This is a genomic window from Pseudomonas sp. GW821-FHT07G10 (assembly GCF_059418545.1).
On the sequence record NZ_JBWKQB010000017.1, the window covers coordinates 57,672 to 107,582 of the forward strand.

74 protein-coding genes, 2 tRNA genes and 1 pseudogene (1 of these 77 cut by a window edge) are annotated in these 49,911 nt (G+C 58.0%); 45 read left to right on the plus strand and 32 right to left on the minus strand.

The features are described from left to right. The 5 genes from AC07O1_RS18730 to AC07O1_RS18750 all read right to left on the minus strand — a co-directional run. Positions 1-928: the 5' portion of a GntT/GntP/DsdX family permease gene (locus AC07O1_RS18730; RefSeq protein WP_495012654.1), read on the minus strand. The gene continues 416 nt to the left of window position 1, outside the view; only the first 928 of its 1,344 coding nucleotides appear in the window; the start codon lies at positions 926-928; its stop codon lies beyond the left edge, outside the window. 186 nt (positions 929-1,114) lie between these two features. Next, positions 1,115-1,867, minus strand: coding sequence for an amino acid ABC transporter ATP-binding protein (locus AC07O1_RS18735; protein ID WP_494991715.1), 753 nt, complete (start codon positions 1,865-1,867; stop codon positions 1,115-1,117). Between the two features lie 11 nt (positions 1,868-1,878). Then, positions 1,879-2,601 (minus strand): amino acid ABC transporter permease, encoded by a 723-nt coding sequence (locus AC07O1_RS18740; protein ID WP_495024673.1) that lies wholly within the window; start codon positions 2,599-2,601, stop codon positions 1,879-1,881. Between the two features lie 28 nt (positions 2,602-2,629). Then, positions 2,630-3,493 (minus strand): substrate-binding periplasmic protein, encoded by an 864-nt coding sequence (locus AC07O1_RS18745; RefSeq protein ID WP_495012656.1) that lies wholly within the window; start codon positions 3,491-3,493, stop codon positions 2,630-2,632. Positions 3,494-3,641: 148 nt separating this feature from the next. After that, positions 3,642-4,448: a phytanoyl-CoA dioxygenase family protein gene (locus tag AC07O1_RS18750; RefSeq protein WP_495089697.1), complete on the minus strand. Its 807-nt coding sequence runs from the start codon at positions 4,446-4,448 to the stop codon at positions 3,642-3,644. A gap of 97 nt (positions 4,449-4,545) precedes the next feature. Between AC07O1_RS18750 and AC07O1_RS18755 the strand changes: the two genes are divergently transcribed. The 4 genes from AC07O1_RS18755 to AC07O1_RS18770 all read left to right on the plus strand — a co-directional run bounded on the left by AC07O1_RS18755 (position 4,546) and on the right by AC07O1_RS18770 (position 7,464). Next, positions 4,546-5,442, plus strand: a complete 897-nt coding sequence (locus AC07O1_RS18755; RefSeq protein WP_495089698.1) for a LysR substrate-binding domain-containing protein — start codon at positions 4,546-4,548, stop codon at positions 5,440-5,442. Between the two features lie 159 nt (positions 5,443-5,601). Next, positions 5,602-6,237, plus strand: coding sequence for a hypothetical protein (locus tag AC07O1_RS18760; protein ID WP_495089699.1), 636 nt, complete (start codon positions 5,602-5,604; stop codon positions 6,235-6,237). Between the two features lie 57 nt (positions 6,238-6,294). Next, on the plus strand, positions 6,295-6,936 hold the full coding sequence (locus AC07O1_RS18765) for a helix-turn-helix transcriptional regulator (RefSeq protein ID WP_495089700.1): 642 nt from the start codon (positions 6,295-6,297) through the stop codon (positions 6,934-6,936). Between the two features lie 454 nt (positions 6,937-7,390). Further along, positions 7,391-7,464: transfer RNA gene (locus AC07O1_RS18770), tRNA-Cys, on the plus strand. Between the two features lie 172 nt (positions 7,465-7,636). Here AC07O1_RS18770 and AC07O1_RS18775 read toward each other — a convergent pair. Then, complete coding sequence (locus AC07O1_RS18775) at positions 7,637-8,317, minus strand: TetR/AcrR family transcriptional regulator (protein ID WP_495089701.1); 681 nt, start codon at positions 8,315-8,317, stop codon at positions 7,637-7,639. A gap of 91 nt (positions 8,318-8,408) precedes the next feature. Here AC07O1_RS18775 and AC07O1_RS18780 point away from each other — a divergent pair, with 91 nt between their 5' ends. From AC07O1_RS18780 to AC07O1_RS18800, 5 genes and pseudogenes are all read left to right on the plus strand, one after another. Further along, on the plus strand, positions 8,409-9,029 hold the full coding sequence (locus AC07O1_RS18780) for an NAD(P)H-dependent oxidoreductase (RefSeq protein WP_495089702.1): 621 nt from the start codon (positions 8,409-8,411) through the stop codon (positions 9,027-9,029). A 273-nt stretch (positions 9,030-9,302) separates the two neighbouring features. Next, positions 9,303-9,653, plus strand: a complete 351-nt coding sequence (locus AC07O1_RS18785) for a BON domain-containing protein (protein WP_495012659.1) — start codon at positions 9,303-9,305, stop codon at positions 9,651-9,653. A gap of 366 nt (positions 9,654-10,019) precedes the next feature. Continuing rightward, a pseudogene (locus tag AC07O1_RS18790) lies at positions 10,020-10,182 on the plus strand (GNAT family N-acetyltransferase); the annotation flags it as partial. A gap of 318 nt (positions 10,183-10,500) precedes the next feature. Beyond that, positions 10,501-10,587 (plus strand) — tRNA-Leu (locus AC07O1_RS18795). Between the two features lie 163 nt (positions 10,588-10,750). After that, complete coding sequence (locus AC07O1_RS18800) at positions 10,751-11,977, plus strand: tyrosine-type recombinase/integrase (RefSeq protein ID WP_495012660.1); 1,227 nt, start codon at positions 10,751-10,753, stop codon at positions 11,975-11,977. Positions 11,978-11,979: 2 nt separating this feature from the next. Here the strand turns inward: AC07O1_RS18800 and AC07O1_RS18805 are convergent, their stop codons facing one another. The 8 genes from AC07O1_RS18805 to AC07O1_RS18840 form a co-directional block, all read right to left on the minus strand. After that, a complete protein-coding gene (locus tag AC07O1_RS18805; RefSeq protein WP_495012661.1) occupies positions 11,980-12,195 on the minus strand; it encodes a helix-turn-helix transcriptional regulator in 216 nt (71 codons plus the stop codon). Positions 12,196-12,240: 45 nt separating this feature from the next. Beyond that, a complete protein-coding gene (locus AC07O1_RS18810) occupies positions 12,241-12,600 on the minus strand; it encodes a hypothetical protein (RefSeq protein WP_495089703.1) in 360 nt (119 codons plus the stop codon). A gap of 55 nt (positions 12,601-12,655) precedes the next feature. Next, positions 12,656-12,979: a hypothetical protein gene (locus AC07O1_RS18815; protein ID WP_495089704.1), complete on the minus strand. Its 324-nt coding sequence runs from the start codon at positions 12,977-12,979 to the stop codon at positions 12,656-12,658. Between the two features lie 201 nt (positions 12,980-13,180). Further along, complete coding sequence (locus AC07O1_RS18820) at positions 13,181-13,513, minus strand: cyclin family protein (protein WP_495089705.1); 333 nt, start codon at positions 13,511-13,513, stop codon at positions 13,181-13,183. An 86-nt stretch (positions 13,514-13,599) separates the two neighbouring features. Then, positions 13,600-13,896 carry a hypothetical protein gene (locus AC07O1_RS18825; protein WP_495089706.1) on the minus strand — a complete coding sequence of 99 codons (297 nt, stop codon included), beginning with the start codon at positions 13,894-13,896 and terminating at the stop codon, positions 13,600-13,602. Between the two features lie 2 nt (positions 13,897-13,898). Continuing rightward, positions 13,899-14,408, minus strand: coding sequence for a hypothetical protein (locus tag AC07O1_RS18830; RefSeq protein ID WP_495089707.1), 510 nt, complete (start codon positions 14,406-14,408; stop codon positions 13,899-13,901). Between the two features lie 14 nt (positions 14,409-14,422). Then, positions 14,423-14,950 (minus strand): hypothetical protein, encoded by a 528-nt coding sequence (locus AC07O1_RS18835; RefSeq protein ID WP_495089708.1) that lies wholly within the window; start codon positions 14,948-14,950, stop codon positions 14,423-14,425. 46 nt (positions 14,951-14,996) lie between these two features. Continuing rightward, a complete protein-coding gene (locus AC07O1_RS18840; protein ID WP_495089709.1) occupies positions 14,997-16,802 on the minus strand; it encodes a DNA cytosine methyltransferase in 1,806 nt (601 codons plus the stop codon). A 48-nt stretch (positions 16,803-16,850) separates the two neighbouring features. On the opposite strand from AC07O1_RS18840, the gene AC07O1_RS18845 reads away from it, so the two are divergent. Continuing rightward, positions 16,851-17,486, plus strand: coding sequence for a hypothetical protein (locus AC07O1_RS18845; protein WP_495089710.1), 636 nt, complete (start codon positions 16,851-16,853; stop codon positions 17,484-17,486). 91 nt (positions 17,487-17,577) lie between these two features. Continuing rightward, positions 17,578-17,826, plus strand: coding sequence for a hypothetical protein (locus AC07O1_RS18850; RefSeq protein WP_495089711.1), 249 nt, complete (start codon positions 17,578-17,580; stop codon positions 17,824-17,826). Positions 17,827-17,835: 9 nt separating this feature from the next. Here the strand turns inward: AC07O1_RS18850 and AC07O1_RS18855 are convergent, their stop codons facing one another. The 16 genes from AC07O1_RS18855 to AC07O1_RS18930 form a co-directional block, all read right to left on the minus strand. Continuing rightward, positions 17,836-18,996, minus strand: coding sequence for an RNA-directed DNA polymerase (locus AC07O1_RS18855; RefSeq protein ID WP_495089712.1), 1,161 nt, complete (start codon positions 18,994-18,996; stop codon positions 17,836-17,838). Positions 18,997-19,207: 211 nt separating this feature from the next. Further along, positions 19,208-19,564, minus strand: a complete 357-nt coding sequence (locus AC07O1_RS18860) for a four helix bundle protein (protein WP_495089713.1) — start codon at positions 19,562-19,564, stop codon at positions 19,208-19,210. 54 nt (positions 19,565-19,618) lie between these two features. Next, positions 19,619-20,236: an Lcl C-terminal domain-containing protein gene (locus tag AC07O1_RS18865; RefSeq protein ID WP_495089714.1), complete on the minus strand. Its 618-nt coding sequence runs from the start codon at positions 20,234-20,236 to the stop codon at positions 19,619-19,621. 77 nt (positions 20,237-20,313) lie between these two features. Beyond that, entirely contained in the window at positions 20,314-20,919 is a 606-nt protein-coding gene (locus tag AC07O1_RS18870; RefSeq protein ID WP_495089715.1) for an Lcl C-terminal domain-containing protein, read from the minus strand. A 68-nt stretch (positions 20,920-20,987) separates the two neighbouring features. Continuing rightward, a complete protein-coding gene (locus AC07O1_RS18875) occupies positions 20,988-21,296 on the minus strand; it encodes a hypothetical protein (protein ID WP_495012675.1) in 309 nt (102 codons plus the stop codon). Between the two features lie 81 nt (positions 21,297-21,377). Then, positions 21,378-21,920 (minus strand): hypothetical protein, encoded by a 543-nt coding sequence (locus AC07O1_RS18880; protein ID WP_495089716.1) that lies wholly within the window; start codon positions 21,918-21,920, stop codon positions 21,378-21,380. Beyond that, on the minus strand, positions 21,917-23,572 hold the full coding sequence (locus tag AC07O1_RS18885) for a YqaJ viral recombinase family protein (RefSeq protein ID WP_495089717.1): 1,656 nt from the start codon (positions 23,570-23,572) through the stop codon (positions 21,917-21,919). Before AC07O1_RS18885 ends, AC07O1_RS18880 begins: the two co-directional genes overlap by 4 nt. After that, positions 23,569-24,372, minus strand: coding sequence for a phage recombination protein Bet (bet, locus tag AC07O1_RS18890; protein WP_495089776.1), 804 nt, complete (start codon positions 24,370-24,372; stop codon positions 23,569-23,571). Before bet ends, AC07O1_RS18885 begins: the two co-directional genes overlap by 4 nt. A gap of 552 nt (positions 24,373-24,924) precedes the next feature. Further along, complete coding sequence (locus AC07O1_RS18895; RefSeq protein ID WP_495012680.1) at positions 24,925-25,059, minus strand: hypothetical protein; 135 nt, start codon at positions 25,057-25,059, stop codon at positions 24,925-24,927. Further along, positions 25,056-25,289, minus strand: coding sequence for a hypothetical protein (locus tag AC07O1_RS18900; protein ID WP_495089718.1), 234 nt, complete (start codon positions 25,287-25,289; stop codon positions 25,056-25,058). Before AC07O1_RS18900 ends, AC07O1_RS18895 begins: the two co-directional genes overlap by 4 nt. Then, entirely contained in the window at positions 25,286-25,597 is a 312-nt protein-coding gene (locus AC07O1_RS18905) for a hypothetical protein (protein WP_495089719.1), read from the minus strand. Before AC07O1_RS18905 ends, AC07O1_RS18900 begins: the two co-directional genes overlap by 4 nt. A gap of 448 nt (positions 25,598-26,045) precedes the next feature. Then, the gene (locus tag AC07O1_RS18910; RefSeq protein WP_495089720.1) at positions 26,046-26,627 is read right to left on the minus strand and encodes an Lcl C-terminal domain-containing protein; all 582 of its coding nucleotides are present in this window, start codon (positions 26,625-26,627) and stop codon (positions 26,046-26,048) included. A 208-nt stretch (positions 26,628-26,835) separates the two neighbouring features. Next, positions 26,836-27,099: a hypothetical protein gene (locus tag AC07O1_RS18915; RefSeq protein WP_495089721.1), complete on the minus strand. Its 264-nt coding sequence runs from the start codon at positions 27,097-27,099 to the stop codon at positions 26,836-26,838. An 855-nt stretch (positions 27,100-27,954) separates the two neighbouring features. Further along, positions 27,955-28,191 (minus strand): type II toxin-antitoxin system HicA family toxin, encoded by a 237-nt coding sequence (locus AC07O1_RS18920; protein ID WP_495089722.1) that lies wholly within the window; start codon positions 28,189-28,191, stop codon positions 27,955-27,957. A gap of 9 nt (positions 28,192-28,200) precedes the next feature. Beyond that, the gene (locus tag AC07O1_RS18925) at positions 28,201-28,527 is read right to left on the minus strand and encodes a hypothetical protein (protein ID WP_495089723.1); all 327 of its coding nucleotides are present in this window, start codon (positions 28,525-28,527) and stop codon (positions 28,201-28,203) included. Positions 28,528-28,783: 256 nt separating this feature from the next. Then, complete coding sequence (locus AC07O1_RS18930) at positions 28,784-29,509, minus strand: XRE family transcriptional regulator (RefSeq protein ID WP_495089777.1); 726 nt, start codon at positions 29,507-29,509, stop codon at positions 28,784-28,786. Between the two features lie 88 nt (positions 29,510-29,597). Between AC07O1_RS18930 and AC07O1_RS18935 the strand changes: the two genes are divergently transcribed. The 13 genes from AC07O1_RS18935 to AC07O1_RS18995 all read left to right on the plus strand — a co-directional run bounded on the left by AC07O1_RS18935 (position 29,598) and on the right by AC07O1_RS18995 (position 35,101). Then, entirely contained in the window at positions 29,598-29,810 is a 213-nt protein-coding gene (locus AC07O1_RS18935) for a transcriptional regulator (protein ID WP_495089724.1), read from the plus strand. A 31-nt stretch (positions 29,811-29,841) separates the two neighbouring features. Beyond that, positions 29,842-30,054 (plus strand): hypothetical protein, encoded by a 213-nt coding sequence (locus tag AC07O1_RS18940; RefSeq protein ID WP_495089725.1) that lies wholly within the window; start codon positions 29,842-29,844, stop codon positions 30,052-30,054. Positions 30,055-30,072: 18 nt separating this feature from the next. After that, the gene (locus AC07O1_RS18945; protein WP_495089726.1) at positions 30,073-30,285 is read left to right on the plus strand and encodes a hypothetical protein; all 213 of its coding nucleotides are present in this window, start codon (positions 30,073-30,075) and stop codon (positions 30,283-30,285) included. Positions 30,286-30,313: 28 nt separating this feature from the next. Continuing rightward, positions 30,314-30,520: a hypothetical protein gene (locus AC07O1_RS18950; RefSeq protein WP_495089727.1), complete on the plus strand. Its 207-nt coding sequence runs from the start codon at positions 30,314-30,316 to the stop codon at positions 30,518-30,520. 21 nt (positions 30,521-30,541) lie between these two features. Beyond that, complete coding sequence (locus AC07O1_RS18955) at positions 30,542-30,760, plus strand: hypothetical protein (RefSeq protein ID WP_495089728.1); 219 nt, start codon at positions 30,542-30,544, stop codon at positions 30,758-30,760. A 224-nt stretch (positions 30,761-30,984) separates the two neighbouring features. Next, a complete protein-coding gene (locus tag AC07O1_RS18960) occupies positions 30,985-31,347 on the plus strand; it encodes a GIY-YIG nuclease family protein (protein WP_495089729.1) in 363 nt (120 codons plus the stop codon). Between the two features lies 1 nt (position 31,348). Then, on the plus strand, positions 31,349-32,260 hold the full coding sequence (locus AC07O1_RS18965) for a hypothetical protein (RefSeq protein ID WP_495089730.1): 912 nt from the start codon (positions 31,349-31,351) through the stop codon (positions 32,258-32,260). Next, positions 32,247-33,041 (plus strand): hypothetical protein, encoded by a 795-nt coding sequence (locus AC07O1_RS18970; RefSeq protein ID WP_495089731.1) that lies wholly within the window; start codon positions 32,247-32,249, stop codon positions 33,039-33,041. The genes AC07O1_RS18965 and AC07O1_RS18970 overlap by 14 nt, the downstream gene beginning before the upstream one ends. Continuing rightward, positions 33,034-33,249 carry a TraR/DksA C4-type zinc finger protein gene (locus AC07O1_RS18975; protein WP_495089732.1) on the plus strand — a complete coding sequence of 72 codons (216 nt, stop codon included), beginning with the start codon at positions 33,034-33,036 and terminating at the stop codon, positions 33,247-33,249. Before AC07O1_RS18970 ends, AC07O1_RS18975 begins: the two co-directional genes overlap by 8 nt. A gap of 97 nt (positions 33,250-33,346) precedes the next feature. After that, positions 33,347-33,814, plus strand: a complete 468-nt coding sequence (locus tag AC07O1_RS18980; protein WP_495089733.1) for a recombination protein NinB — start codon at positions 33,347-33,349, stop codon at positions 33,812-33,814. Beyond that, on the plus strand, positions 33,811-34,122 hold the full coding sequence (locus AC07O1_RS18985) for a hypothetical protein (protein ID WP_495089734.1): 312 nt from the start codon (positions 33,811-33,813) through the stop codon (positions 34,120-34,122). Before AC07O1_RS18980 ends, AC07O1_RS18985 begins: the two co-directional genes overlap by 4 nt. Then, entirely contained in the window at positions 34,119-34,559 is a 441-nt protein-coding gene (locus AC07O1_RS18990) for a hypothetical protein (RefSeq protein WP_495089735.1), read from the plus strand. The genes AC07O1_RS18985 and AC07O1_RS18990 overlap by 4 nt, the downstream gene beginning before the upstream one ends. Beyond that, entirely contained in the window at positions 34,556-35,101 is a 546-nt protein-coding gene (locus AC07O1_RS18995) for a hypothetical protein (protein ID WP_495089736.1), read from the plus strand. The genes AC07O1_RS18990 and AC07O1_RS18995 overlap by 4 nt, the downstream gene beginning before the upstream one ends. 111 nt (positions 35,102-35,212) lie before the next feature. Here the strand turns inward: AC07O1_RS18995 and AC07O1_RS19000 are convergent, their stop codons facing one another. Then, positions 35,213-35,638 carry a type II toxin-antitoxin system HicB family antitoxin gene (locus AC07O1_RS19000; protein WP_495089737.1) on the minus strand — a complete coding sequence of 142 codons (426 nt, stop codon included), beginning with the start codon at positions 35,636-35,638 and terminating at the stop codon, positions 35,213-35,215. Between the two features lie 52 nt (positions 35,639-35,690). Then, positions 35,691-35,870 carry a type II toxin-antitoxin system HicA family toxin gene (locus AC07O1_RS19005; RefSeq protein WP_495089738.1) on the minus strand — a complete coding sequence of 60 codons (180 nt, stop codon included), beginning with the start codon at positions 35,868-35,870 and terminating at the stop codon, positions 35,691-35,693. A gap of 202 nt (positions 35,871-36,072) precedes the next feature. On the opposite strand from AC07O1_RS19005, the gene AC07O1_RS19010 reads away from it, so the two are divergent. The 21 genes from AC07O1_RS19010 to AC07O1_RS19110 all read left to right on the plus strand — a co-directional run bounded on the left by AC07O1_RS19010 (position 36,073) and on the right by AC07O1_RS19110 (position 49,744). Further along, a complete protein-coding gene (locus tag AC07O1_RS19010; protein WP_495012702.1) occupies positions 36,073-36,330 on the plus strand; it encodes a hypothetical protein in 258 nt (85 codons plus the stop codon). A 102-nt stretch (positions 36,331-36,432) separates the two neighbouring features. Then, a complete protein-coding gene (locus AC07O1_RS19015; RefSeq protein ID WP_495012703.1) occupies positions 36,433-36,747 on the plus strand; it encodes a phage holin, lambda family in 315 nt (104 codons plus the stop codon). Next, positions 36,744-36,959, plus strand: coding sequence for a DUF7940 domain-containing protein (locus AC07O1_RS19020; RefSeq protein WP_495089739.1), 216 nt, complete (start codon positions 36,744-36,746; stop codon positions 36,957-36,959). Before AC07O1_RS19015 ends, AC07O1_RS19020 begins: the two co-directional genes overlap by 4 nt. Positions 36,960-37,015: 56 nt before the next feature. Beyond that, positions 37,016-37,351: a hypothetical protein gene (locus tag AC07O1_RS19025; protein ID WP_495089740.1), complete on the plus strand. Its 336-nt coding sequence runs from the start codon at positions 37,016-37,018 to the stop codon at positions 37,349-37,351. A 53-nt stretch (positions 37,352-37,404) separates the two neighbouring features. Next, complete coding sequence (locus AC07O1_RS19030; RefSeq protein WP_495089741.1) at positions 37,405-37,593, plus strand: hypothetical protein; 189 nt, start codon at positions 37,405-37,407, stop codon at positions 37,591-37,593. Next, positions 37,590-38,021, plus strand: coding sequence for an Ntn hydrolase family protein (locus tag AC07O1_RS19035; protein WP_495089742.1), 432 nt, complete (start codon positions 37,590-37,592; stop codon positions 38,019-38,021). Before AC07O1_RS19030 ends, AC07O1_RS19035 begins: the two co-directional genes overlap by 4 nt. Before the next feature lie 12 nt (positions 38,022-38,033). After that, the gene (locus AC07O1_RS19040) at positions 38,034-38,558 is read left to right on the plus strand and encodes a hypothetical protein (RefSeq protein WP_495089743.1); all 525 of its coding nucleotides are present in this window, start codon (positions 38,034-38,036) and stop codon (positions 38,556-38,558) included. Position 38,559: 1 nt separating this feature from the next. Further along, positions 38,560-40,041, plus strand: a complete 1,482-nt coding sequence (locus tag AC07O1_RS19045) for a terminase (protein WP_495089744.1) — start codon at positions 38,560-38,562, stop codon at positions 40,039-40,041. A 12-nt stretch (positions 40,042-40,053) separates the two neighbouring features. After that, positions 40,054-41,442: a DUF4055 domain-containing protein gene (locus AC07O1_RS19050; protein WP_495089745.1), complete on the plus strand. Its 1,389-nt coding sequence runs from the start codon at positions 40,054-40,056 to the stop codon at positions 41,440-41,442. A 58-nt stretch (positions 41,443-41,500) separates the two neighbouring features. Continuing rightward, positions 41,501-41,749, plus strand: coding sequence for a hypothetical protein (locus AC07O1_RS19055; protein WP_495012713.1), 249 nt, complete (start codon positions 41,501-41,503; stop codon positions 41,747-41,749). Next, a complete protein-coding gene (locus AC07O1_RS19060) occupies positions 41,746-42,534 on the plus strand; it encodes a hypothetical protein (RefSeq protein WP_495089746.1) in 789 nt (262 codons plus the stop codon). Before AC07O1_RS19055 ends, AC07O1_RS19060 begins: the two co-directional genes overlap by 4 nt. Before the next feature lie 434 nt (positions 42,535-42,968). Further along, positions 42,969-43,724: a DUF6651 domain-containing protein gene (locus tag AC07O1_RS19065; protein ID WP_495012716.1), complete on the plus strand. Its 756-nt coding sequence runs from the start codon at positions 42,969-42,971 to the stop codon at positions 43,722-43,724. A gap of 14 nt (positions 43,725-43,738) precedes the next feature. Then, positions 43,739-44,863: a major capsid protein gene (locus tag AC07O1_RS19070; RefSeq protein ID WP_495089747.1), complete on the plus strand. Its 1,125-nt coding sequence runs from the start codon at positions 43,739-43,741 to the stop codon at positions 44,861-44,863. A gap of 46 nt (positions 44,864-44,909) precedes the next feature. Beyond that, the gene (locus tag AC07O1_RS19075; RefSeq protein ID WP_495012718.1) at positions 44,910-45,098 is read left to right on the plus strand and encodes a hypothetical protein; all 189 of its coding nucleotides are present in this window, start codon (positions 44,910-44,912) and stop codon (positions 45,096-45,098) included. Next, positions 45,099-45,491, plus strand: a complete 393-nt coding sequence (locus AC07O1_RS19080; RefSeq protein WP_495089748.1) for a hypothetical protein — start codon at positions 45,099-45,101, stop codon at positions 45,489-45,491. A gap of 1 nt (position 45,492) precedes the next feature. After that, positions 45,493-46,131: a hypothetical protein gene (locus AC07O1_RS19085; RefSeq protein WP_495089749.1), complete on the plus strand. Its 639-nt coding sequence runs from the start codon at positions 45,493-45,495 to the stop codon at positions 46,129-46,131. A 2-nt stretch (positions 46,132-46,133) separates the two neighbouring features. Next, positions 46,134-46,955: a hypothetical protein gene (locus tag AC07O1_RS19090; protein ID WP_495089750.1), complete on the plus strand. Its 822-nt coding sequence runs from the start codon at positions 46,134-46,136 to the stop codon at positions 46,953-46,955. An 8-nt stretch (positions 46,956-46,963) separates the two neighbouring features. Next, the gene (locus tag AC07O1_RS19095; protein WP_495089751.1) at positions 46,964-47,140 is read left to right on the plus strand and encodes a hypothetical protein; all 177 of its coding nucleotides are present in this window, start codon (positions 46,964-46,966) and stop codon (positions 47,138-47,140) included. 62 nt (positions 47,141-47,202) lie between these two features. Beyond that, positions 47,203-48,759 (plus strand): phage tail protein, encoded by a 1,557-nt coding sequence (locus AC07O1_RS19100; RefSeq protein WP_495089752.1) that lies wholly within the window; start codon positions 47,203-47,205, stop codon positions 48,757-48,759. A gap of 58 nt (positions 48,760-48,817) precedes the next feature. Continuing rightward, on the plus strand, positions 48,818-49,243 hold the full coding sequence (locus AC07O1_RS19105; protein ID WP_495012724.1) for a hypothetical protein: 426 nt from the start codon (positions 48,818-48,820) through the stop codon (positions 49,241-49,243). Between the two features lie 90 nt (positions 49,244-49,333). Next, entirely contained in the window at positions 49,334-49,744 is a 411-nt protein-coding gene (locus AC07O1_RS19110) for a hypothetical protein (protein WP_495089753.1), read from the plus strand. Positions 49,745-49,911: the final 167 nt, after the last annotated feature.

Consider the following 49,911-nt stretch of genomic DNA (forward strand, 5'->3'; position numbering starts at 1 on the left):
TGTTCGCCAGCGGGGTGAAGCAGCTCTGGGTCAAGACCTGCAGTTGCGCCATCTGCAAGCCACGGCGCAGTCCCAGCGCCCAGTAGGCAAAGATCACTGCGATCGCCAGGGCGGTCAGGGGGTTGCCGAGGAAGGTCATCAGGCTGTACAGGCTGGTGCCTTGAGGCAGGCTCATGACAGCCAACGTCTTGCCGACCATCAACAGCAGCGGCAACAGGATGGTAAACAGGGTCAGTCCCAGGCCTGGCAGCTCTCGGTGCGGACTCAGGACGCAGCGCTCATCCAGGAAAGCCTCTTGGCTAGCGGGCGCAGTGCGCGAGCAGACCAGGTTGACCCAGACAGGGCCGGCGATGATGGCGGTCGGCAAGCCGACGATCAAACCGTAGAGGATGACGGTGCCGACATCGGCGCCGAGCATCTTGGTAATCGCCATGGCGGCAGGATGAGGCGGCAGCATGCAGTGCACGGTCATCAGCGAAATGGCCAGCGGTATTCCGACATACAGGATGTTGAGGCGGGTTTCCTTGGCGACGACGTAAATCAGCGGGATCAGCAAGACAAACCCCACCTCGAAGAACACCGGGATGCCTACGACGAAGCCAACCAGCATCATCGCCCATGCGGCGCGCTGCTCGCCCAGGGCATTGAGCAATGCCTGAGCGATGCGCTCGGCGCCGCCTGACTCTTCGAGCATTTTGCCGAGAATACTGCCCAGGCCGATGATCGCTGCGAGAAAGCCCAGAGTGCCGCCCATGCCTTTTTCAAAGGATTCGGCAATGCTCGGCAAGGGCATACCGGCCCCGGCGCCGACGACAAAACTGGCCAGCATCAAGGCCAGGAAGGAATGAACTCTGAATTTGACCACCAGCACAATGATCATCACGATCGCTGCCAGTAGTATCAGTAATAGGCCCGCATTTTCTTGCATGACAACCCCTTATTATTTTATTGAGCGCGTTAACCCGCATACCTCACGGTGCGGCGGATTAAGCGCCAGCGCTGAAGGGGTTTACAAAGGATGCTTTTTCAACGAACGGGTGATCTGATGTCACCTATGGGGGAGGGGGTTCCCCATGCCGGATTCAGTGAAGAGCCTGACATGAGGAGGCGCTGGTCAGTGCTGCATCGACTGGATAAAACTGGCGATGCGGCTGTTGTTGGGAGAGGCGAGTAGCTGCTCCGGGCAACCGGATTCAAGAATGCCACCGTCAGCGACAAAGCAGATGCGGTCGGCCAGTTTGCGTGCAAAGTTCATTTCATGGGTGACGATGATCATCGTCATGCCTTCCTGGGCAAGTTGGCGGATGGTGTCGAGCACCCCGGACACCAGCTCCGGGTCAAGGGCCGAGGTAGGCTCGTCGAACAGGATCAGTTCCGGTTTCATGGCCAGGGCTCGCGCGATAGCGACTCGCTGACGCTGCCCGCCGGAGAGTTGGTCAGGGTAGTAGTCCAGGCGTGCCGACAGGCCGACCTTGTCGAGAATGGCCCGGGCTTCGGCGATTGCCTCGTGTTTGGGGCGGCGTAGCACATGCACCGGTCCTTCGATGACGTTCTCCAGAACAGTACGATTGCTGAACAGGTTGAACTGCTGGAACACCATTGGCATTTTGCTGCGCGCCATGCGCAATCGGGATTCGTCCACCTGTTGGTAGGTCTGGTTGTCCTGATGGCACAGCCGCTCCCCGGTAAAGGTGATCTCACCGGCGCAGGGCGTTTCAAGAAAGTTGATGCAGCGCAGCAGCGTCGACTTGCCGCCGCCGCTAGGGCCGATAAGAAAGATGACTTCGCCACGCTTTACGGTGAGGTCAACGCCGCGCAGGATTTTGGTGTTTCCGTAGGCCTTATGCAGGCCGCTGATCTGCAGGATGGGATCGGCATTCATGATTTGGCCTCTGTCAGCCTGGAGGATATTGGACTCGTATCGGTACGGGTGCCTGCGCGCAGGTGGGCCGGTGTCAGGCGTTGCTCGATCCAGTGCACCCCGCGTGCAGCAATGAAGCTCAGGACGAAATAGATGATCGCTACCATCAGATAGACCTGCATGCTGAGGAAGGTATTGGCGATAACGATGCTGCCGTGACGCAGGAGCTCATTGACGGCAATGAAGGAAACCAGCGAGGAGTCCTTGAGCAGTGAGATGAAATAGCCGCCTACTGTCGGGATCGCAATTTTCAATGCCTGAGGCAGGATCACTCGCAGATAGATCCTGGTGCGCGACATGCCAATCGATAGACCCGCCTCCCGCTGGCCCTTGTCCAGCGAGAGGATGGCGGCACGAAAGACCTCGGACAGGTAGGCGCCGAGGTTGAGGCTAAGGCCCAGCACCCCGGCCCAGAAGCCGGAAAGTGTCAGGCCGATTTGCGGCAGGGTGAAGTAGATCACCAGCAACTGTACGACCAGCGGCACGCCTCGCCAGAGTTCCACATAGCTGCGCAGTGGCCAGTCCAGCCAAGGCCGGCGCGCCAGTCGACCGAGAGCGACGGCAATGCCGATCAGGATGCCCAGGGTCATGCTCAACACTGACAGTTCCAGTGTCACTACCGCGCCCTTGAGCAGGAATGGGAAGTACTGGGGGATGAGGACAAACAAGAAGTCGTACATGGCGGGTATCCCTCTGTTTGCTTAAGGGTCAGTGCTTGATCAGCCTGGTTTGCATGGAGTCCCATACGCCGTATTTTTCGAGGATGGTCTGGTGAGTACCATCGGCGATCATCGAGTCGAGTGCGCCGTTGATGGCTTCGCGTAAATCCCCACATTCGTCACGCACGGCGATCGCTTGCGTACCGTAGATGTACGGCGCCTTGGCTTCGGCAGCAGCCCATTCCGGTTTCGGTTGATAAAGGATTGGCTCGCCGACGACGCGCAGGTTCTTCATGGTTTCCTTCTGGCCAATCAGGGTGCCCTGATCGAGCAGGACGGCATCGGCCTGATTGTTCTGCAGGGCCTGGAAGGGCTCGCCGAAACCGTTGAAGTCCATGACTTCGCCCACCACGCCGGCGTCAGCCAGCCGGTGCGCGTTGAGCGAGTCGTCGGTCCCCATCACGCTGGCGAGTTTTTTGCCTTTGAGGTCGTCCATCGTTTTGATCGGTGAGTCGGTCTTCACGATGACGTAGTTGTAGCTCAGGAAGTAAGGATTGCTGAAGAGAATCCCGGCGTTCTTTACCCGTTCCTGGGTCGCCGACATGGCGGAGAGAATGATGTCCCAGCGCCTGGATTTCATGCCGGGGATCAGGGTCGACCATTCGGTAACGACATACTCGGTCTTGGGGACGCCGATACGTTTACCGATCTCCTTGAACAGCTCGGCTTCGAAGCCGCCGTAGCTGCCATCTTCGTTTTGCCAAATAAAAGGTTTCGTGCCCATCAGGCCGTTACCGGATCGCAGCACGCCTGAGGCTTTGACGTCCGCCAGGCAACTGCTACCGGCCTGAGCCAGGCCGGCAGTGCCGAGGAGCAATGCAAGAGCGCTGATTTTGAGTAGTGAACGTTGCATGGGTGTGTCTCCGATTGGGAATTTTATTTTTATTTTGCTGAGCAAAAGCTCTCAATCTCGGAACCGTGTATCTATGGTGTGCAACTCCTTCTCCCTGATTCCCGGGGAGGCGAGCGATGAAGGTAGGGGGCAGGCGTGTGCAGTCGTCTCAGTCGTCTTTGCGCCAGACAACCGGAAACCAGTCTTCGCGCATACGGTCGCCGGTTTTCAGGTTGATCCCCGGGAAGGGCGGAGATGTGCGCCCGGGGCGGGCGATGTAACGCACATCGTCGCCGATGAAGCGGGTTGAGAACGCTCTTCTGCGACCGGTTCCCTGGTTGCCCGCGGCACCATGCACAGTGCGAAAGTCAAACACCACGGCATCGCCCGGTTGCAATTCCGGCGAGAGGATTCTGAAGTCGCCGTTATCCACATCCGGCATGTCCATATAGACACTTTCCCCGGTTGTCGAATGGGTCTCGCCATAGAAGTTCGTATTGCTGGCCCAGCTTTTCGGTCGTACCGGTTTAGGCCACAGATGTGAGCCGAGTACCACGCTCAGGGTGTTGAGTCTGGTCACCGGATCAAGCGGAATCCAATAGCTGGCAGTCTGCAATCCATCCACGCAGTAGTACGGCAGATCCTGATGCCAGGGCGTTGGTTTGGAGGTGCCGGGCTCTTTGACCAGGATGTGATCGTGGAAGACCTGCACCTGGTGTGACTGCATGATGTGGCCCGCGATCCCCGCTGCCGGTGAGTTCATGACAAAGTCGGTAAAGGCCGGGATACGTTGCCAGTTGCAGTAGTCTTCGAAAAAGCGACCGTTTTCGCCGCTGCCCACGTTCTCTATCGCAAACTGGCTGGGTTGCGCGAGGTTCTGTTCGAATCCTTCACGCAGGCGTTCGATCCAGTCGGTGAAGACACCGCGCAGGACGACAGCGCCATCTCGCTGAAATACCTCGACATCGGACATCATCAGACTTGCTCCTCTGGTGTTAGCGGTGTGCGAGGAGTATTGCTTTTAAGCCTGAATAGGAAAACTATATATTTCTTATTCTTGAGTATAGGAAAAAATGATAGGTTTTTCGTTCCGCCAGCTGGAGTACTTCGTTGCTGCCGCCGAGCATGGAAGCATCAGTGCCGGGGCAAGGGCGCGACATGTATCGCAACCCTCGGTGTCCCTGGCCATTTCTCAGCTGGAAGAGGTGCTGGGTGAGCGCCTGTTTCGGCGCCAGGTCAGTCGCGGGCTGGAGCTGACGCCGGCAGGGCAGCGCCTCTTGGGGCGCGCGCGGGATATTCTCAATCTGGCGGCGGCGATGACCGAGGAACATAGTGACCGGCAAACGCTACGTGGACAGTTGACGCTGGTCTGCTTTCAGGACCTGGGACCTTATTTCGCACCTCGATTACTGGCCGGCTTTCGTGCGCAGCACCCAGAAGTGTTGATCACGCTGTTCGAAACCGATCTGGCGGGTGTGCATCGCACCTTGAACGCTGGCAAGGCGGAGCTGGCATTGACCTATGAGTTGGGGCTCGATCCGCTGACCGAACGGCAAGTGCTCGCTCAACTCTCACCCTATGCCTTGCTGCCAGCCGATCACCCGCTGGCAGCACAGGAAGACGTATCGCTCTTTGATCTGGCGCGCGAATGTCTGATTCTCGAAGACATTGCGCAGACGCGAGAGTACTTCCTCTCGCTATTCTGGTCGCACGATCTGCATCCAATGGCGCAGCAATACACCCAGACCTTCGAGATGCAGCGCGGCCTGGTTGCCCATGGTTATGGCGTGGCATTGTCTTGCACCCGTCCGGCAGGTGATCAGAGTTACGACGGTAAACCGATTGTCTGTTGTCCGCTGCGCGAAGCCGTCAAGCCGCAGCGCGTAGTGCTCGCCCAATCCAGCGCAATGCGCCCGTCACAGGTCGCTGAAGCCTTCATGCGCTGGGCTGCCAGCGAAACCCTGCCATAGCGTCAATCTGCTCATTTGCGTTCGACTGCACTGCATGGCTGGTGAGTTTGATCCTGTCATGCAGGGCAATGTCTCGACGGAAGGTCATTTTTCAATATTGACATATATATATGTCGAAACTACCGTTATTGAACAAGCCATCAATTCGAGTCTCCCGCCATGAACATCAAAACTCTGGGTTTCTTGCTTTTTGCACTTTGCGTTCAACCGGTCTGGAGTTACGCCGCTCAAAGCCCGGCGCCTGTCGCGGGGGCGCCAGAAGCGGCGCTCACGACTCGACTGGCACTGCGGGGTCTGTGGGTGGAGCACATTTTCTGGATCAGAAACTACGTTGTCGCTAGTCAGCAAGGCAATCGCGCGCAGGCGGATACAGCGGTGGCTCAAGTGGTGGCCAACGCCACCTCGATAGCCAATAGCCTTGCACCCTTGTACGGCCAGCCTGCAGCCGATCAGCTGTTGAAGCTGCTCGCCGGGCATTGGGGGGCGGTGAAACATTACAGCGATGCCTCTGTAGCCAAGGACACCAAGGGGAAAAATGCCGCCGTTGAAGAACTGACCAGTAACGCCAAAGCCCTGGCGCATTTCCTGGCCTCGGCCAACCCCAACCTGCCTGAAGGGACATTGGTCGCCATGCTCAGCACTCATGGCGGGCATCACATCGCGCAAATTGATCAGTTGGGCAAAAAGGACTATGCCGCTGAAGCCCGAACCTGGGCGGCGATGCGGCAACATATGCTGGTCCTTGCAGACACTTTGGGTGCAGCATTGGTCAAACAGTTTCCGGACAAATTCTGACGTTGGACGGGGCGCGCAAGCGCCCCCTTTTTTTGGCAAAAGTGGTGAGGTTGCACAATGCTGCAGGGGATGGGTCGTACACAGCAGGATCTTTTGTCAGCACTGCTGTACCAGCCGGCGGGTATGAGTATTGATGATCTGGCGAGCCACCTCCAGGTGACGCGTACCGCCATTCGACAACACCTGACCGCGCTGGAGCGGGACGGTCTGATCCTGCGTGGCGAAACCCGACCTACTGGCCGACGCCCTCAGCAGTTGTTTCTGCTCACGAGCTCCGGCCGGGAGTTGTTTCCACGGCAATACCAGATGCTGGCCGATCTGTTGATTGGCGAGGTCGCCGACATCATTGGCCACGACAATCTGGTCAGATTGATGCGCAGCCTCGGTCAGAAAATGGCCGCGGGAATGGAGCAAGCGGTCGTGGACGAAGAGCGGATCGTCAGCCACATGAATCAGGTTGGATATGAATCGCAGGTGTTTTTCCGTTCCTCTGGCGAGAAGGAAATAGTCGCCCACAATTGTGTGTTCCATCATTTGGCCAAAACCCACCCTGAAGTCTGCCAGCTTGATCTGGCGCTCATCGGCGCGCTGGGCGGCGGCGAGGTGGAACACCTCGAATGCATGGTGCGCGGGGGCGAGGTCTGCCGCTTTCACCTGAACCGCAAGCCGCCGGATTCAAGCGACAAATCTCTCTTGTAAGGCACGTGCCAGGCGTGTCGCCAAACTCGGCGCTTTAAAAAGACTCCTCGGCAGGTTGCGACAAGCACAACACCGAGCGGTTGCCAGGATAGTGCTAGATCACATGCGCTCGATGCAGCTGACTATGCCGACCTCTGGGCGAAGAAAGCCAATCCCGGTTATCGATACCTCACTCCAGCGGGTGCTGTCGCAATAGTCACGGCGCTTTATGGAGGAGGGTGAGGCCATTGTTTTTGCCTGCATCGGACAGCGAATCGATGAATTGAGAGGAGAGTTAAATCTTTTAGAATTCAGGGGGTTGCCAAGTCCTGTCTTCTTCTCCATAATGCCGCCCATCGCTCAGGCGCTTGGCTACAAGCGGCTTGCAGGATGAAGGTTTGGGTCGTTAGCTTGGCTTCCGTATCCGCTCCAGTTTGTATACGGTTGATGTCGTTGTATGGCATTGAGCGTTTGAGGCCGAGTAGCAAAATGGTTATGCAGCGGATTGCAAATCCGCCTACGCCGGTTCGATTCCGACCTCGGCCTCCACTCTTGAAAACCCCGTAGATCAATGATCTACGGGGTTTTTTATTGCCTGCCGGAAAGTGAAGTGTTCCGCAATCGGTCGTTGTTTCGTGGGCAACCCGTTCTCCGATCCTGAGTGATTGGATCCTTGATCATTTCCCGAGATGGGTCGGTGAGATCGTATCGCTCAGGCATTTCAAGGGGTTGCGTACAGAGCCTGGTCGCCCAGCCTGCTGGCCTCTGCGACGCCATGGGTGCCGCGTGCGCTTCTATCGACCATTGCGATGATCGTCTCGAAGAGTTCGTCCTGCGCCTGCGCGGGTGTGATTTCTCCGTTTGCGGCGGCATGGGACAGGGCCTCGGCCGCACCGAGCATCGCCCGAAGACCCGCGGGCGCGATAGCACCTTCTCTGGTGAAGGGGGAGAGGGCAATCCGACACTTGTTCATGAAGACCGCTTCGTACTCGCGCTTGATCTTTTCGAGCTCCGGTGAACTGGCCAGCGCCGCGATCACGCCGGGTATCTCGTTGCCCTGGAGGAGCACGCAGTCGACGTAAGACGATGCGATGACCCTGGCCGTGCTCAGCAAGGTGGGTTCGCTCCTCTGAAGCGCGGTGTCCATGAGTGCTGTCTGGCGTGCGTCGAATTCCATATAGAGCGCCGCCAGCAGCCCGGGCCGCGTGCTGAAATGGTCGTAAACCACGGGTTTTGTAACACCCGCCTGCTCGGCGAGCCGCCCAAGCGTCAAGGCCTCCGTGCCTTCCTCCCGAACCAGTCGCCATGCGACGTCCAGCAGTTGGCGCTGTCTCTGCTCCCTCGACATGCGCCGACGTGGCTGCGGGCTGGAGTCCTGCTCTCTTGTCTCGGTGCTTGACATGGCAATATACCAAAAGTAACTTACTGATCGTAACTTACCGAAAGTATATAAGGTTCGCCTTTCGCCCTCAATCAGTAGCAGGAATTTCGGCATGCACGCACTCATCGTTGTTGCTCATCACGATCCCCGGTCCCTTACCCATAGCCTCGCTGCGCAAGTCGCTGATGGCTTAACCCTGGCCGATCCCGGCAACTCCTTTGAAATTGCGGACCTCTCGGCGCAAGCGTTCGATCCGCGGTTCACCGCGGCTGATCTGGCTGTCCATCACAAGGAGGCGCCGCCCCCCGCCGATGTGGTCGCCGAGCAGGCGAGGATCGATCGCGCCGATGCCCTTGTGCTGGTCTATCCCGTCTACTGGTGGTCGATGCCGGCGCTTCTCAAGGGATGGATCGATCGAGTGTTCGCCAATGGCTGGGCGTTTGACTTCAGTTCGGATGCCAGGCTGGTGAAGAAGCTTCGTCACCTACGGGTTCATCTGGTCGGTGTCGGCGGCGCCGACGGGGGAACGTATGAGCGGCACGGCTATGCCGACGCCATGAAAACGCAGATTGACCATGGGATCTTCGATTACTGCGGCGCCTGCGTCGTGACGTCCGAGCTCCTGCTCGAATCGGAAACGCAGGATCCGGCTGCTCATTTTGACGCGGCGCGAACCCTCGGACGCAATCTCTTCACTGCATCCCGGCGATGCAGCAGTAAGGGTGCTGATTAATTTTCCATGGCCTGAATGTCCATTCTGGCCGTTTTCTGTCGGCCGGGATCGGCAGCGACGGGCGCTTTGCAGGTATTGCGCCTGGCACAGAGCGACCAAGGCGGACATTCACGGGCACAGCGTAGCGGCCGCACTATAATTAGTCTGTGTCCTTGTTTGTGTGGCGAGCACTCCAGAACGAATCAGGTTTCCATAGCGCTCGTCTGACAAGCACAGGGCAGCACAGTAAATGGGACGCAAAGTACGTTCGATTACGCAAGAGAGGGTCCTGTCATGAAAATTCACTCCTTCCAGCATTACTCTCATGGTCTGGAAATGGCCGTTCACGACGCATGGATTACCACCAAGGTGAAGTCGGCCCTGGCGCTTTCCGAACCGGCCCTTGGTCTGCATGTCAATGTCAAAACCCATGCGGGCATGGTGGCGTTGAGCGGCCGTGTCAACACCCATAGGCAGTGTGAGCAGGCCATAGGTCTGGCCCGTTCGGTTCATGGTGTCGCCGAAGTCGATGCCAGCGACTTGCAGACCCACGTGTTCACGCCAGGGAGTTTTCCAGAAGCTCCCAACGCCGAAGAGAGCACTGAGAGTCGGCCACAATCGTCAGCAAAGACGGACGACAAGTGACGATGACGACCTTGCCAGCGCCGCGCTCCTGGTTGGGGGGGGGCGGGGCGCAATGCAGATCGAGGACTTCCACGGACTAACAGACCACGATGCTGTCACCGCTTGTAGCGCGAGAGCGGGATCTGCTGTGAGGTGGAGTCCATCGATCTGCCGGGCGTCGGCAGGTTGAATGCCTGTAGGCTCCAGCGTAATGCCTTGCCGCGTTGGTATAGATCAAGTTGCCAGCGCTCGTTCTGTCGTGACGCGAGCGGATTCGACGCAGGCCGGCCAGTCGCTTGCGGGTATGAATCCGGGCTTGCTACAGCTGTGGATAGGGCAGATACAATCCTTCGACTTTATTAATCCAGGTAACAGGGAGTGGAAGTCATGGGCGTTCAAGTCGTACGCGCTGACGTAGATTGTGTCGATAAAATCGCGAAACATCTTCGATGTCTACAGAGGATTTTATGGGCAGCCCTCCAATATTCAGGAATCGTACGACTTCATTGCAGAACGCATCACCCGAGATGAGTCTGCGATCTTTTACGCGAACAAACCCTTAAAAATCAGTTGGTTGCGGAGCGATGCTCATGCTAACCTATTGAAATAGCTTGTTTTTTCGTAGATGGATTGCAAATCTACCTACGCTGGTTCGATTCTGACCTCGACCTCCACTATAAATAGGCTCCGTAGATCAATGATTTACGGATCTTTTTTATTTGAGCTTCAAAGCAGGATTTTGTCTTGCATTTGACGTCAGCGAACTTGCTTCAAGGGGAAGGGATGTATATATTTCCTCCCTTGCTGCACAAGCGCCAGGACTGCGTAATCGTTATTAACCTGTTCTCGGCCGCTTCACCGCGCTACCGCCCGAATGGCGAAACTGGTAGACGCATGGGACTTAAAATCCCCCGCTCGTAAGGGCGTGCCGGTTCGATTCCGGCTTCGGGCACCATATTCGATTCTCAGGCCTTATCAAGCCTTCTCAAAAAGCCCCGCAGACTCTAGCCTGCGGGGCTTTTTCGTTATCAGCTCTTCTCAACAATTCTCACGCCTTCTCAATATTTTTAGTACATTGCCCAGCACATCTGAATTCGATTGCCCATGGTGATGTACTAATGCCCCTCACTGACACAGCCGTCAGGCAAGCAAAGCCCAAAGAAAAGGACTACAGCCTGAGCGATACCGCCGGGCTGTCTCTTTTCGTAGCCGCCAAAGGCTCGAAAGCGTGGCACTTCCGTTTCTCATGGCACGGACAGCAGCCGCGCATATCCCTGGGCACCTATCCCGAAATCACCCTGAAAGAAGCCCGTGAGCGGCGAGACGAGGCCAGATCCCTTATCGCAAAGGGCGTTGATCCTCGATCGCAGCGTCGCGAAGAAAAGCGCGCCGCCAGTACCGGCGCCGTAAAAACGTTCGAAGTTGTGGCCAATGAATGGCATGCCTTCAAATCGCCACGGATGTTGAGCGCAAAGAAAGGTGGCGTCACCCAGTCACGCATGTACCTGGATAAGGACTTGATTCCTGCCCTGGGCAAAATCCCCGTGGCCGACGTGAAGCGCTCCGATGTACTGAGTGCCATGCGTCGGGTCGAGGCCCGCGGCGCATTGAACGTGGCCCGAAAGTGCCGCACCTGGCTGAACGAGATATTCCGCTTCGCCATCGCCTCGGACTATATAGAAACAAACCCAGCGTCAGATCTGGATATCGTGGCCATGAAAGAGCCGCCGGAGAAGCACAATCCGATGCTCCGTCAGGTGGAACTGAAAGACTTTCTGGTGGCATTGCGCCAATTCAACGGAGCTGGATACACGAAAAGCGCAATCCGCATCCTGCTGCTGACCGGAGTTCGAACTGGAGAGCTGCGCAATGCGACCTGGAGTCAGTTTGATCTGGATGGCGCGCTATGGACCATTCCGGCCGAAGGCGTCAAGCAGTTGCAGAAGGTGATCAGGGCAAAGGGAGGAGATAAAGTGCCGGCCTATCTGGTACCGCTCTCGCGGCAGGCGGCTGAAGAGGTGCGCCAGGTTCATGAGCTGACCGGCCGTTACAAGCTGCTGATCCCGGGTCGGAGTGACCCGGGCAAGCCGATCAGCGACGGAACGGTCAATATGGCTCTGAAACGCATGGGGTATGAAGGCAGGCTGACCGGGCACGGTATTCGCGCCACGATCTCAACGGCCTTGAACGAGATGGGCTACAACGAGGACTGGATCGAGGCGCAGCTTTCGCACGCAAGCTCGAGCAAGGTCCGGAAAACGTACAACCACGCGGAGTACGTCGAGCAGAGGCGGGGAATGATGCAAGACTGGGCTGACTACCTGGACAAGCTGGAGGGGGTGTAGGTCTATTGTGCCTGCTGGCGCGCAGCCGCTCGACTGGCTGCCCACTGCACGACCTCCGACCGGACCCAGGCCACGGCCTGCTCTCCGACCTTGGCTTGGCGAGGGAACTTTCCCCCTCCGGCCATCCGGTAAATAGTTGCGGTGCTGAGCCCGGAGATGCGGCGCACTTCGGGCAGCCGGATGTATTCGATAAATTCTTCGTTTTGTGCGGTATTCATTTGATGCTCCATGCCGCGCGTGGCGGCAGAAGGTGGTTATTGGGTTCAGGCGGCTTTCCGCAGTGCTTGGGCGGCGAGCCGGCGACGGCTCATGAGTACTTGCAAGCGGTACGTATGGAATCTGCGACCGTCCTGTGAGGTGATCTCTGGGGCCAGGTACGACAGGTCTTCTTCCAACTGGCCGAAGTAGTAGAGGTGTTCTCCATCGCCACCCCATTCAGGTTGGGCGGTGGCCCAAGTGCGGGCAGCAAGGCAATCTGGGCATGTCTTGAAAGTGGCCATGTCGCCATCCCAGCTGCCGGAAATAAGCTGATACTGCTGACCGGGATGTATCGGCCCGCAGCACTCACAGCATTTATGCTGCTTACGCGCGGTGGGCGTGGTTTCGGTTTGAAAATCGGACATAACGAATCCTCGCCCGCCGTTCACCAGCAGGCTGGTTGAGTTGTCAAATAAGGGTTTACAACTGGATGAGTTCGGCGGGGACGCTGACGGTGATGCCGGTCTGGGCGAATACGACAGCGCGGTACACAGCGATCTCTCGGGTATCACCGGGCTGGCGATTGCAGGGATCGTGTGTGGCGTCGGCCAGCCACGGGTAGCTGTGCCCGCGCTCGACCCAGACGCCGTACTTCTCGATCAGCTGCTCGACGTCAAATTGACGGGTGAATGGCAGTTGAAGCTGTCCGGCCGTGGACTGCTGGTCGCTTTCAAGTGATTCGATTGCCCAGGCCAGCGCCGGGCCGGCCAGTTCCTCCGTCCGGACGCTGACCATTCGGCTCATGACTTCCGCCTTTGGAATTCAGTACACCGGACGATCACTGTCTGTCCGTCCTGGGCGAGCGCAGGCATGGTGCTGAATGGCAGGTGGCTGCAATTACGGTGGGCGTGGACGCAGGTGCGACACATGCCGCCTTTCGGTTGGTGTGTCATCGCCGCGGCCCCGTGTAGATGAGCCAGGCCATGTAGGCGAGGGCGGGGAGGATCATGGCGTCACCTGCCGACCCCAAATGCAGACCGGGCCATCCTCAGCGTCGTGAATCGACAGGATGAACCATCCCGGTTCGGCGGGATGCTGAATCTCCCAGGCCGAGCAATCAACCTGCCCGTCTTCCATGTAGACGTTGAACACGTCGGTCGATACGTCGCTCTCCATATACGAGACGTTCGTTTCCACCTGGTTGCGCGCACACCAATCGTTGAACTGCGCCTCGGTGACTTCGTCGTCGTATTCCGACAGGTAGCCAGGGTGTGACCACCAACCGCTTGCATCGCGATGGACCGGCATTGGTTGAATCAAAACGCTTTCTTCAGGCATGACTTCGTCCTTACCGCTATAGCGGCTGACTTTGAAGGGGGAGGGAGTTGAAATATGGCTGGAGTACAAATGTACTCCTGTCGGGATCAAACGCCCGGACGGCCCTTGAAGGCAAGCCAGATGTAGTGGCGGCCCTTGGCGGTGACCTTGATATTGCTGGTCTGCTTGTTCCAGTTGATCAGGCGAAGCTCTTCCAGGATGGTGGTCAGCGTGTAACCTTGGTGCCAGGCGGCCAGCGCCTTGATACAGCCCTGGGCAAGAAGGCCCCGGTAATCGGTGTGACCGAAGTTGGTGCCTTGGAACACCCTTTGCAGCTGCTCGTCTGTCACAAGGTCGGTGACGGCATTTACGTCCGGATCGCGCCGGTAGCACTTATGGGTCATGGTCATTCGCCCTGGTTGGCCAGCATGTTCAGGCGCATGCCCGATGTGCCGGGGATTTCGTGATCGCTTCCACCCTCTGCTGGCTTGAGTGCGCGCAGGCCATCCGCGATTTCCATCAGCTCGCCGACGTACTCTTCGCCATCGCCCGGGAATTCAACTGTTCCGGTTTCTGGATCGGTTGAGCCATGTTCGTTCACGTAGTCGTCGCAGCGCTTCTCCACCCACGTGGCGGCGGTCTCGTAGGCTCCGGCCAAACACCCCTCCAACAGATCAATCCGCTGATCCGCTGCGTTCAGGCGCAGCTGCAGGGCGTCACGCTCGGCGCGAACCTGATTGATCTCGTCCTGCGCCTGATCAACGATCTCCTGTGCCTCGTATTTGTCGATCCAGTTGCCGATGCCCTCGGTCTTAACGACACGCTTTCCATCCGGCGAGTGCAGAAAGCCGTAATGCTTTAGCGAACAGATCTTGTCCCAGAACTCGTAGCCTTCCCGCGTTTTGATGTTTCTCATCCCGCAACCTCCCTTCAATTGTCCGTCCCGGTGTAGGTGCGCCATGGCACCTTCACTCCGTTGACCAGAAAGCCCCAGTCGCCACGCCACTTACTGGTGATGAACAGCGTGAAGACACCACCAGGTGAGATTTCGTCGATCCGGTGGTATTCGCCATGCAGCAGTTGCGCGGTGTCGCCTGCCCGGCGGATGTATTCCAGATCGGTGTAGCCACCCTGGCACCAGAATTGGCGGCGTTGTTCCGTGTACCAGCCACGCAGGATGATGGTCCGGGCATTCCACGGGTGGTCATGCAGATCCCGGTCTTCGTCCGGCCGCATGATGTGGTGGATCCGGAACGACCACGGTAGCCACCAGAGCGCGGGCTTGTGCGTCGTTCGCGAGTAGGGGTTGAACAGCCACCAGCGGCCCATATACATCGTGGCGCCGTCTGCGGAAATGATGTGTTGGTATGGGGTGCGCTTGGCGCGATCGATAAGCCAGGCGGCAATGGCCGGGCGCGCAAGCAGCTTGGCGACAAGGCGCCAGATAATTGTGGGCATTGGGCGTCCTATGCCGGGTCATGCCCGGGCGGTGGAGGATTGAGGGTTACGCTGCGAGGCGCTGGTAAAGCTCGATGATGTCGGCGGCGTTAGCTGCGACGAGGGCTTCTGCCTCATCCGGGCACACACTGTTACCGATCAGCCTGACCTGGTCCGTTTTGTTGATGTCGCGCCACTCTTGGGCACCGGTGACCGGGTCAACAAACAGCCCACGGTCGATGATGTAGCCCTTGTCGAAGCCCTGCGCTGCCTTCAGCTCAGGCGGTTGCAGCATGCGCAGGGTGATGTCCACCAGCACATAGCCACCGACCATCACCATTTCGGCCGGGTCTTTGAAGTGCTCCGGCAGATGTTCGTGCATGAAGGCGGCGCAGCGCCGGGCGCCTTCCATCTGTTCCGGTGTCAGCGTGTCCGGCACTTGCACCACCTCGACCAGCGCGACCCGGTCCTTCGTCGGCAAGGTGTGCATCGGTTCGGTCAGCGAAATGCCGTCCTTCTCGTTGCCGTAATACTTCACCAGGTAGGCGTTCACCAATCGCTGATTGGCTCCGGACTGGCAAATGGTCGAAAGCGGCGAGTCGGCGGCTCGGCCATCACCGTCGTAGAACCCGCCGTTCGCCTGCTCGAAGAAAGCGGCAACGACTCCGTGTCGCGCGGCACCGGCCAGCACCGTCTGGGTCGGCTCATCCGGCGAACTGCCGACGGCGTTCTGGCCGAAAGCCGTCATGTGTGCAGCGACGACGGCAAAGTGGCCACCTTTGACCTGTGCGACCTGCGTCCGAAGCGGCTCCTGCACGTCGAAGTTGCGTTGAGCTGAGCCATTGGCGCACTCGGTGAGGAACGGCGCCGCTATCGGCTGCACCAAAGCGTGATGAGTGCCGCCGGCGCTAATGGTGGAAAGCGCTTCGTCCACACCGTGGGTGCTTGTATGCGTTGCCGACGTGCCCCGCATCGGGACAATGAACGGCTTCGCACTGGTCAGCACATGACGCCAGCAGCCTTTGGCGACGCGGCGCATCGTGTTAACCGCCATCGGCTTTTCACGGAAGATCGTGCGGCCGAGATTGCTCCAGTCGATGCACTCCGCGGCAGTGCGCCAAGGTTGCTGCTTCGCCGACGGCAATTTGTGGCGCGTTGGTGCTGGCCAGACGATCGGCTTGCCGTCGCTGCGTGCCACTAGGTACAGGCGTTTTCGGATCGTCGGGGTGCCGGCGTTGGCCGCGATGCGCTCGCGCCATTCGACGTTGTAGCCGAGCCCGCGCACCAGGCTTTCCGCCGGAACGAACTCGCCGATCGACTGCAGGATCTCCGGCATGTCCGGGTGGTCAGCCGGCAGACCGGTGCTGAGCGCGGCAATGAAGGATTTGAAGGTGCGCCCGCGCTTGGCCTTGATCGGTTGTCCTTCCTCGTCGATCGGACCCCAGTCGCAGAACTCTTCCACATTCTCCAGGAACATCAGGCGCGGCCGGGTTGCGTGCGCCCAGCGCACCACCACCCAGGCCAGACCACGAACACCGCGATCGCGCGGCGCGCCACCCTTGGCCTTGCTGTGGTGGCGGCAGTCGGGTGAGGCCCAGAGAATGCCCACCGGTTGGCCGCCGGTGGCGTGGATAGGATCGACCTCGAACACGTCGGCGACGTAGTGCGCCGTTTCTGGATGGTTGGCACGGTGCACGGCCAACGCGATTGGATTGTGATTCACCGCTACATCTGGCTCCCGGTACGCCCGGGCAATGCCGGTGCTGGCGCCACCACCGCCGGCGAACAGGTCCACCACCAGTTCTTTCTGGAAGGGCAGGGCCATGCTTGGCTGGCCATGGATGAACTGGGGCTTCTTCTGTTGTGCGGACATAGGGGTTCCTCGCCGGTATAGTTCCGGGATCTACAGGGGAGTGGGGTTATGGACCGTATTGTTCTCGGAGGATGCTTCTTGCTGGTGGTCCTAGGCGTTCTTATTGGTCTCGGAATCAGCGCTGAGTCAACCACAGGTAAAAGCATCAGAGATGCAATGGAGTTACTTAGTTTTGCTGGAACTGCGATTACAGGAGTTGTTGCAGTTGTTGCTCTTACCAGTTGGCAAACGCAATTCAGGCACTCAGAAAAATGGAAGGCTATAAAGAAATTTCAAGACTCATTAGATGGTGGGCGAGCCGCAAACGCTTATCTCAATAAGCTGTTCTCAATGGTCGCTCGTGCGCACAGAGTCGGCTGGGAGTCACGTACTGTGGATTTTCCAGAGGTTTTTCAAGAATCGCAGAAGGCATGGTTTGAGCAGTGTTCCAAGGTCGACAAGGCGTGGCAGGAGGTTTTACTAATTTTTGATGCTGCGGAGTTGGAGTTTCAAATAACACATCGAGATATAGAAGAAAGCGTGGGAGCAGTAGCGACTAAGTTTATTACTGTTTATTTGGGCTCGGATGCGCCTGATATGGGGGATCTTTACGATTTGTTTTATCAGTGCTCTATCAGAGCCAGGGATAACACAAATTTAATTTTCAATCAGTCAGGAATTTTGCAAAGACATCTTGTCGGATGAGGTTCGTTTCAGCTCCTCGCCGCCTGGCGTGATTTGAGTTTGTGGGCTATTGCTTGATGGCCCGGCATGGAGCCGGATTGAGGAGAGCGAGATGGTTTTAGTGGACAGACCTTGGCCTGTAGATCATGAGTATCGCGGCGTTAAATCAAAGATCGACTTCATATGGGGGCATGCCGACGACCCGATTCCGAAAGGGTTGCGTGTCGAAGTGGATCACCCAGAAACACCGGTTTTGACGTCGCATGAAAAGACAAAATACGAAAGTTTTGATGCTGCTGTAGAGAAGGGCAAAAAGATTGCAGAGCGGGAGATCGACCAAATACTTGGCGTTGACTCTTAACTGCTCCGGTTATTTCTTCTGATATGTCTTGGTCAGCGCAGCATTGACGCTGTTGCCGCGCTTCAGCACGACTCTGGCCAGCTTCTCCCGGTCTTTCTCGCTATGACTGGCCTGGCTGAGCAGGCCGAAGTAGCTGTTGGCGGTTTCGCGCAGATCCTCAGCCGGCACTGCGGCTGTTCGCTTCAGTGCTTGGGCCAGTGACCGCTTCCGGGTTGATCGCCGCCACGGCTTGATGACGTGACCAACGAAGTCGACGCCGCGGTCAACCGGCTGCAGGATGGTCTTCGTTGGGTTGAGCTTGGCGCCGAGGCTCGGCAGGAAAGCTTCGACCTCGGCCAGCCAGGCGTTGAGCTGTTGCGGTGACTCATGCAGGAACACGAAGTCATCGACGTAGCGCACGTAATGCTTGGCGCAGAGTCGGTGCTTGGCGAACTGGTCCAGCGCATCCAGATACACGTTCGCGAAGAACTGCGACGACAGGTTGCCGATTGGCAGGCCAAGGTGCGCTGGCTGCGCAGTGAGCCGCTTGTGCTGCGGTACCCGGTTGAACAGATGGGCCGGGCTGCGCACCTCGTAGTCTTCGCGCGGGTCGTGCATCAGGATCTGCTCCGCGAGTGCCAGCCACCATGGTTCGGTGATTTTCGCGGCCAACTGCTTGCGCAGAATCTCTTTGTCGATCGCGACGAAGAAGTTGGCCAGGTCGCACTTCAGGTAGAAAATCGGATTCGACCAGTTCTGGCTGGCGCTGCGGATCTTCGACTCAAGCCGGGTGGCGGCGTACAACGTGCCGCGCCCGGGAATGCAGGCGCAACTGTCCGCTATGAAGCTGGCGTAGAAGCGCGGTGCCACATGGTTGTACATCAGGTGGTGGACGACGCGGTCCCGAAAGGCTGCTGCCCAGACTTCCCTGGCTTTCGGTCGGGTGACCACGAAGCATATCGAGCGGCCTGGCCGGTAAGTGCCGGCTATCAGGTCGTCGTGAAGCTGGATCAGGTTCTGCTCCAGGTCCATTTCGAACGCCAGTGCGCTTTGGCTGTTGCGCTTTGAGCGCCGGCAGTCGTAATAGGCCTGGACAAGATCGCAGAACGGGTAGGGACCAACGTTCGAATCTGCGGACGGGGCGGACGCGGAGCTCGTTGTTCTTGTCGTTGTTGTTCTGATTGCCATCATCGAAGTTCATGTTGAATGCGTTGTTGGCGGAGCGCTGCGACCTATCGTGCTATCTACGTCGCCAAACCGAAGGCAGAGCCGATCAGCAAGGAAACTGCGCGAGACCTACACGGACGCTTTAGACCGGCGGTATCTCTGATGCGCATGGCGGTAGCCCAAGGGCTAGCGGCACGACCAGATTCAAATCGCACAGACCGGAAAGCCGTAACTCTCAGGTGGCGGGCGCGGTTGGGGTGGAACGTTTCCAAGCATTGGCCTGTTTGCCAATCGAGGTGGTGACCTCTATTGCCTTGGCGTGCTGCGGAACGCTGATGAAGCGGTTCTCTTTGAACAACCTCATCAGGAACTCGATCACCTGGACCTTCTCGACCAGCAAGGAAAGGTGAGGGTGCTTGTCCCGGGTTGAGTTGGCTCTGGCGATCAGCATCAGTACATCAATGCACTCATCGATCACGCGCTTACTGAGTGTCAACTTCAGGTCTCGCGGGATGTTACGGGTGAGGTTTGTTGCGAGGCTGAGCAGGTCCATCGAGACTTTGTAGATGTGCAGGTCCGTGTGCATTGCCATGGGCTGAAGCTCCAAAAAGCAACCGGCCGCAGGCGGCCGGATTAAATAAGCGAATTAATCAATCAGCAACTCTCTGCGGACGGGGCGGACGCGGAGCTCGCCGTCCTTGCCGAAGCTGCTCTGAGTGCCAACAACGAAGGTCATGCCGAATGCGTTGTAGGCGGAGCGCTGCGAACTCGACCAGTACCAGGTGTCCTTGAAGGCTTCGGCTCCATCCTCTTGGAAGGCGGTGAGCGGCGTCTGAGTCGGCGACTCTTCGCTGTACAGGGTGCCCACCGGCAGGCTATTCGGGTTATCGCCGTTACGGCTGTTCGCCCAGTTTTCTTCGGTGGTCGGCTTGAAGTGGCGGTACTGCAGCTCCTGCACGTCGCGAGCCGGGATTGCCCAGTCGCTGAACCCGCCGATCACCAAGGCCAGAGTCTTCTGTGCCAGCTCGCTGCCAGCAGCGGCCATTGCCTCGGTGTTGCTGCGGCTATCGGTGAAGCTGTCGGCGCCTTCGATCTTCACGCCGTACTCACCCCAAGTGCCCTCCAGCTCATGCTCGGCACCGGCGGTGATATTCAGGTAGCGCTTTCCGTCCTCGACGGTGATGCCGGAGAAGAATCCGCCGCCGAAGGCTTGGCCGATTTCCGGGAGGGTGAACGCTGGTACTGCTTTAGCTGCTGCGGACATGGTGCTTCCTCTTTTTTATGGCAACAAAAAAGGCGCTGCTGCGCCCCGATGCCGATCAAGAACGAATTAATGAATGATCAAATGAACAATCTGCGGACGGGGCGGACGCGGAGCTCGTGGTTCTTGGCGGTGGTGCTCTGACCGCCACCAACGAAGTACATGGTGAATGCGTAGTAGGCGGAGCGCTGCGTTGAAGACCAGTGCCAGCCCTTAGCGAATACCTCGGAGACGTTCGCTTCGGCGATTTGCAGTTCGCGCCGTGCTGGCAGATAGAAGTCGTTATGCCCGTCACAGGTAAATGCTACGGCAGCCTCTGCGGCCGGACAGCCTTTGCCGGCTGCGATCAATGCATGGGTATTGGCCAGGCCATCCCACGCGCTGGCGGCGCCCTCGACGTCATCGCCGTATGCACCGAATTTCAGCTCGCCCAGGTCATCACCGGTCGGCACGATCAGGTAATAGTCACGGGTTCCGTCTTGGCCCCGAACCAACCCTGCATTGACACCACCTTGCCCGGGCCAGTAGCTCCCCAGCGCAGGGATACCAGTAACCGGCAAAACTGGAACATTGGCCGCAGGTAGCACCTGGGCGAAGACACTGGCCATTGCCAGCTTGGCCAGGTGCGATGCGGGCATTTTGATTGTTGAGTCGCCATGCTTAAGGGTGATCATTTCAGGCTTCATCGTGATTCCTCGTTTTTTCCAGTCAGGCGCCGCCCTCCGTGACCGGATGCGCAGCTTTGGGATTTGGGTTATTCGCTGCAGATGCGCAGCGATTCTTTGCGGTAGGCCAACTCGAGTTTGCGCGACACGTTTTCGGATATGGTGAAAACGTGTCGCGGCGGGGCAAGCAATGGTGCTGATTGGCCCGGGCCAAGCGCATGCAGGTGATGAATCATCAGCGTAAGAGCTTCACCCTGTTCCTCGATGTCATTCCATTGCATCAGCTCAATGAGGGCCTGCTTAGTCCCTGGTAGAACCCAGAGTCGCAACTCTTCCTCGCCGCGATCCTTCCGCCTCGCCGCGGTCTTCGCTGAGCGCGCTTTCCCTTCGGTAGCCATGGCCTGCCTCCTGTAATTCGTTGGCCGGCAGATCCAGCCAGGCTTGACGTTTACGTTGCTGAACGAGCTTTATTCGAGATCTCATCTGAACGCGGACTGAAGCGTTGGATAGTTGATCTTGTAATCCTTGATCAGCCGATGGAAGAGGGTGCTGCTGATGTGAATCGTCTCGTAGCAGCGCTTGCGGCTCATATTTTGGCTGAGGCAGTCACGGATCTTGGCGACCAGCATCAGTTCGCGCTCGGGCGGAGAGTTCTTGGCCTTCGTCGCCTTTCCGCCATTGCCCATGGCTGAGACGAACTTGATGGAGTGCCGCTTAGCGATCCCCAGAAGGACTCGGCGCGATATGCCTTCCTTCTCGCATACCTGGTCGCGGGTCATGGTCTTGCCGTATTCCTTGATGCGCTGAACCTGCTCTCGGGTTTCGTTCCTGATCTCTGGTGACTGGAAGTCTGGTGGATGCTGCATCGACCGGTTGTAGTTCGGCGGCCGATGGACTATCCCGAAGCCGGGTAGCTCCTGAATAGTCCCTCCTATGCTCAAGAAGGCTTCGATGTTCGCCGCCAGCTGTGCGCGTAGCGGGTCGTTCATTTGGATCATGCTCAGCTCATGACTGACGATCATGCTGCCGCCTTTGCCAGGGTCACCCCGGCCATGCTGAAGGTTGATCCTTGGTCGGCGACCATCCTATCCAACGCTTCCCAATTGACGGTGAGCACTGATAGCGGAGCCATTCCGCCAGCGACCGCATGCACCAGAGCTTCCAGGTCAAACACTTCGGCCCGATAGCTGACCGGGCTTGCCGCCTGAGTGGTAACCGGCTTTGCAGCGCTTGCTGCTGGCGCGTAAGTCTTTACCGGTGCCGCTTCGCGTGCAGGTTCGGGAGCTTTCTCGATGACAGGCTCAGGCTTGATTGCTGCAAGCCGTGTGGCCTCCTGCTCGTTGGCGATGCGTTGCAGTTCTTCCTTGCGAATCTTCTCGCGCTGAGCTTCGGCTTTCTCTTCCTCAGCCTTCTGATGCTCGGCAATCCGAACCTTTATCAAGGCGACCAGATCATCGTTGGCCTTCATCACCAGCTGCTGAGCATCGACAAACAGGAAGGCGTGGTCGATGGCCATTGTGCGCAGGCTTTCGAGATTCAGGCGGATTGCGTCGGCCGATTGGCTGGCCTCGATCTTGGCTCGAGCCAGTTCGGTATCGACCGCATCCTGCAAGCTGGCGATGGTGCGCTTGTTCTTCATGGCGCCGGCGAAGTCAGCGACCACGCTCGGTAGAGTTACCTTGCCCAGCGTCCTGTTGATGGCTGCGACGTGGTCGGCCAAGGCCTGTTCAGCCTTCTGCTTGATGTTGGTTTTCACCAGCAGTTCTTGCGCCTTCACCAGCTTGTCGACCTTCAGGCGAGTTTCGCGGGCGTGCCTGCTGATGCGATCCAGTGACGAAAACAGTTCGTCGATGGTCTGGGTTTGCGACAAGGCCTGCTTCTTCGCGGCTTCGACGGCGTCCTCGACATCGCCGCACCACTTCACGGCCTTTTTCGCGTCGGCGAAGTCCTGGTCGGTGGCCAGCGTGGTTTTCACCGAGTCGATGACTGCGAGTGCCGACTGCTCGAACACTTTCAGGTTGCTGGCGGTAACCATGCCGGTCAGCTCGATGCGCAGTGCTGGCAGCTCATCCGGCGCCTTGCCGACGACGATTGACGGTGCGTCCGCCACTTCGTGCCCGGCGAGGTCCGCCTCGAACTGCTTCCAGCCTTCGATCAACTGCTCGGCGCGACCGGCGACCGGGCGATATTCCATGCTGACGAAGTTTTCGAGGGTTCCGTCAGAGCAGACGAAAATCACGCGCTCGGCACCGCTGACCAGGAGTTGCTGCTCAAGCTGCCAGTAGTAGTGCGGGGCAAGTTCTTTCGCCTTGACCTGGGCGACCAGCGATTCGTTCCAGAGCTTGTGCTCGAACAGTGTCTCGCCGAGCATCGTCGCGCCGTCCATCGAGGCCAGCAGGTTGCCATCGGTTCCGACAACCGGATACAGCTCTTCACCGATCATCGCCTCGACCAGCGGCCTGGCCATCGCTTCGGTGGTGTGCCCCCTGTCGAAGATGCGTTGCTGCTGCTCGGTGATATCGGGCGCAATGCCGGTCTTCTTCAGTGTCAGCAGGTCAGTGCGGGTCTGGTACTTCGACGCACCCTTCATGGCTGGCGCTTCGGAGGCGGTGAAGTGCAGAACGCGGAGGGCGTGCCACTCGGCGGAGCCTTGAGCTACGTTATGAATCTTCATGCGGGTTCTCCATCGAGGGCTTTGAGGTTGGTGATTTTCTCGACCTGCGCATCGCTCAGCGTGTATTTGCTGCGGATGGTCGCGATCAGGTGCTCTGGGCTGGTGCGGCCTGCGTCAATCAGTGGCTGCCACTTGACGACGTTCTCGGCGAGTAGATCGTCCGAGTAGTCCGGTAGTGCTTCAGGCTCTGGCTGTGCCTGCTGCTGCGGGGTCACGTCACGCGCCGAATCATCGAAGGTCTTGCCTTCCATTTCGTCAGCGGTTGGGGCCGATCCGACCTCGGGGAACGCCTTGCGCAAGGCCTGGGCCTCGGCACACTTGGCGAGCTGGGCGAACGCCCTCCTTTTCCACATGGAGTTCGGCGCAATGGTGTCCTTGCTTGACGTTGCGTAGTTTTCAAGCCAGCGCTCATTGGCAGTGAACTCAGCCACAAGCCCGTTCGACATCTGGCGCTTGACCGTGACCCGGCACCATTCCGGGTAGGTAACCTCGACCCCGGCCATGGTGGCGGTGATCGACGGCCCAAACTCGGGGTCGCTGATACCGGCGTATTGCCCCGTCCTCGACGCCTGAATCCTGTACAGACCAATCCCTGGCATGACCACGTCTACCATGCCGCGGCCTTTCTGGTAGATCGGCACGATGTGCACCGGCTTCAACATCGGGTCGAGCTGGGCTGCCTTGCAGTAGGCCAAAACCATTACTACCGAGTTATGCGCGGCGCCTGGGTACAGGCTGCCGCTCAGTACCTCGACAAGTGCCGACTCTGTCATGGCCGGCATATGCTCGGCCTGCTTCATAACTGCGCTCACGGGAGATCCTTGCCGCGACTCGCGCAGCCTTGAAAGGTGTGGGTTATTGAGTGACGCGATCAGCGAGAGCGCCGAGCCGCATCAGGAAGGTGAAGAGGGCGATCGTCGGGAATGAGCCGCGCCACATCAGAATTCGGCGTGTGCGCTGGTGGCTGGTCATGGCAGGCACCTTTCTGACATTCCGCAGTACGACATGGCAGGGTCAAAGCCATCGGCCAAATCGCCGTCATAGTGGTATGGCCGCTCGCATCTGACGCATTGAGCGAGCAGGTTGCCGCGTTTGTCTTCCCACAACCCTTCTGGAAGTGCGGGACGCTGGCTCAGCGGCGTGACCGGCTGCATCACCCATTCGTTAAACGGCTTCATCTCACCACCGCCACAGGAAGGCTGATCTGCCGAGGTGCGCCGTTCTCTTTGAACAGGCTGTATTGCATGAGCAGAATCGTCAGGCCGCAGGCGAGAATCCAGTAGAAAGTCCTCATGGCTCATCTCCTACGTACGGGCCGGGAACGAAGGTGTAGACCCTGGTGCCGAGGCGCTTCATGAGACCCTCGCAACCAGCATGCCGCGCCGGGTTTGAATGTTGATGCGCTTAGGGAGATCGGCGACCAGAAAAAAGCCCTGTCGTTGCAGGGCTTCGGTCATTGCTTTGGCGTTTCTGGCGATGATGGTCATGCTGCAACTCCCTGTTTGATCGAGGCGTTGTAGGATGTGTAGATCTGATCGATGCGCGCCCGATAGTGCCGCTGTTCGTCTTCGCTGATTGCGCGGAGCAGGAAGGCCAGGGTGATGACCGAGGTGGCCGCCGAACTGGCGTTTGTCTTGCCGAGGTCGCGGATCATGTTGTCGATCTCGCCCTCGATCCAGGTTGCGGCGGTTTGGTGGTCGCGCTGCTGCTGATTCATGCCGCCTCCCAGTCGCCGTAATCGCGATCCTTGTAGTCGTCATCCCGCGCCGCCGCCACGCACTCCCACAGCAACTCCTCGATCTCTTCAGCGAGCCGCTCGGCGATGGCCGCGCAGCCGTTCTTGCCAATATCAACTGGCTGGTCGCTTTCGTCGTAGGTGAAGCCCGAGACAATCTCGAACTCCATTTCGTTGTAGCCGTAGAAATCGTCCGGGCTCGCCCAGGAGGTCGGATCGCCTTTCACCGATACGCAATGGGTGACGTTGCACTCGAGGACGTAATCCTCGATGGTCACTTCGTATTGCATGGCCGAACCCTCCGACGTTTAACCGCTGGCACGAACACGCACGCCAGGCCGTAAAGCTCTGCATTCGAAAAGCATGTACGCAGGAGAAGCGCGTCGGCTTCACGGTTGCGCGGGGTGCTGGTTTTCATGATTGCCTCCAACTGTTTGGTTGCTGAAAACACTCGGCTGCCCTTGTCATCCCGATATCTACCGTTGGGCGCGGGGAAGGGCATGCGACTGGTTTCGACAATAAAAAGCCCCGGCGAACCGAGGCTTATCCCGATGTGATTCGCCCGCCGTGTTCATGAGGAACAGTTTGGGTAAGGTGTTTATTCCATGGCCGTATCCTCCGAGTTGAGTTGGGTGAAGTCTTTCTGGCGCCGAGCACATCCTCGGAAGTATCAGGTCTGGCCGCGCGACCTTGCGCCGCCCCGCGATTCGCCTGCAAAGAAGAGCAATTAATGAATGATCAAATGAACAATCTGCGGACGGGGCGGACGCGGAGCTCGAGGATCTTGTCGATGCCGTCCTGAAGGCCACCATCGAAGACCATGGTGAATGCGTAGTTGGCGGAGCGCTGCGTTGAAGACCAGTGCGCCCTGTCGCCGAATAGCTCAGGAATATTCAGCCAGGCCTCGTACAGTTCGGCGGCGGCCGGCAGATAGAAATCGTGGTGACCATCAGCAGAGTATTTAGCAGCTGCGGCGGCTGCCGGGCGATCACCCTCGGACAGAAGCTGTTCGGTGTTCCTCACGCCGTCCCACTTACTGGTGGCGCCCGACTCTGTGCCGCGACCGCCCCAAACATGCTCGCCGATATCTTTGGCAGCGAAGATCAGGTGGTATTCAGGTTGGCCGTCGCGGGCCTGCATCTTGCCGCCGTAGATGCCACCCTGGCCGGGCCAGTACTCGCCGAGCGCCGGGGTGAAGCCTGTCAATGACGGCGCGACTGGCTTCTCTGTAAGCCCCATAAACACCTGATGAACCAGATTTGCGTCATAGCTTTGGATCATTGTGTCGCCGTGAGTCAGGATTATCAGTTGCGCTGTCATGTTGGTTTCCTTGTCGGGGTGTTGTTCTGCATCGGAGTGTGATCTGGCAGGTGCCAATCTCTGCATCAGCCCTGTTCATTGCTCGGGCTTCGCTGCATGGAAGCTTGCTGCTTGGCGGCAGGATTCAGATCACGCTCCGATGCAGCCTGGGAAGATGGAGTACCAGGTGCTCGGGCAGTTAACGTCAGGCTGACGTGGCGCTGGTTGTTCAGTCGAGACCGGTATCAGGCGGCGCTTCGCGGAAGACCCTTGCGACCTGCTCAAACGCCCTGGCCATTTCCTCGCGGCGATGCTCAGACTTTGGCAGCCAGAAGGTAACGGCGCTGCGGTCATCGTCCTGTGGTGGGTGATGCAGGCGTTCGCTGCTGTGCAGGATCAGCTGTGCCGCGTGATAGACGAGCCCGGTGTTCGATTTCTTCTCTACGTGGATCACTTCGGTCGTCAGCTCTTGGCTGTACACGTTGATTCGCATGTTCGTGCTCCGGTTGATTTCCAATGCCGCCTCATCGAAGCGGCATCAGTAAATCTTTGGGCCCCGGCCTCGCTACTGGCGACAGGCCGGGTTTGTTGCGTCAGCGGTGACCGTCGACCCTCTACTGATTGAAGGCTCGGCTAGGCATTTTGGTTGGCATCAGGGCTTCCCTGTTCACGCGGCTCGATCAGCGTTGCTGCGTGGTCATCGGGCATCTACAACATGCGGCGTACAGCCCTTGGCGCCTGGGTAAGTAGGCACACCGCATGAGGTCCGGCGCTCCTCATAGCCGAAGCTCGGAGCGCTAATTCTGTTCAGTTGAGTCTCCCTTCATCCGCTGGGATTCGCGGGGCGCATTGCATGCCCGGGTCGTTCTCTCGGTTCTGGCGTTTCACCATCGTCCGCCGTACAGGGTTATCCCTGTCGTGGGCAGCCTTTCGGGGCTGTCGGATCGCCGGTCGCCGGTAGAGGCAATGCGGTCTGTTGTGTATTGCGCTGACTGTTAAAGAGCGGCGGGTCTTTTGAGGCCCTTCGCCACCAGAACCTTTTTGGGGACTGGGTTGGCGTTGAGGTGAATATAAGCGTGCTTATCCTTGCCGTCAATAAGCAGACTTATATATTTTTTCAAAGGCACAAAAAAACCGCTCAATGGCGGTCTCATCGATTCAGAGTGGGGGTGGGTGGTCAGGCGCTCCGACCCTGAGGATTAACGGCGTAAACCTTTAGTGGGTAGGTAAAAGAGGAGGGGGTAGAAAGGAAAAAGCTCGGCGCTGGGCCTGCGTTAAAGGTTATCGCGATAATAGTTAGCGCAAGCAGGCCGTATGGCAGATGCAAAAAGCCCGGAGCTGGGCCGGGCTAATCTACAAGCGAGTAAAACTTCTTTTTGGTTACGCCAGCCTGAAGACACATGTACTGAACCAGGTCGCCATGAAAGGGTTGCTTTGGCTTGTCTACCGTTACCTTTCGGAAGGGTGTGGTGTTATTAACCCACTGCTCATGGCTGCCTTCCTGGTTCCTGAAGCTAAATCCAAGCTTCTTCAGTACCGCTGTGACCTCTCGATAGGTTAACGGCCTGTGCCTCCCTGAGCCCATGCATAATCCTTAGCAAACGTACTGGAGTGTCGGCTCTTTGAAAAATCTTACTTTTTGTTTTCTGCTACGAGGCTTGGCAAGCGACCACATAAATGCTTTTAGGTAATACTGCGCCCTCATCAGCAACGGTGCTTGGCGACTAAGAAGCTCTGCAGCATGCTCCTTATCAATGGTAAGGGCCTCGACCACGTACGACTTGATCTGGTCTTCTAGCTTACCCTTGGCCTCTTCGAAGCTTTCGCCCTGGGTAGCAAGGGTGAATTGCGGGCAGGCAGCAATCCACAAACCGTCCTTCTTCTCTGCATAGCAACGAAGAACAAATGGGTTGTTAGACATAGCGCAGATCCTCTGAACGAACGAACTACAAGCTTCCACAATCCTGTGGATAACTCTGGATGGCGATTATGGTTTGGTCGCCATAGAAGTCAAATTAAATCCTCGCGACACGTTTCCGCTAATCAGAAATTGTGTCGCCTTTTGAGTGTATGACAATAATCGCCACTGCGCAGTTCTGTTTTTCTATCGAGTCAATAGCCAAATCGTGCCTTTCGTCGCCGAACCAGCCACTACAAATCCCCGCCGCGCCAGATCACTACAGCAGTACCGAGTACCAGAAAACCTTGCCAAGTACGATGATCTCCTTGGCGACCATCTCATCTGCACTGTATTCCTCGTCCGGGTGTTCTTCGCGGTTGTAGCTGCGCATCCGAATCCCGCCACCTGGCATGCGGTAAAGCGTTTTCACCCGCAGCTGGCCGCCATGATTGATGGCGTACATCTTCCCATCTGTGATGGCAGTACAGCCCTGGTCTACACCGACGGTGCTCCCATGTGGCAGGACCGGCTCCATGCTATTTCCGCTGACCGTTACGCACACTGCCTCATTCGGCTGCACATTTTGGCGTCTCAACGTCATCTTGCCGAATCGAAGCTTCTGTTTGTGAGACTGGTGAACTGCTGTTCGACCACTCCCCGCAGATAGCTCTACCTCTTTAAGGAACGGCACATATACCTCGTCATCGTCCAAGGGTGTGTCGTCGTCCCATACGTCAATAGGGCCAAGGTATTCGGCGTTCGACTCAATAGGCATACCTTCAGGGACGCCAACCACGGTCATGGGGCCGATTTCATCCGAAAGCCAGATCGCTCTGACTCCGCAAATGTGCGCGATCTTTGAAAGGTGTGCGCTTTGCAGGTTCTTCCCGGTTTCCAGCTGAGAAATCACGGGCTGCTCAACCCCCACTTTAGAAGCGAGGGTCTTTTGGGTTAGGTCAGCATGCTTGCGGGCGAGTTTGATGCGTTCGGCGAGTGTCGTCATGAAATTGAATTTATAAGTTGCCTTATCCGCTTGCAAATAAGCCTCCTTCTACATACGATATAAGCAGGCTTATCAGGAGGGCTCTCATATGACCCCTATCGAAAAGCTCGTCGATCACTTCGGCGGGCAGACCAAAACAGCGTTGGCTCTCGGTGTTTCTCAGGCAGCAGTTTCTTACTGGGTAACCGGGATTCACTTCATGGGCGCCGAAAAGGCGTTCAAGGCGGAAGAGCTCACCGGCGGAAAAGTTACCGCTCGGGAGCTTTGTGCTCGCCAAAACTCCTCTAGAACCGCCGCCTAACCAAATTTCAACAACGTAAGGAAGCCCCTTCATGGCCTATGACAACCCAGCCCACAAGCGCAGTGAAGTTTGCAAGCTCCGCTACAAGGCAGAAGACCTGCGCTATCTGCGTATGGAGGCGAAGCGTGCCGGGATGCAGCTGGCGACTTATATCCATGACCTGTCCTTGATGGCTCGCCGCCTTGGCGCTGCCGAACTGATTCGCGAGCTGAATGCTTTGGATGAACAGAATAAGTCGGCCTAGAGGCCCTTTGGAGGGCCAATGCTCGAATCAATTTTCGATGCGTTGGAGGACGGGGCGAAAGAAGAGGTTCGAAAGCTCAGCGACGAACTCGGATGGAGCCTTGAACAGACAGCGCAGGAATACCTAAGGGCAGGGCAGTCACTGGCCATTCAGCTCCAGATGGAGCGAATGAGGCAACCACCCACAGTGCTGTACCTCGCAGACCATAAAAAGTCCCTCAAAAAGGGCTAGTTGAGTGCGGACATACAGGGGCTTCCAGATGGCCTACGACGACAAAGCACACCGACATGAGCACCAGGTCAAGGTACGTCTGGATGACGAGGTTTTTCTTGAACTGAAGGAAAGCGCCCACGAGTTGAAGTTCCAGCACAGCGTGCTGGCTCGCGAAATCATTTTGGCAGCCCTGGAATTCAAGAAAGAGCACGGATTTCTGCCGCTGATCAACGTAGAAAAACTCAGAGCCTGATTAGGTCATTTAGGAGGATCAATGCCTGTAGCAGCGGAAGTAGGGCCGTGCAACGAAATGGAAGTCGCCCGGTTCAGAAAGAGTGATTTCGAAGAGCTTGAGCAATGGGCCGCAGAGGTTGGCATCAGCACCGATCAACTGTCTGAGCAGATTTTGCGGATGACCGGGCGCTATCTCTCGCTTCGCCGAGCAAGCCAGGCATCTGGCGAGAACGTAATCCCTTTTGGTCCCGTGGGGTGACCAATACAGCCCCTTATTAGGGACCGGATAGAAGTGGTCCCTGATAAGGGATTCACCAATCAACAGACACAAAAAAGCCGGGATTGCGGCCCGGCTGATTGCTAAAACTTGACGAGGTCGATTATGCACAAGTCAACAGATACAGGCAATACCCACGAACTCGCGACACGTTTTGAAGATTCTGAATTCGTGTCGCGCAATGAAATCAGCCCGGAGTTAGCGTCATGAACGTCGGGTTTATTTACTGCCTCGAAAATCATTGCATGCCTGGGATATTCAAGATCGGCAAGACTGATCGATCCCCTACGCAGCGATGCAATGAACTGTCTGGCTCTACATCAGCTCCAGCCCCTTTCAGCATCTTGTTCTACGTTGAAGTGGACAACGCCCTCATGGTTGAGCGCGCCCTCCACAGTCATCTAGATTTTCAGCGGGTAAGCGATAACCGAGAGTTCTTCAGATGCAAGCCTGTTGATGCGTATGAATGGCTCCGCTGTAACGTGGACATCTACACCGAGTATCTGGACGGAGACATAATTTTCCAGCTTCAGAAGCCTTCCTTAACCGTAGTCAGCGGAGGGCTCTGAAATGGCCCGTGCCCGTAATATCAAACCTGCATTATTCAAGAATGAAGTCCTCGGCGTTGCCGACCCGATGCTGACCCTTCTTTTTGAGGGCTTGTGGCTTTTGGCTGATCGGTCCGGCCGCCTTGAGGATCGCCCACTCCGCATCAAGGGCGAGATCTTTCCTTACCGCGACAACCTGGATATGGAAGGAATGTTGGGCTGGCTTTCATCTGAAGGCTTCATTGCCCGCTACTCGGTTGAGGGTAAGCGCTATATCGAGATCGATAATTTCGTAAAACATCAGAACCCGCACAAGAATGAACCAGAGTCTGTTATCCCTTCAGTATCAGAAGGTTGTATCACTTCGGATTTTATCGGAAGCGCTACTGATTTTATCCGTAGCGCTCCGGCTGATTCTTTGATTCCTGATTCCCTCTCTCTTGATCTTCTGATTCCTGATTCACTGATCCCTGAAGAACAACCCTTGCCAGTCGCTGAAGCTCCGGCGACGCCTTCGAACATCAAGGTCCTGAAGCCGAAAGCCGAGAAGCACAAGACTGATGCGCAGATTGCCAACGCTGCTACCTGGTCGGCTTACTCGAATGCTTACTACGATCGATACGGCGTAGACCCTGTACGCAATGCAAAGGTAAACGGCCAGGTCGCTCAACTTGTCCAGCGCCTTGGGGCTGATGAGGCCCCGTCAGTAGCCGCTTTCTACGTCTCGATCAACGACTCGTTCTTCCTCAGGGCTTCGCATGAGTTCGGGCTGTTGGTCGCCAGAGCTGAAGGCATTCGTACCCAGTGGGTAACCGGACGCCAAGTCAACTCGGTAACCGCCCGCCAGATGGAGAATACCCAGGCCAACATCAGCGCCGCACAGGAAGCAGCTCGGAACATCCGAGAAGGCGGGGTGCGCAATGCTTTCCTCTGAAGACGTCGCACGCCTCGCTGGCGCGCTTTGCGCCACTGCCGAGACCCTTGGTCAAACTATCAGCGCTTCAGCTGCTGAGCTGATGGCTGAGGATCTTGCAGGCTATCCGCCGGCCGACATCCGCGCAGCACTTCAAGCGTGCCGCCGGGAATTGACTGGAAGGCTTACCTTGGCCGCAGTCCTCCAGCGCATTCAGGCTGCCGACGGCCGCCCAGGCAAGGATGAGGCATGGTCAATCGCCCTGTCGTCGAGCGATGAGTTCGACACAGTGGTGATGACCGACGAAATCCAACTTGCCCTTGGCGCCGCTCGGCCAGTTCTGGACCTTGGCGACAAGGTCGGGGCGCGGATGGCATTCATCAATGCCTACGAACGCCTTGTGACTCAGGCGCGTGACGATGGGAAGCCAGTCAACTGGCATGTGTCCATCGGCTTCGACGCCAATCGCCGTCTTGAGGCAATCACCAAAGCTGTGCAGCTCAAGCGTATTCCGCAAGAGCGTGGCCAGCTGTATCTGGCTGACCTGACGCACGAGCCAATCACCGAAGACGGTCGCGCTGTTGCCGGTTTGCTCGGCGGCCCGGCAGCCAACGCCAAGCCAAGCGCTGAGATCAAAGGGCGGATCGGCGTCATCAAGTCCTCCCTCCAGTACATGAGAAAAGCCAGCGAAGAAGAAAAGGTCCTGATGCGGATAAACGCCGCCAACGACCTGGCCGCGCGCTTGGCCCTACTGCAAAAGCAAGCCGGCGAAGGCCAGGCCAAGGAGCTCCCTAATGTCTGACATCTGCGACGACGCCGACGACGTAATCGAAAAGACCCGCGAGCACGCGCTTGCCCAGATCCCGCGTTACACCGGCATCAGCGCCACTGAATGCGAGTGCGGCGAAGAGATTCCGGAAGGCCGTCGTCTGGCTATCCCGGGCGTGAAGCTGTGCGTGGGTTGTGCTGAGCGTGAAGCGCTGGTGAAGCAGGGAGTGCGCAGAGCATGAACATCTTCGAATTCATGAGCGACAGCCCGTTTCTCAGTGCATTTCTCGCGCTGGTCATCAGTGGCACCTTGATCGGCATAGCTCAGGCGGTGATGTCATGAGCAACGTCATTCACAAGCCGCGCCACTTCTGGTCTGCCGGCTCCAGCCGCATCCGCGACGTGTTCAAGATCGCGTACCTGTTCGCCACCGAGCTATCGGCAGCCGGCGCCGTCGAGATCATCGTCCGCCCGGTGAAGTCTCGGCGCACGCTGGAGCAGAACGCCAAGCTATGGGCAATGCTCGGCGACATCTCGCGCCAGGTGCAATGGCCGGTCAACGGCGTGATGCAGTACCTGGATAGCGAGGACTGGAAGGCGCTGATGACAGCAGCGGCCCGGCAGGAAATCCGCATGGCCCAAGGCATCAACGGCGGCGTAGTCATGCTCGGCGTCAGCACCAAGCGCATGACCGTGGCCGAACTGGGCGACGTGATCGAGTGCATGTATGTCTTCGGTGCCGAGAAGGGCATCGCCTGGAGCGAGCCGAAGGGCCAGATGCCAGAGCAATGGGAGGCAGCAGCATGAGCAATCTCCGCCAGCGCCAGCCCCCATACCGCTCCAAGAAATGGCTTGCTGCGGTGCACCAGATTGAAAACTGCGTGATCTGCGGCGCTTACGGCGTGCAGGCGGCTCACATCAATGAGGGCAAAGGGATGTCGCAGAAGACAGACGACTGCCTGTGTGCGGCGATCTGCGAGACCTGCCACACCGGCTTGGATAACGGAACCCAGTACACCCGCGACGAGCGCCGGGAAATCCTGCGAAAAGCCGCGCTGGACACCATCGCCCAACTGGCCCGCATGGGGCTCCTGCAGATCAAAGGTGCCGCATGACAATCGCCCAGCAGCAACTCGCCGCCGCGCTTGCTGCGCTGCCGAAGGTCAAGAAGCGCAGCCAAGCCGAGATCGACATGGAGGCGCACCTGCGTCTGCATGGGATCGAGTTCAAGGCCGAGCACCGGTTCGGCGCCGAAGGTGCGGGTGGCGAGGGGAAGGGCTTGCGCGCACGACTGGCTGCTGCTGGGCTGAAAGACTGGAGGTTTGATTTCTGTCTGCCGCAATATCGGATCGCTATTGAGGTAGAGGGCGGCGGATGGACTGGCGGGCGGCACACCACCGGTACCGGCTTCGACGAAGACCTGCAGAAGTACGATGCCGCTGCTCGTTTGGGCTGGACGATCTACCGCTGCTCGCCGGCCATGGTTCGCACAGGTAAGGCGCTTCAGACAGTTTTGATTCTCGTTGAGATGCGTAGGGGGATGGGGCAATGACTTATCGCAACGTGGTATCCGCAGTAGTTCGGGCCCTGGCCGCCGAGACCATCAACAGTGCTGGCGGGTGTGACTTCGAGCCCAAGGTGCAGTGCGCCAAGCAGAAGGGCGAGATCGTCGGCAAGGAGGCTGCATTTCTGGCTGACTGCTGGGTGTTCGGGCGGCTGCATAAGGGGTTGGAGCCGGCTCACTGGCGCGCTCTGGTGGCGAAGTTCTCCACGCATACCGACCGTAAGCATGCGGCGATTGCCGAGCTCACAAGGGCTATCCGCTCGCCTGCGCCTGAGCGGTTCCGTCATTGCGCAGTCATTACCTGGGCGTTGCCAAAGCTGCCTGGCGTTGAGGGGAAGCGCTCGACCAATGTCCTGCCAGCCGGTTGGTACGAGATGGACAACTGGTCAGAGGATCCTGTCCCGGTGCGCACACAAAGCCGGTGGCGCAGGGATATCTCAAAGGCCTTGGAGTCATCGGTGGACATGGCTCTATCCGCCGCCCAGATGATTTTGGATCAAGAGGGCCTTATTGAGGCCGAAGTCGCATAAAGCCAGTTGACATCATTGGCCGAGTGGCTTAATTTATCCCCATCCTGTCGATCTTGCGCATTAAGTGATGCAAGCGACAAAAAACCCGGCCAATGCGCCGGGTTTTTGCGTTTAGGCTGCCTCGACAGATACCGACAGGCGCTTGCCCAGAGCTGCCAAGGCGCTTTCCAGCTGCTCCATCTTGGATGTATGCAGGAAGTCGACCAGACGATCGCCTTGGGCCTGGTGCACGCCGAGCAAGCGGCACAAGTCGGCCTTGCGCATATCCCGTTCCATCATGGCATTCCACAGCGCAATCTTCGCCACGGTCACCGCCGGCAGCCGAACAACGTGCTCACCGTCCTGCGGCGCAGATGCCTGAGGAATGGTGCGGCGCTGATCAACATAGATGGAGAGGGCGCTTTCAATTGCGTCCATGGCTTCACGGATCGCATGCTCTCTGTCGTCCCCGTAGCTGTTCAGCTCTGGAAGATCGCGGCAGAAGACGGCCAGCCCTGGAGCGGTGTCCTGCTCAAAGCGGATTGCATAGTCGTACATGGTCACTCCTTGGAGGTGATCGCTCAGCATTCAGATGTGGTGAAGGGGCTCTTCAGAGCCCCAGTTGTTTAATGATCGCCTTGCGGGTCGGTTCTGGCATTTCCTTGCTGCCGTGATCCGCGAAGGTGGTCCTGTTGCCGTTTGGGGCGGTGACTTTGAAGTGGCTTCCTTTGCCTGCTTCGAAGGTCACCCCGTGGGCCTTCAACCATCGTCTGAACTCGCTGAACTTCATCACCTCGCCTCGTTGTTTGGATGAGCCCAGTCTACAACACATCTGTAGTAATACAACACTTTTGTTGTGTTTCTCTGATTTATTTTTTATCCCATTAAGCGAAGCCCTCTCACTGGCATTCCGCTGGCCTATCACGCAGACCTCTTTATTCCCGCAGGCGAAAGACAGATAGACCCTCCTGCTCATACCCCGAGGAAACATCATGTCCAACACTATGCGATGCAAGCTCCGCTGCCACGAAGTCACCCATGTACGCTACGCCGGTTCCGATAGGGATGACCCTCTGTGCGACGTTCGCTTTGGCGCCGTCTGCGCACTCCCAGGCGATCCGCCGGGTGAGAACGCTATTTACGGAAAGTTCACCCCGGTAGCGGAATACAAGGCCAAGATCGTCAAGTCCGTGGCCGACAAGCTCGAGCCTGGCAAAGACTATTACGTCGACTTCACGCTGGCCGAATAAGGCCCTCAATTTACCGTGCTGCTCCTCGCTGCGCTTTGACCGCTCACTCTGGCGGTCCTTTTATTCCCAACTCCCAGAAGGGAGGACATTGGATTGAAACCCATGCCCGAAAAAGACCCTTCCTTCTGGGCGTTAGTCCTGGCTGCGCTCAGGGACAACGGCCTCGCAATGGCGCTGACATTCCTGCTGATCTTTCTGCGCGTTCAATACGAAGGCAAAGAGACGAGCACCGTCCGCAAGCTGATCGAGGCAACTCTCGGCGCGCTGATGGTGATGGTCGTTGGCCTGACGGTAAAGGAATTCGGCTTCAGCATCGGCTGGTCATTCTTCGCTGCTGGATTCGTTGGCATCCTCGGCGTCGACCAGGTTCGTCAACTTGGTAAGCGTTTCGCAGAGCGCAAGGTAGACAAGCTATGAAGTTGATCGATAGCGCAGGCAGCTGGCACAAACTCTGGTCTGTTCGTCTGGCATTGGCCGGATCAGTCCTGAACGCTGGCGCCATTGGCTGGACCGTGTTCCAAGGCTCCGTAAACCCGCTGATCTACGCTGCCATCAACATGGGGCTGGGTATCGGCGTTGCCGTAGTGCGGGTTCTGTCTCAGGCCAAACCTGACGACCCCGTGCAATGAACCTCTTTAAATCACTCCTCGCATGGATTGCGAAACACTTCACCGAGGAAAAGACCATGCCTGACCAATACGACAGCAACGGCCAACTGACCCAGCCTGAAACGGCTGCGCCTGAGCTGACTGCAGACGGCCTGCACGCGAATCTGTTTGCTGCTACTGCAGACGGCCTGCACGCGAATCTGTTTGCTGCTACTGCCGCCGCACAGCCAGCGCCTGCCGCTCTGGATCTGCCTGCAATCGCAGAGCAAGTCATTCAAGCCGAGGCGGGCCCTATTGCTGGCGTCATCTCTGAGGTGGTCTTCGACAAGCTCAAGACGATCCTGGGCGCGCTGGGCCATGAGCTGCCTGTGTTCTTCGATGAGGCTGTAGCCTTGGCGAAGAAGGCGCTGTAGTCCGCGACACGTTTAGCGAATCATCAAATTGTGTCGCGACATTGGAGATAGGTATGACCAACGTCACACGCATCCGTCACGCCATGCCTATCAGCGCAGAAGTGAGCAAGGCGTTGGAAGACCTGGATAGGGCCATCATCAAAGCGATCGCAGATGCTCAGGACGCCGGGCTGCCTCAAGGCTTCGTTGTGTCCATCCTGCGCGCTCAAGAGCTGCGGCAGGCGCTGAGGATGATCGAATGACGACCATTGCCTACAAAGACGGCGTGATCGCCTATGACTCCCGGATCACCAGCGGCACGCAGATCTCCTATGACGACTACGAAAAATGCGTGGAGCGTGAGGGTGTTCAGTTCGTGATTTCCGGGCACACCTCCGATTACGCGAAGCTCACGGGCGCCTACTTCGGTGAGCCGGCAACGGACATCAATGCAAGCGCCATGGCTATAGAGGCCGGGCAGGTCTGGTATATCGGCCATGATGACGACACCGGAGTCTGGAAGAGCATCATCCTCGCCGACAAGTCCTACGCCATTGGCAGCGGTTCAAGCCACGCACTCACCGCAATGGATATGGGCGCAACCGCCTATCAAGCCGTAGAGATGGCCATGAAGCGCGATAGCTGCACTGGCGGAAAGATCAGAACGCTCACTATCAAGGTCGAGCAGTAGAAGGAATTCAGCATGGCAACCAAGCAACCCGACTGGGAGGCAATTCATAGCCTGTACCGGGCGGGCTTGCTTTCAGTTCGCGCAATAGCCGAGCAATACGGCATTAGCGACACCGCCATTCGAAAGCAGGCCAAGAAGCTTGGGTGGAGTAGAGACCTGACAGATCAGGTTCGCGCCGCAGCGAAAGCGAAGGTGGTTCGCACCGAGGTTCGCGCCAATGGTTCGCAGTCCGAGCCGCGAACCGATGAACAGATAATCGACGAAGCATCCGATCAGGCTGCTGCTGTCATCCTGGCGCATCGCACCGGCCTGGCTCAATGGCGCGGCATTGCCGACAAGCTCAGCAACGTCCTTTCTGGCATGGACGTGACCGCTGACAATGCTGGCGACTTCGCCCGATCCTTGAACGCCGGCGTCGATGCTCAGCTCAAAGTCATCAAGGGCGAGCGCCAGGCCTACAACCTCGACACTGAAACCGGTGACAAGACAGTTTCCGACCTTGCAAGTCTGATGGACGATCTATCGAAGGAAGCCTGACATGAAGCCCGAGCACTTGAAGCTGCTCCGGGACAAGCGTTGGAGGCTTAACAATCTCTATTTTATTACCGACAAAGCAGGCAAGAAGGTCCGCTTCCGGATGACGGACGAACAGCTCGAGTACTTCGAAGGCCTGCATACCCGGAACATCATTCTCAAGGCTCGGCAACTCGGCTTCACGACCGAGCAATGCATCATTCAGCTGGACGCCGCACTGTTCGAGTCAGCCAAGTGCGCGTTGATTGCTCACACCCTGAACGATGCCAAGCGCCTGTTTCGGGAGAAGGTCAAATACGCCTACGACAATCTGCCGGCCGAGATCAAAGCGGCTAACCCTGCAAGCAACGATGCTGCCGGGGAGCTGGTGTTCAGCAAGGGCGGATCGCTCTACGTTTCCACGTCGTTCCGGGGCGGCACGCTGCGCTATCTGCACGTGTCCGAGTTCGGGAAGATCTGCGCCAAGTTCCCGCACAAGGCCCGCGAGATCGTTACCGGCGCCTTCGAGGCTGTGGCCACCGACTGCTTCGTCACCATCGAATCGACGGCAGAGGGCAGGGCGGGTTACTTCTTCGACTACAGCCAGACGGCAGAGAAGCAGGCCTCTTCAGGTGCTGCGCTCGGCCCACTGGACTGGAAATTCTTCTTTTTCGCCTGGTGGAAGAACGCCCAGTACGCAATTGAGCCGCTCGCCGCCATCCCGCAGCGTCTGCTGGATTATTTCGGTGATCTGAGGGCGAAGCATGGGATAGCGATCAGCGCTGCTCAGGCGGCCTGGTACGCAGCTAAGGAAAAGTCGCTCGGCGACGACATGAAGCGGGAATACCCGTCGATTCCGGCCGAGGCCTTCCAGCAGTCGATCGAGGGCGCGTACTACGCCAAGCAGTTCGCCAAGCTCTATGCCCATCAGCGCATCGGCGTGCTACCGAACAACAGTCATCTGCCTGTCGAAACCTTCTGGGACATCGGCGTCGGCGACTCCACGGCTATCTGGTTCGTTCGGATGGTCGGTGAGGAATATCACGTCATCGACTACTACGAGAACTCGGGCGAAGGGCTGCGGCATTACATGAAGGTGCTCAAGGACAAGGGTTACACCTACGCCGAGCACTGGGGGCCGCACGACATCGATAACCGCGAGTTCGGTAGCGACGGCAAGACCCGCCGCGAGCTGGCCCGCGAGGGCTATGAGATCGACGGGCAGAAATACAGCATCCGCTTTGAGGTTGTGCCGAAGATCGGTGTCGATGACGGCATCGACCAAGCTCGCGAGATCCTACCTCTCTGCGTATTCGACGAATCCAAGTGCGAACAGGGCATTGCCTGCCTGGAAAACTACCGCAAAGAGTGGGACGACAAGCGCGGCTGCTGGAAAGACAAGCCGCTCCATGACTGGTCCTCTCACGGATCGGATGGATTCCGCTATTTCGCCGTAGCCAAAGGGCGCCGCAAGCGCAAAACCACCGTTCGCCCATTCTCCGGATAACTGGAATAAGCCATGAGCAATAGCGTCCGCAAACGCTCCGCCAAAATCGAAGCGATGGCGGAGTGCTGGCCCATGATCAAGGCCCTATTAGGGGGCACCGGGAAGATGAGGGAGGCAGCGAAAGCCTATCTCCCGCAATGGCCGAACGAGGATGAGGGTTTCTACAAAGCTCGGCTTGGCACCGCGACTCTGTTCCCGGCCTTTGCCCGCACGATTGACGTCCTCTGCGGCAAGCCGTTCTCGCGCCCGATCACTTACGGCAAAGATACGCCGCCAACGATCCTCGAATACTGCGAAAACATCGACCTGCAAGGCAGGAACATGCACTCGTTCGCCGCAAGCATCATGGAAGAGGCTATGGCCTACGGGATCTGTGGCGTTCTCGTCGACTTTCCGCAGGCCAAGGGATTGAAGACCAAGGCTGACGAGGTAAGAGCGGGCGTTCGACCATATTTCGTCCAGATCTGCGCAGAAAGCCTGCTGGACTACGACTCTCAGCGCATCAATGGCGTCGAGACGTTTACCCTATTGCGATTCCTGGAGTCGGTGACCGAGAAAATCGGGCCATTCGAGGAAGAGGTCATCGAGCAGGTTCGCGTTCTCTACCCTGGCCGCTGGGAAACCTACCGCGAGAAGAAGAACGAAACGACCGGCGAGCCTGAGTGGCTTCTGCACGAAAAGGGCTTATCCAGCCTCAAAAAGATTCCATTTGTGCCGGTCTATGGCAAGCGCCTCGGCTTCATGCAGGCCATGCCACCACTGCGCGAACTGGCGTTCATGAACGTCGAGCACTGGCAGTCGAAGTCGGACCAGCAGACGATCCTTCACGTAGCTCGGGTGCCGATCCTGTTCGGCTGCGGCTTCAGCGAAGACGATGACCTAACCGTTGGTGCGGCAACTGCCGTGACCACCGACAAGATCGGCGCGACCCTGAGCTATGTCGAGCACACCGGCAAAGCGATTGACGCCGGGCGCCTGTCGATCCTCGACATCGAGGATCGCATGCGTCAGGTAGGCGCTGAGCTGCTCGTCATCAAGCCGGGCAAGATCACCGTAGCGCAGACGCTCTCGGACAATGAGCCGGGCATGTGTGCGCTGCAGCGGATCGCTCAGGACGTCGAAGACTCGCTCGATCAGGCCATGCAGCTAATGGCGGAATGGATCGGCGAGAAGGAAGGCGGCCACCTGGTCATCTACAACGACTTCGGTGCCGCGTCCCTTGCCGAGGCATCTGCTGACCTGCTTCTGGAAATGAATGTCGCCGGCATCATCTCTGACGAGACGTTATTCAGCGAGATCCAGCGCCGCGGGATGCTCAAGGACAACCTCACTTGGCCGGAAGAGCAGGCCCGCATAAAGGCCCAGCCAGCGAAACAAGGCGTCACGCTCCCCGGCATTTAGCTGACTACCACAAACACCCAGGCAGCCATGCTGCGCTGACTCAAATAAGGCGAGCGCAATGGCCACCTCGAACGTAAGTATCGATCTGAACTGGGTTCAAGTTGCGGCGCCGGCCGACAACCCTGTGCTCATTTCATGGATAGGGTCTGTGGCGGTTGAGTTCGCCTGTACCGATACGACCACTGTCCCGGTGATTGGTGGTCACGTCCTTCAGCCAGGGCAGGCGATAACCCGATCACTTGTTGGCAACGGCTACATCTGGGCGCGCACGGTAAATGCGAGCGCAAAACTAGTGGTAACCAAGTGAACAGCCAATTTCATGCCTTCCAGGTCTTTAGATTCTCCGCCCTGGCCCAGGCAGTTGCATCGAGGATTCCCGCATCTCTCTTCGCCGCTGGCGAACAGGGCTTATGGATCGATCCTAGCGATCTGTCGACGATGTTTCAGGACAGCGCCGGGACTATCCCAGTCACGGCAGCCGGTCAGCCGGTCGGATTGATTCGAGACAAGTCCGGTCGCGGCAATCACGCCAGCCAAGTCACCTCGACGATGCGGCCGATCCTTCAAACGTCAGCAGGCTTGTGGTGGCTTCAGTTTGACGGAGTGGATGACTTCCTTTTGGTATCGGATAACGCAGGATTCAGAAATAGCAATATGTCGCTATTTGTCGGCGTAAATCCTCTATCGCTAGCGAGCCGGGAAGACTGGTTCTCGTGCGGTAACTCAACAGGCTATATCACCAACAACTACACGGTAGGCAACTCAGCATCGGGGGTTCAACTACTGCCGAGAAGTCCTGCAGCAGTCATCCCTATCGCGACAATTTCTGCCAATACACCAATAGTTGTGTCAATCACCTCTGACAATTCGCAGTCTTTAGCGAGATCGAGACTGAACGGCGTACAGCAGACTGACAAGACCGCAACATACGGAACCGATAACACTACGGGGTTCTTCATCGGTAAGTCGTCAGCTACTGGAGTTTCAGCAATGTACTTGTTCGGTCTCGTCATTCGCGGCGCAACAACCAGCGCAGCTGATATCACGGCTACTGAGAAATACATGGGCGGCAAGTCTGGGGTGGCGCTATGAGCTACTCAATATCCTGCGTCCTCCTGATCCCTGCTGCATATCGCGACCAATTAAATGCGCTCGCTGAGTCCTTGGGCTACGGCCCGGGCAGCCTCAGTGTGCCACTGACCAAAGCTGACGGCTCAGCATGGTACGGCTGCCACACATGGTGCGTGCAGCTGTTCCTCGACCAGCTGGCCGACCCTGCATATCAGAGCGCTACATCGGCGCTGATCGTCTCTGCGATACCCGGCGGCGACCCAGCCAGCAACTGGGCGCAGGCACTGACAAGCAACGGTTTGAGCGTCAAGGCTACTGAGCCGCCATAACCAACAGATTTGAGAATTCACAGCCCTGGCACTCGCTGGGGTTTTTTTATGGGCGCGATTCCGGATGGATAGCGCCGCACCGGGCCGGATGGCTTAGCAGATGGGCGGATGCCCGGAGATCAACTGATGAAATTGAAACTCGACGAGAACGGCAACGTAGTTGTTTCCGAAGGCAAGCCTGTTTATGTCAGCGACGACGGCAAAGAGATCGCTTTCGATGCTATCGGCACCGTAGCGACCATCAGCCGTCTCAACGCTGAGGCCAAATCTCACCGCGAACGCGCAGAAGCCGCCGAAACCGGCCTGAAAGCTTTTGAAGGGATCACTGATCCTTCCGAGGCTAAAAAGGCGCTGGAAACGGTCAAGAATTTCGACTCCAAAAAACTGGTGGATGCCGGGGAAGTCGAGAAGGTCAAGGCTGAAGCAATCAAGGCGCTCGAGGAGAAATATGCCCCGCTCATGGCTGAGCGCGACAGCCTCATGTCTGAGCTGGTCTCGGAAAAGGTTGGTGGCAGCTTCGATCGCTCGAAGTTTATCGCCGACAAGCTGGCGATTCCTGCCGACATGGTTCGCTCGCGTTTCGGTGAGTCATTCAAGGTCGAGAACGGCGAAGTCATCGCCTACGACAAGTCCGGAAACAAGCTCTACAGCCGCAGTAATCCAGGCGAAACCGCCAAGTTTGATGAGGCGCTGGAGCTGCTCGTTGAGCACTACCCCTATCGCGATCAGATCCTGAAGAGCTCCGGCGCCAATGGCGGCGGTGCATCGGGTGGCGGCGCGGCGGCGGCCAACAGCAAAACACTTCCTCGCGCTCAGTTCGAAACACTCCCTGCTGCCAAGCAGATGGAGCACGTCAAGGCTGGCGGAACAATTACTGATTAAAGGAATTCATCCAAATGGCCAACACCCTTACCAGCCTGGTGCCCGACCTTTACGAAGCGCTTGACGTCGTATCGCGAGAGCTCGCAGGTTTCATCCCGTCTGTGACCCTGGATGCGACTGCCGAGCGCGCCGCGCTGAACCAGGCCATCCGCATTCCGATTACTGCTGCGCAACCGGCCGAAAACGTGACGCCCGGTCAGCTGCCTCCAGATGATGGTGACCAAGCCGTCGGCAACACCCCCTTCAGCATCACCAAGTCGCGGATGGTTCCTTTCCGTTGGACCGGTGAAGAGCAGAAGGGTGTTAACACCGGCCCTGGTTACGCAAACATCCGCCGCGATCAGGTTGCACAGGCCATTCGTACTCTGGTCAACGAAGTTGAAGTCGACTTGGGTCAGCTTGCCTACGGCGCATCTCGCGCTTCCGGTACCGCCGGCACCACGCCATTCGCCAGCACCCTGGGCGACACGGCGCAGGTTCGCAAGATCCTGGCCGATAACGGCGCCCCCCTGAGCGATCTGCAGTGCGTCATCGACACCACTGCCGGCGCATCGCTGCGCACCCTTGCGCAACTGACCAAGGCGAACGAAGCCGGCACTACCCAGCTTCGTGCCCAAGGCACCTTGCTTGAGTTGCACGGCTTCACCCTGCGTGAGTCCGCCGGCGTTGCCCTTCACACTCCTGGTACTGGCGCGAGCTATGTCACCAACGGTGCGCTGACTGTCGGCACCACCGTGATTCCGGTTCAGACCGGTAGCGGCACCATCGTTGCTGGCGACGTGATCGTCATCGGCGCCTACAAGTACGTGGTTGCCGTCGCGCTGTCTGGCGGTTCGCTGACTATCGGTGCTCCAGGTCTGCGTGCTGCCGTGTCTTCCGGCGCGACCGTCACCCTGGTAAGTGCATTCACGGCCAACTTTGCGTTCCCGCGCTCCGCAATCGTGCTGGCCACCCGCACTCCTGCGTTGCCGGAAGAGGGCGACAGCGCGGATGACCGCATGATCATCACCGACCCGCGCACCGGCATGGCGTTCGAGTTTGCGATGTACAAGCAATACCGCCGCGTCCGCTACGAAGTATCGGCTGCATGGGGTTGCGCGAACATCAAGCCAGCCCATACCGCCCTGTTGATGGGCTAACGACTGATGGCCGCCGGGCAACTGGCGGCTATTTATGGAGACGATCATGGCTAAAAAACAAGACGGCACCGATGACGGCGTTGCTGATGTTGCTGATGTTGCTGAGAACATTGCTTTCGTGGCGATGGAGCGCAACCCAGATCAATACGATGCCCCGCACACCGCACAGGTTCACCCTGACGAAGTGCAGAACTACTACTCCGGCGGCTGGACTCCGGTGAAAGAGGCCGAGTAAATGCTAACTGATCAGCAATTGGCCGACGTTCGGCGCTTCATTGGCTACCCGATGCTTGGTGACACCATTGCTGACAATAGCCGCGACCTGGCTTACGGCTGGGTCTCGCCCGGCACATGGCAGACGCTTTATCACCGGCTTTCAACGCTTCGCCCTGAGGAAGAGGCTCGAATCGTCACGTTTCTGACCACGCTTTCCGGGCTGGAAACGGCAGTGACGGACTCGACTCAAAACCTCGATACAGATCAGGCAGCCGTCTGGGTGCACAACAAGAACGAAGTGTCGGACCGGATGAAGCTTTACCGGCTCTGGCGCCGCGAGTTGTGCTCCTTCATCGGTATCGCTCCGGGTCCAAGCCTTGGAAAGGGCGGAAGCAGAATCGTCAGGGGCTGATATGGATGGCACAAAGCTCCAGGACAAGATTTACAAAGGCTACGGGCAGGCCGCCAAGCGAATCGGTTTCAACTACCAGCAATTCCGCGCTACGAGCGCCAATAACCCGCTGCTGACAACCGCTTTGCAGACGCTGCCTGCGTCGTTCACCACGAATTTCACCTACAGCGCACCGAACAAGTACGGGCAAGCCACTTGGCTCGGCCTGTTTGATGCGCGCCTGTGCCGCCCTGGCGATTATCTGGTCGGTCATGGCGGTACGTTCTTCATCGCCGCGATGCAGGACACGCTGCCGATCTACTGCGTGCAGACGAACCGGGTTGTCTCGGTGCTGCGCGTCGGTCAGAGCGCGGGCGTGGGTCTTGGCGGCTGGTCGGCCGATACGCCAGCCAATGAGGCCGTCCTCATGCAAGGCTGGCCTGCCAGCGTCTTGCAGGGCACAAAGGGGGAAGCGAATCCTACCCAGCTGCCCGGCGATGTGCGCACGCCTTGGTGGGCCATCATGATGCCGGCTTGGCCTGGCATCGTGCTGCGTACGAGCGACATCATTCGCGACGAGCTCGGCCGCAAATACGTGGTGTCGAGCGCCGAACTGACCGATATGGGCTGGCGATGTACGGCCATGCAAGTGCAGGTGTGATTATGGCGAGCCTGACCGATGTAATGAAGCAGCTCGCCTCTCAAGTTGCAGCGATTGTCTATCCGAACGGCACAGGACAACCAAGCGCGGCAGGTATTCCTGTTCGAGTTTATCCAGGCTGGCCGGTGCCGAATGTGCTGGAGACCGACCTTGCCGCAGGGAATGCGCATGTCAGCGTCTATCCAGCCGGCAAGGACCGAAAGACCACTCGGTATATCGGGCGGGGATGGGTTCCGCTAACAGTGCCGGTGCACACGGTTGTGATGACGGTCGTCGGCGCAGTAGTGACACTGTCCGGCACGATCAGCCGGCAGAACCTACTGGTCAACCTGAACGGCACCAGTTACGTCTACGCCATGCAGGCAACGGACACGCTTACGACCGCAGCTACAGCGCTTGCTTCGATGATTCCAGGCGCATCTAGCGCTGGGCCAGTTATCACGCTCACAGGCGCGCATAGCGTCTTCACGCGAGTGGGTGGCCTCGGCACGGCCTACAAGGAGACGAAACGTCAGGAGCAGTCGGTGCAGATCATCATCTGGGCCGCGACGCCGGACGCGCGGGATGCAGTGGCGAGCCCGATCGACTCGGTGCTGTCCGATGGCAACAGCATCTCGTTCACGGATGGCTCCTTCGGGATCATTCGCTCTTCGGGATCGCTGATGACGGACCAACTCCAGAAGGCAGGTCTCTACCGCTTGGACCTGTTCTATCTGATCGACTACGCCACAACCCAGACTCAACAAGTCACCGAAGTCATCGCTCCGGTGCTGCACATCGTCAACGCCCAGTCCGGGCTTCCTGTAATCACATTGAACCCTTGAGGCCTGACATGGACTCCGATACTCCCGTTAAGCCGGTGCAGGCCAAGGCCTCGCCGTTCTCGCTGACTGTGAAATTCGCCTTCGCTGACTACCAGGTCGGCCAGGTCATCACCGACCCCGATGAAGTCGCCGCCGTCCTCGATGGCGAATGCGCCGGCAACGTCCTGAAAGTCGCCACCGCCTGACAAGCGAAACCCACACACAAGAAACCGCCCACTGAGGCGGTTTTTTCATTTAGGAGGAAGCCATGCCCATTTATCCGGCAGGCAGCTTGAACACGGCGGCGCTGACAGCTCCAGATTTGTACATCCAAATCGTTCCGCCGAAGACTCGATACATCAACGGGGTGCCGACCGACATCCTCGGCATTGTCGGTGTGGCTGACTGGGGGCCGGTGAACAGCTCGGTGCTGATCGGATCGCCTGGCGATGCCTCGCAGCGGTTCGGCACGCAGACGGTGCGCAAGTACGACCTGTGCACCGCGATTGCGGTCTCCATCCAGTTGGGCGCCTCAAACATCCGCGCTGTGCGGGTAACAGACGGCACTGACACGGCTGCCACTTCCTCGCTGAAGGATACGGCTGCCGCCAACGGCGCCACGTTAACCGCGTTCTACACCGGCACCCTGGGCAACTCGCTGAGCGCCACGCTATCCGCCGGCGCCGCCGCGTCGAGCTGGAAGCTGGTTGTTTCTCTGCCAGGCGTTGCACCGGAAGTATTCGACAACATCACCGGCAGCGGCCTCGCGCTCTGGCAGAACATCGTCAGTGCCGTGAACAACGGTCAGTCGGGCATCCGTGGTCCGTCGCAGCTGGTGATTGCCACTGTCGGCACATCTGTTCTCGCACCGGTAGTGACCACGCAGACGGTTGCTTTCACAACCGGCACCTCCGGCAACACCACCATCACCGATGCGGTTCTGATCGGCGTTGATGGCGTGACCGGTGCGACCCGCAAAGGCATGTACGCCTTGCGCGGTAGTGGTCATCAAACTCTGAACCTGGTGGATTTAACTGACTCCACTCAGTGGCCAGCCATTCTCACCTTCGGCCTTTCCGAGGGTACGTATCCAGTCACACAGGGTCCGGCCGGCGCCTCTTACGTCACCGTAGCCGCCAGCCTGACCGCTGCCGGCTGTGACAGCTACGCGCTGAAGGTGCTGGTGGGCGACTGGGTGTACTGGTACGACCAGGTGAACAGCCAGCAACGAATGATCGCTCCGGCTACTTTCTCGGCCGCCAAGATCGCTGCGCTGTCGCCAAATCAGACGCCGCTAAACAAGCCGCTAACCAACGCGGTATCGACTCAACGCAACCTGTCGCAGCAGCCGTATAGCACGCCGGAAATTGGCGCCATCAACACCGCGCGCCTGGATGTCATCACCAACCCTTGCCCGGGCGGCAGCTACTTCGGTCACCGTTCCGGCCTGAACTGCTCGAGCAACTCGGCGGTGAACGGCGACAACTACACGCGGATGACGAACTTCATTTCGCTGACCATTGCCGCCTCCTTCGGCGGGACCATTGGCCGGCTTCAGACACCAGATGTCCGCCGTGAAACGAAGTCGACCATGGAAAGCTTCCTGGACACCTTGCGTATTCAGGGGCTGATTGGCGACGTCAACGGCGGTCCAGCGTTCTCGGTCCAGCTCGATGTATCCAACAACCCAGATGCTCGCGTGGCCTTGGGCTACATGCAGGCCGACGTGCAGGTCAAATACCTGTCCGTGATCCGCTACTTCCTCGTGAACTTAGAGGCAGGGCAAAGCGTTTCCATCGTCGCATCTGCCACTCCGCGCCAGTAAGCGCTGACACCCACTTCCAAGCCCGGCCTAGCGCCGGGTTATTCATTTGGAGAACGCCATGCAAGGTGGATACAACACGGGTAAGGATGTCGCCGTCGACATCAACGGTCCTTACGGCCCGATCCGCATCCCGAAAATCATTTCATTCGACTGCAAGCCAAAAACCACAAGCCAGGAAATCACGCCGCTCAACGGCTTGACCGATGAACTTCTGATCCCCAAAGGCTGGACCGGAACCATCGAAGCTGAGCGCGTTGACGGCACGCTGGATGATTGGTGGGCGCAGTTCGAAAGCGACTATTTCAACGGCATCAACCAGGTCCCAGCAACCATCACGGAGACGATTTCCAATCCAGACGGAACCATCAACGTGTATCGCCACGCCCACGTAATCCTGAAGTTTGAGGATGCAGGTAAGAAAGAGGGGGACAAGACGATTCGTCAGACCATTTCCTTCACTTCCCGCCGTCGCTACAAGGTTTAACCGTTTTGCATGGCAGCCCGGCAGGGCGCGGGACTCGTCACCCCGCACGCCATGCTCCTTTGACGACTCGCTGACCAGAGGATTTACCCAATGTCCAAAGTAACCGTTAACCATGATGCTGCGGCACCTGTGTATGTTGATCAGAAGCCGAAATTCACTTCGATTCAGGACGTTCGCGGACGCACCATTCAACTGCGAACCCTGGACCCGCTACAAAAATCGCGCATCGTCATGGCCGTCGGCGGTGAGAACGCCTCGAATAGCGTCTACATGGGCGCATTCGCATTGCCGGCCGCATCAGTGGTCTACATCGATGATGTCGGTTTCGGCCTTCCGCAATCCCTCAAGCAAGTTGACGCCGTGCTGGCCGAGCTCGGCGTCGAAGGCATGGAGGCCATCGAGAAACACATGATGGCTGAGTACGAAGCCGCCAAAGCCAAGGCTGATGCTGAAAATGCCACTCAGGCGCTCAGCGCCGAGCAGGCCGCCGCAAAAAACTGACAGAGGACCCCGATTTTCGCAGCCGATGCTGGCTGGTGAAGAACGGGGTTCCTTTTGATCGGGTTTTTGACTGCGGATTGCTGTCTGATTACGAGCGCATGGCCTTTTCGATCATGTTTTCCGAGTTCGAAGGTGCCGGGGTCTGGAACTGGTCCAGCATGCAATTC

What these genes read in the sequence shown, in the direction of transcription:
- AC07O1_RS18950 (WP_495089727.1), top strand. Translation starts at nt 30,314, where the DNA reads ATGGCCTACGACGACAAAGCACACCGACATGAGCACCAGGTCAAGGTA.
- AC07O1_RS18840 (WP_495089709.1), bottom strand. Translation starts at nt 16,802, where the DNA reads ATGTCCGCACAACAGAAGAAGCCCCAGTTCATCCATGGCCAGCCAAGC.
- AC07O1_RS18995 (WP_495089736.1), top strand. Translation starts at nt 34,556, where the DNA reads ATGACTTATCGCAACGTGGTATCCGCAGTAGTTCGGGCCCTGGCCGCC.
- AC07O1_RS18740 (WP_495024673.1), bottom strand. Translation starts at nt 2,601, where the DNA reads ATGTACGACTTCTTGTTTGTCCTCATCCCCCAGTACTTCCCATTCCTG.
- AC07O1_RS19075 (WP_495012718.1), top strand. Translation starts at nt 44,910, where the DNA reads ATGGCTAAAAAACAAGACGGCACCGATGACGGCGTTGCTGATGTTGCT.
- AC07O1_RS18780 (WP_495089702.1), top strand. Translation starts at nt 8,409, where the DNA reads ATGCACGCACTCATCGTTGTTGCTCATCACGATCCCCGGTCCCTTACC.
- AC07O1_RS19110 (WP_495089753.1), top strand. Translation starts at nt 49,334, where the DNA reads ATGTCCAAAGTAACCGTTAACCATGATGCTGCGGCACCTGTGTATGTT.
- AC07O1_RS18955 (WP_495089728.1), top strand. Translation starts at nt 30,542, where the DNA reads ATGCCTGTAGCAGCGGAAGTAGGGCCGTGCAACGAAATGGAAGTCGCC.
- AC07O1_RS18745 (WP_495012656.1), bottom strand. Translation starts at nt 3,493, where the DNA reads ATGCAACGTTCACTACTCAAAATCAGCGCTCTTGCATTGCTCCTCGGC.
- AC07O1_RS18865 (WP_495089714.1), bottom strand. Translation starts at nt 20,236, where the DNA reads ATGTCCGCAGCAGCTAAAGCAGTACCAGCGTTCACCCTCCCGGAAATC.
- AC07O1_RS18775 (WP_495089701.1), bottom strand. Translation starts at nt 8,317, where the DNA reads ATGTCAAGCACCGAGACAAGAGAGCAGGACTCCAGCCCGCAGCCACGT.
- AC07O1_RS18825 (WP_495089706.1), bottom strand. Translation starts at nt 13,896, where the DNA reads ATGACCCATAAGTGCTACCGGCGCGATCCGGACGTAAATGCCGTCACC.
- AC07O1_RS19020 (WP_495089739.1), top strand. Translation starts at nt 36,744, where the DNA reads ATGAAGTTGATCGATAGCGCAGGCAGCTGGCACAAACTCTGGTCTGTT.
- AC07O1_RS18785 (WP_495012659.1), top strand. Translation starts at nt 9,303, where the DNA reads ATGAAAATTCACTCCTTCCAGCATTACTCTCATGGTCTGGAAATGGCC.
- AC07O1_RS18905 (WP_495089719.1), bottom strand. Translation starts at nt 25,597, where the DNA reads ATGCAATACGAAGTGACCATCGAGGATTACGTCCTCGAGTGCAACGTC.
- AC07O1_RS18885 (WP_495089717.1), bottom strand. Translation starts at nt 23,572, where the DNA reads ATGAAGATTCATAACGTAGCTCAAGGCTCCGCCGAGTGGCACGCCCTC.
- AC07O1_RS18855 (WP_495089712.1), bottom strand. Translation starts at nt 18,996, where the DNA reads ATGATGGCAATCAGAACAACAACGACAAGAACAACGAGCTCCGCGTCC.
- AC07O1_RS18910 (WP_495089720.1), bottom strand. Translation starts at nt 26,627, where the DNA reads ATGACAGCGCAACTGATAATCCTGACTCACGGCGACACAATGATCCAA.
- AC07O1_RS18960 (WP_495089729.1), top strand. Translation starts at nt 30,985, where the DNA reads ATGAACGTCGGGTTTATTTACTGCCTCGAAAATCATTGCATGCCTGGG.
- AC07O1_RS18815 (WP_495089704.1), bottom strand. Translation starts at nt 12,979, where the DNA reads ATGAGCCGAATGGTCAGCGTCCGGACGGAGGAACTGGCCGGCCCGGCG.
- bet (WP_495089776.1), bottom strand. Translation starts at nt 24,372, where the DNA reads ATGAAGCAGGCCGAGCATATGCCGGCCATGACAGAGTCGGCACTTGTC.
- AC07O1_RS18870 (WP_495089715.1), bottom strand. Translation starts at nt 20,919, where the DNA reads ATGAAGCCTGAAATGATCACCCTTAAGCATGGCGACTCAACAATCAAA.
- AC07O1_RS18940 (WP_495089725.1), top strand. Translation starts at nt 29,842, where the DNA reads ATGGCCTATGACAACCCAGCCCACAAGCGCAGTGAAGTTTGCAAGCTC.
- AC07O1_RS18915 (WP_495089721.1), bottom strand. Translation starts at nt 27,099, where the DNA reads ATGCGAATCAACGTGTACAGCCAAGAGCTGACGACCGAAGTGATCCAC.
- AC07O1_RS18765 (WP_495089700.1), top strand. Translation starts at nt 6,295, where the DNA reads ATGCTGCAGGGGATGGGTCGTACACAGCAGGATCTTTTGTCAGCACTG.
- AC07O1_RS18850 (WP_495089711.1), top strand. Translation starts at nt 17,578, where the DNA reads ATGGTTTTAGTGGACAGACCTTGGCCTGTAGATCATGAGTATCGCGGC.
- AC07O1_RS19090 (WP_495089750.1), top strand. Translation starts at nt 46,134, where the DNA reads ATGGCGAGCCTGACCGATGTAATGAAGCAGCTCGCCTCTCAAGTTGCA.
- AC07O1_RS18830 (WP_495089707.1), bottom strand. Translation starts at nt 14,408, where the DNA reads ATGAGAAACATCAAAACGCGGGAAGGCTACGAGTTCTGGGACAAGATC.
- AC07O1_RS18760 (WP_495089699.1), top strand. Translation starts at nt 5,602, where the DNA reads ATGAACATCAAAACTCTGGGTTTCTTGCTTTTTGCACTTTGCGTTCAA.
- AC07O1_RS18880 (WP_495089716.1), bottom strand. Translation starts at nt 21,920, where the DNA reads ATGATCGTCAGTCATGAGCTGAGCATGATCCAAATGAACGACCCGCTA.
- AC07O1_RS19055 (WP_495012713.1), top strand. Translation starts at nt 41,501, where the DNA reads ATGGCCACCTCGAACGTAAGTATCGATCTGAACTGGGTTCAAGTTGCG.
- AC07O1_RS19040 (WP_495089743.1), top strand. Translation starts at nt 38,034, where the DNA reads ATGGCAACCAAGCAACCCGACTGGGAGGCAATTCATAGCCTGTACCGG.
- AC07O1_RS19100 (WP_495089752.1), top strand. Translation starts at nt 47,203, where the DNA reads ATGCCCATTTATCCGGCAGGCAGCTTGAACACGGCGGCGCTGACAGCT.
- AC07O1_RS18970 (WP_495089731.1), top strand. Translation starts at nt 32,247, where the DNA reads ATGCTTTCCTCTGAAGACGTCGCACGCCTCGCTGGCGCGCTTTGCGCC.
- AC07O1_RS19105 (WP_495012724.1), top strand. Translation starts at nt 48,818, where the DNA reads ATGCAAGGTGGATACAACACGGGTAAGGATGTCGCCGTCGACATCAAC.
- AC07O1_RS18930 (WP_495089777.1), bottom strand. Translation starts at nt 29,509, where the DNA reads ATGACGACACTCGCCGAACGCATCAAACTCGCCCGCAAGCATGCTGAC.
- AC07O1_RS18925 (WP_495089723.1), bottom strand. Translation starts at nt 28,527, where the DNA reads ATGTCTAACAACCCATTTGTTCTTCGTTGCTATGCAGAGAAGAAGGAC.
- AC07O1_RS18965 (WP_495089730.1), top strand. Translation starts at nt 31,349, where the DNA reads ATGGCCCGTGCCCGTAATATCAAACCTGCATTATTCAAGAATGAAGTC.
- AC07O1_RS18900 (WP_495089718.1), bottom strand. Translation starts at nt 25,289, where the DNA reads ATGAATCAGCAGCAGCGCGACCACCAAACCGCCGCAACCTGGATCGAG.
- AC07O1_RS18820 (WP_495089705.1), bottom strand. Translation starts at nt 13,513, where the DNA reads ATGCCTGAAGAAAGCGTTTTGATTCAACCAATGCCGGTCCATCGCGAT.
- AC07O1_RS18875 (WP_495012675.1), bottom strand. Translation starts at nt 21,296, where the DNA reads ATGGCTACCGAAGGGAAAGCGCGCTCAGCGAAGACCGCGGCGAGGCGG.
- AC07O1_RS18835 (WP_495089708.1), bottom strand. Translation starts at nt 14,950, where the DNA reads ATGCCCACAATTATCTGGCGCCTTGTCGCCAAGCTGCTTGCGCGCCCG.
- AC07O1_RS18810 (WP_495089703.1), bottom strand. Translation starts at nt 12,600, where the DNA reads ATGTCCGATTTTCAAACCGAAACCACGCCCACCGCGCGTAAGCAGCAT.
- AC07O1_RS19085 (WP_495089749.1), top strand. Translation starts at nt 45,493, where the DNA reads ATGGATGGCACAAAGCTCCAGGACAAGATTTACAAAGGCTACGGGCAG.
- AC07O1_RS18975 (WP_495089732.1), top strand. Translation starts at nt 33,034, where the DNA reads ATGTCTGACATCTGCGACGACGCCGACGACGTAATCGAAAAGACCCGC.
- AC07O1_RS18945 (WP_495089726.1), top strand. Translation starts at nt 30,073, where the DNA reads ATGCTCGAATCAATTTTCGATGCGTTGGAGGACGGGGCGAAAGAAGAG.
- AC07O1_RS18750 (WP_495089697.1), bottom strand. Translation starts at nt 4,448, where the DNA reads ATGATGTCCGATGTCGAGGTATTTCAGCGAGATGGCGCTGTCGTCCTG.
- AC07O1_RS18860 (WP_495089713.1), bottom strand. Translation starts at nt 19,564, where the DNA reads ATGGCAATGCACACGGACCTGCACATCTACAAAGTCTCGATGGACCTG.
- AC07O1_RS19015 (WP_495012703.1), top strand. Translation starts at nt 36,433, where the DNA reads ATGCCCGAAAAAGACCCTTCCTTCTGGGCGTTAGTCCTGGCTGCGCTC.
- AC07O1_RS18990 (WP_495089735.1), top strand. Translation starts at nt 34,119, where the DNA reads ATGACAATCGCCCAGCAGCAACTCGCCGCCGCGCTTGCTGCGCTGCCG.
- AC07O1_RS19005 (WP_495089738.1), bottom strand. Translation starts at nt 35,870, where the DNA reads ATGAAGTTCAGCGAGTTCAGACGATGGTTGAAGGCCCACGGGGTGACC.
- AC07O1_RS18800 (WP_495012660.1), top strand. Translation starts at nt 10,751, where the DNA reads ATGCCCCTCACTGACACAGCCGTCAGGCAAGCAAAGCCCAAAGAAAAG.
- AC07O1_RS19000 (WP_495089737.1), bottom strand. Translation starts at nt 35,638, where the DNA reads ATGTACGACTATGCAATCCGCTTTGAGCAGGACACCGCTCCAGGGCTG.
- AC07O1_RS19030 (WP_495089741.1), top strand. Translation starts at nt 37,405, where the DNA reads ATGACCAACGTCACACGCATCCGTCACGCCATGCCTATCAGCGCAGAA.
- AC07O1_RS18845 (WP_495089710.1), top strand. Translation starts at nt 16,851, where the DNA reads ATGGACCGTATTGTTCTCGGAGGATGCTTCTTGCTGGTGGTCCTAGGC.
- AC07O1_RS18895 (WP_495012680.1), bottom strand. Translation starts at nt 25,059, where the DNA reads ATGACCATCATCGCCAGAAACGCCAAAGCAATGACCGAAGCCCTGCAA.
- AC07O1_RS19050 (WP_495089745.1), top strand. Translation starts at nt 40,054, where the DNA reads ATGAGCAATAGCGTCCGCAAACGCTCCGCCAAAATCGAAGCGATGGCG.
- AC07O1_RS18980 (WP_495089733.1), top strand. Translation starts at nt 33,347, where the DNA reads ATGAGCAACGTCATTCACAAGCCGCGCCACTTCTGGTCTGCCGGCTCC.
- AC07O1_RS19065 (WP_495012716.1), top strand. Translation starts at nt 42,969, where the DNA reads ATGAAATTGAAACTCGACGAGAACGGCAACGTAGTTGTTTCCGAAGGC.
- AC07O1_RS18805 (WP_495012661.1), bottom strand. Translation starts at nt 12,195, where the DNA reads ATGAATACCGCACAAAACGAAGAATTTATCGAATACATCCGGCTGCCC.
- AC07O1_RS19025 (WP_495089740.1), top strand. Translation starts at nt 37,016, where the DNA reads ATGCCTGACCAATACGACAGCAACGGCCAACTGACCCAGCCTGAAACG.
- AC07O1_RS19080 (WP_495089748.1), top strand. Translation starts at nt 45,099, where the DNA reads ATGCTAACTGATCAGCAATTGGCCGACGTTCGGCGCTTCATTGGCTAC.
- AC07O1_RS18755 (WP_495089698.1), top strand. Translation starts at nt 4,546, where the DNA reads ATGATAGGTTTTTCGTTCCGCCAGCTGGAGTACTTCGTTGCTGCCGCC.
- AC07O1_RS19070 (WP_495089747.1), top strand. Translation starts at nt 43,739, where the DNA reads ATGGCCAACACCCTTACCAGCCTGGTGCCCGACCTTTACGAAGCGCTT.
- AC07O1_RS19010 (WP_495012702.1), top strand. Translation starts at nt 36,073, where the DNA reads ATGTCCAACACTATGCGATGCAAGCTCCGCTGCCACGAAGTCACCCAT.
- AC07O1_RS18985 (WP_495089734.1), top strand. Translation starts at nt 33,811, where the DNA reads ATGAGCAATCTCCGCCAGCGCCAGCCCCCATACCGCTCCAAGAAATGG.
- AC07O1_RS18935 (WP_495089724.1), top strand. Translation starts at nt 29,598, where the DNA reads ATGACCCCTATCGAAAAGCTCGTCGATCACTTCGGCGGGCAGACCAAA.
- AC07O1_RS19045 (WP_495089744.1), top strand. Translation starts at nt 38,560, where the DNA reads ATGAAGCCCGAGCACTTGAAGCTGCTCCGGGACAAGCGTTGGAGGCTT.
- AC07O1_RS19095 (WP_495089751.1), top strand. Translation starts at nt 46,964, where the DNA reads ATGGACTCCGATACTCCCGTTAAGCCGGTGCAGGCCAAGGCCTCGCCG.
- AC07O1_RS19035 (WP_495089742.1), top strand. Translation starts at nt 37,590, where the DNA reads ATGACGACCATTGCCTACAAAGACGGCGTGATCGCCTATGACTCCCGG.
- AC07O1_RS18920 (WP_495089722.1), bottom strand. Translation starts at nt 28,191, where the DNA reads ATGGGCTCAGGGAGGCACAGGCCGTTAACCTATCGAGAGGTCACAGCG.